Origin of the sequence: Candidatus Caldatribacterium saccharofermentans, assembly GCF_050267035.1 — a bacterium.
GTDB classification, from domain to species: Bacteria; Atribacterota; Atribacteria; order Atribacterales; family Caldatribacteriaceae; genus Caldatribacterium; species Caldatribacterium saccharofermentans.
The window spans coordinates 957306-1012681 of the sequence record NZ_CP187957.1 but is presented as its reverse complement, the minus strand read 5'-3'; the positions used below and the strand labels follow the sequence as shown (position 1 = coordinate 1012681).

The 55376-nt window shown below is 56.9% G+C and carries 58 protein-coding genes (2 of these 58 cut by a window edge); 18 read left to right on the top strand and 40 right to left on the bottom strand.

Annotated features, from left to right (window positions below; all coding sequences use genetic code 11):
- Positions 1 to 218: the start of a putative CRISPR-associated protein gene (locus ACPT9Q_RS05160; protein WP_427366588.1), read on the bottom strand. Its footprint begins 814 nt before the window's first position; the window shows 218 of its 1032 coding nt (coding positions 1–218); it begins with the start codon at positions 216 to 218; its stop codon lies beyond the left edge, outside the window.
- A gap of 121 nt (positions 219 to 339) precedes the next feature.
- Between ACPT9Q_RS05160 and ACPT9Q_RS05155 the strand changes: the two genes are divergently transcribed.
- Positions 340 to 1254, top strand: coding sequence for a ribonuclease H-like domain-containing protein (locus tag ACPT9Q_RS05155; protein ID WP_427366587.1), 915 nt, complete (start codon positions 340 to 342; stop codon positions 1252 to 1254).
- Between the two features lie 79 nt (positions 1255 to 1333).
- On the top strand, positions 1334 to 1591 hold the full coding sequence (locus ACPT9Q_RS05150; protein ID WP_427366585.1) for a hypothetical protein: 258 nt from the start codon (positions 1334 to 1336) through the stop codon (positions 1589 to 1591).
- A gap of 21 nt (positions 1592 to 1612) precedes the next feature.
- On the opposite strand, the gene ACPT9Q_RS05145 is transcribed toward ACPT9Q_RS05150, so the two are convergent.
- The 12 genes from ACPT9Q_RS05145 to ACPT9Q_RS05090 form a co-directional block, all read right to left on the bottom strand.
- On the bottom strand, positions 1613 to 3553 hold the full coding sequence (locus tag ACPT9Q_RS05145) for a glycoside hydrolase family 127 protein (RefSeq protein WP_427366584.1): 1941 nt from the start codon (positions 3551 to 3553) through the stop codon (positions 1613 to 1615).
- 120 nt (positions 3554 to 3673) lie between these two features.
- The gene (locus ACPT9Q_RS05140) at positions 3674 to 5167 is read right to left on the bottom strand and encodes an alpha-N-arabinofuranosidase (protein WP_427366583.1); all 1494 of its coding nucleotides are present in this window, start codon (positions 5165 to 5167) and stop codon (positions 3674 to 3676) included.
- A complete protein-coding gene (locus tag ACPT9Q_RS05135; protein WP_427366582.1) occupies positions 5121 to 7619 on the bottom strand; it encodes an alpha-L-arabinofuranosidase C-terminal domain-containing protein in 2499 nt (832 codons plus the stop codon). Before ACPT9Q_RS05135 ends, ACPT9Q_RS05140 begins: the two co-directional genes overlap by 47 nt.
- Entirely contained in the window at positions 7616 to 8926 is a 1311-nt protein-coding gene (locus tag ACPT9Q_RS05130; protein WP_427366581.1) for an endo-1,4-beta-xylanase, read from the bottom strand. Before ACPT9Q_RS05130 ends, ACPT9Q_RS05135 begins: the two co-directional genes overlap by 4 nt.
- An 85-nt stretch (positions 8927 to 9011) precedes the next feature.
- Positions 9012 to 9827, bottom strand: a complete 816-nt coding sequence (locus ACPT9Q_RS05125) for a carbohydrate ABC transporter permease (RefSeq protein ID WP_427366580.1) — start codon at positions 9825 to 9827, stop codon at positions 9012 to 9014.
- Positions 9828 to 9845: 18 nt separating this feature from the next.
- A complete protein-coding gene (locus tag ACPT9Q_RS05120; RefSeq protein WP_427366579.1) occupies positions 9846 to 10730 on the bottom strand; it encodes a carbohydrate ABC transporter permease in 885 nt (294 codons plus the stop codon).
- Between the two features lie 64 nt (positions 10731 to 10794).
- Entirely contained in the window at positions 10795 to 12105 is a 1311-nt protein-coding gene (locus ACPT9Q_RS05115; protein WP_427366578.1) for an ABC transporter substrate-binding protein, read from the bottom strand.
- A gap of 108 nt (positions 12106 to 12213) precedes the next feature.
- Positions 12214 to 13035 carry a carbohydrate ABC transporter permease gene (locus tag ACPT9Q_RS05110; protein ID WP_427366577.1) on the bottom strand — a complete coding sequence of 274 codons (822 nt, stop codon included), beginning with the start codon at positions 13033 to 13035 and terminating at the stop codon, positions 12214 to 12216.
- Between the two features lie 35 nt (positions 13036 to 13070).
- Positions 13071 to 13973, bottom strand: coding sequence for a carbohydrate ABC transporter permease (locus ACPT9Q_RS05105; RefSeq protein WP_427366576.1), 903 nt, complete (start codon positions 13971 to 13973; stop codon positions 13071 to 13073).
- Between the two features lie 22 nt (positions 13974 to 13995).
- Positions 13996 to 15255: an ABC transporter substrate-binding protein gene (locus ACPT9Q_RS05100; RefSeq protein WP_427366575.1), complete on the bottom strand. Its 1260-nt coding sequence runs from the start codon at positions 15253 to 15255 to the stop codon at positions 13996 to 13998.
- 105 nt (positions 15256 to 15360) lie between these two features.
- A complete protein-coding gene (locus ACPT9Q_RS05095) occupies positions 15361 to 16290 on the bottom strand; it encodes a helix-turn-helix domain-containing protein (RefSeq protein ID WP_026137387.1) in 930 nt (309 codons plus the stop codon).
- Positions 16291 to 16490: 200 nt separating this feature from the next.
- The gene (locus ACPT9Q_RS05090) at positions 16491 to 17048 is read right to left on the bottom strand and encodes a biotin transporter BioY (RefSeq protein WP_427366574.1); all 558 of its coding nucleotides are present in this window, start codon (positions 17046 to 17048) and stop codon (positions 16491 to 16493) included.
- 198 nt (positions 17049 to 17246) lie between these two features.
- On the opposite strand from ACPT9Q_RS05090, the gene ACPT9Q_RS05085 reads away from it, so the two are divergent.
- Genes ACPT9Q_RS05085 through ACPT9Q_RS05065 form a run of 5 tightly spaced genes read left to right on the top strand, consistent with a single transcriptional unit; the run spans position 17247 to position 19357 of the window.
- Positions 17247 to 17567: a DUF134 domain-containing protein gene (locus tag ACPT9Q_RS05085; protein WP_017874062.1), complete on the top strand. Its 321-nt coding sequence runs from the start codon at positions 17247 to 17249 to the stop codon at positions 17565 to 17567.
- Positions 17568 to 17588: 21 nt separating this feature from the next.
- On the top strand, positions 17589 to 17870 hold the full coding sequence (locus ACPT9Q_RS05080; protein WP_017874063.1) for a hypothetical protein: 282 nt from the start codon (positions 17589 to 17591) through the stop codon (positions 17868 to 17870).
- Positions 17871 to 17920: 50 nt separating this feature from the next.
- Positions 17921 to 18310 carry a NifB/NifX family molybdenum-iron cluster-binding protein gene (locus tag ACPT9Q_RS05075; protein ID WP_017874064.1) on the top strand — a complete coding sequence of 130 codons (390 nt, stop codon included), beginning with the start codon at positions 17921 to 17923 and terminating at the stop codon, positions 18308 to 18310.
- Entirely contained in the window at positions 18255 to 19151 is an 897-nt protein-coding gene (locus tag ACPT9Q_RS05070) for an MBL fold metallo-hydrolase (protein WP_427366573.1), read from the top strand. Before ACPT9Q_RS05075 ends, ACPT9Q_RS05070 begins: the two co-directional genes overlap by 56 nt.
- A complete protein-coding gene (locus ACPT9Q_RS05065; protein ID WP_427366571.1) occupies positions 19043 to 19357 on the top strand; it encodes a P-loop NTPase in 315 nt (104 codons plus the stop codon). The genes ACPT9Q_RS05070 and ACPT9Q_RS05065 overlap by 109 nt, the downstream gene beginning before the upstream one ends.
- A gap of 9 nt (positions 19358 to 19366) precedes the next feature.
- Here the strand turns inward: ACPT9Q_RS05065 and ACPT9Q_RS05060 are convergent, their stop codons facing one another.
- From ACPT9Q_RS05060 to dnaA, 14 genes are all read right to left on the bottom strand, one after another.
- Positions 19367 to 20344, bottom strand: coding sequence for a biotin--[acetyl-CoA-carboxylase] ligase (locus ACPT9Q_RS05060; RefSeq protein ID WP_427366570.1), 978 nt, complete (start codon positions 20342 to 20344; stop codon positions 19367 to 19369).
- Positions 20289 to 21398 carry a lysylphosphatidylglycerol synthase transmembrane domain-containing protein gene (locus ACPT9Q_RS05055; protein ID WP_427366569.1) on the bottom strand — a complete coding sequence of 370 codons (1110 nt, stop codon included), beginning with the start codon at positions 21396 to 21398 and terminating at the stop codon, positions 20289 to 20291. The genes ACPT9Q_RS05060 and ACPT9Q_RS05055 overlap by 56 nt, the downstream gene beginning before the upstream one ends.
- A gap of 10 nt (positions 21399 to 21408) precedes the next feature.
- A complete protein-coding gene (gene cbiB / locus ACPT9Q_RS05050) occupies positions 21409 to 22365 on the bottom strand; it encodes an adenosylcobinamide-phosphate synthase CbiB (RefSeq protein ID WP_427366568.1) in 957 nt (318 codons plus the stop codon).
- Entirely contained in the window at positions 22362 to 22961 is a 600-nt protein-coding gene (gene cobC, locus ACPT9Q_RS05045; RefSeq protein WP_427366567.1) for an alpha-ribazole phosphatase, read from the bottom strand. The genes cbiB and cobC overlap by 4 nt, the downstream gene beginning before the upstream one ends.
- Positions 22958 to 23857: a hypothetical protein gene (locus ACPT9Q_RS05040; RefSeq protein WP_427366566.1), complete on the bottom strand. Its 900-nt coding sequence runs from the start codon at positions 23855 to 23857 to the stop codon at positions 22958 to 22960. Before ACPT9Q_RS05040 ends, cobC begins: the two co-directional genes overlap by 4 nt.
- Positions 23833 to 24570 carry an adenosylcobinamide-GDP ribazoletransferase gene (gene cobS, locus ACPT9Q_RS05035; RefSeq protein WP_017872875.1) on the bottom strand — a complete coding sequence of 246 codons (738 nt, stop codon included), beginning with the start codon at positions 24568 to 24570 and terminating at the stop codon, positions 23833 to 23835. Before cobS ends, ACPT9Q_RS05040 begins: the two co-directional genes overlap by 25 nt.
- Positions 24567 to 25103 carry a bifunctional adenosylcobinamide kinase/adenosylcobinamide-phosphate guanylyltransferase gene (cobU, locus tag ACPT9Q_RS05030; protein WP_427366565.1) on the bottom strand — a complete coding sequence of 179 codons (537 nt, stop codon included), beginning with the start codon at positions 25101 to 25103 and terminating at the stop codon, positions 24567 to 24569. The genes cobS and cobU overlap by 4 nt, the downstream gene beginning before the upstream one ends.
- Positions 25087 to 26127: an aminotransferase class I/II-fold pyridoxal phosphate-dependent enzyme gene (locus ACPT9Q_RS05025; protein ID WP_427366564.1), complete on the bottom strand. Its 1041-nt coding sequence runs from the start codon at positions 26125 to 26127 to the stop codon at positions 25087 to 25089. Before ACPT9Q_RS05025 ends, cobU begins: the two co-directional genes overlap by 17 nt.
- Positions 26128 to 26129: 2 nt before the next feature.
- Entirely contained in the window at positions 26130 to 28550 is a 2421-nt protein-coding gene (gyrA, locus tag ACPT9Q_RS05020) for a DNA gyrase subunit A (protein WP_427366563.1), read from the bottom strand.
- Between the two features lie 11 nt (positions 28551 to 28561).
- The gene (gene gyrB / locus ACPT9Q_RS05015; protein WP_017872871.1) at positions 28562 to 30460 is read right to left on the bottom strand and encodes a DNA topoisomerase (ATP-hydrolyzing) subunit B; all 1899 of its coding nucleotides are present in this window, start codon (positions 30458 to 30460) and stop codon (positions 28562 to 28564) included.
- Entirely contained in the window at positions 30457 to 30756 is a 300-nt protein-coding gene (locus tag ACPT9Q_RS05010; protein WP_017872870.1) for a DciA family protein, read from the bottom strand. The genes gyrB and ACPT9Q_RS05010 overlap by 4 nt, the downstream gene beginning before the upstream one ends.
- Positions 30753 to 31829 (bottom strand): DNA replication/repair protein RecF, encoded by a 1077-nt coding sequence (gene recF / locus ACPT9Q_RS05005; RefSeq protein ID WP_017872869.1) that lies wholly within the window; start codon positions 31827 to 31829, stop codon positions 30753 to 30755. Before recF ends, ACPT9Q_RS05010 begins: the two co-directional genes overlap by 4 nt.
- 9 nt (positions 31830 to 31838) lie before the next feature.
- Positions 31839 to 32921 carry a DNA polymerase III subunit beta gene (gene dnaN, locus ACPT9Q_RS05000; RefSeq protein WP_017872868.1) on the bottom strand — a complete coding sequence of 361 codons (1083 nt, stop codon included), beginning with the start codon at positions 32919 to 32921 and terminating at the stop codon, positions 31839 to 31841.
- A gap of 147 nt (positions 32922 to 33068) precedes the next feature.
- Positions 33069 to 34424: a chromosomal replication initiator protein DnaA gene (gene dnaA / locus ACPT9Q_RS04995; RefSeq protein ID WP_427366562.1), complete on the bottom strand. Its 1356-nt coding sequence runs from the start codon at positions 34422 to 34424 to the stop codon at positions 33069 to 33071.
- A gap of 366 nt (positions 34425 to 34790) precedes the next feature.
- Between dnaA and ACPT9Q_RS04990 the strand changes: the two genes are divergently transcribed.
- Together ACPT9Q_RS04990 and ACPT9Q_RS04985 are read left to right on the top strand one after the other, a co-directional pair.
- Positions 34791 to 35438: a redox-sensing transcriptional repressor Rex gene (locus ACPT9Q_RS04990; RefSeq protein ID WP_017872865.1), complete on the top strand. Its 648-nt coding sequence runs from the start codon at positions 34791 to 34793 to the stop codon at positions 35436 to 35438.
- A complete protein-coding gene (locus tag ACPT9Q_RS04985; RefSeq protein WP_427366561.1) occupies positions 35410 to 35769 on the top strand; it encodes a NusG domain II-containing protein in 360 nt (119 codons plus the stop codon). Before ACPT9Q_RS04990 ends, ACPT9Q_RS04985 begins: the two co-directional genes overlap by 29 nt.
- Here ACPT9Q_RS04985 and ACPT9Q_RS04980 read toward each other — a convergent pair.
- The 8 genes from ACPT9Q_RS04980 to ACPT9Q_RS04945 all read right to left on the bottom strand — a co-directional run bounded on the left by ACPT9Q_RS04980 (position 35766) and on the right by ACPT9Q_RS04945 (position 40790).
- The gene (locus tag ACPT9Q_RS04980) at positions 35766 to 37010 is read right to left on the bottom strand and encodes an ROK family protein (RefSeq protein WP_427366559.1); all 1245 of its coding nucleotides are present in this window, start codon (positions 37008 to 37010) and stop codon (positions 35766 to 35768) included. The genes ACPT9Q_RS04985 and ACPT9Q_RS04980 overlap by 4 nt on opposite strands.
- Positions 36943 to 37791 (bottom strand): 16S rRNA (adenine(1518)-N(6)/adenine(1519)-N(6))-dimethyltransferase RsmA, encoded by an 849-nt coding sequence (gene rsmA / locus ACPT9Q_RS04975; protein ID WP_427366557.1) that lies wholly within the window; start codon positions 37789 to 37791, stop codon positions 36943 to 36945. Before rsmA ends, ACPT9Q_RS04980 begins: the two co-directional genes overlap by 68 nt.
- Positions 37792 to 37794: 3 nt before the next feature.
- Positions 37795 to 37974 carry a hypothetical protein gene (locus tag ACPT9Q_RS04970; protein WP_017872861.1) on the bottom strand — a complete coding sequence of 60 codons (180 nt, stop codon included), beginning with the start codon at positions 37972 to 37974 and terminating at the stop codon, positions 37795 to 37797.
- Between the two features lie 6 nt (positions 37975 to 37980).
- The gene (locus ACPT9Q_RS04965; protein ID WP_427366556.1) at positions 37981 to 38346 is read right to left on the bottom strand and encodes an Asp23/Gls24 family envelope stress response protein; all 366 of its coding nucleotides are present in this window, start codon (positions 38344 to 38346) and stop codon (positions 37981 to 37983) included.
- Complete coding sequence (locus ACPT9Q_RS04960; RefSeq protein ID WP_427366555.1) at positions 38343 to 38855, bottom strand: TIGR00725 family protein; 513 nt, start codon at positions 38853 to 38855, stop codon at positions 38343 to 38345. Before ACPT9Q_RS04960 ends, ACPT9Q_RS04965 begins: the two co-directional genes overlap by 4 nt.
- On the bottom strand, positions 38821 to 39312 hold the full coding sequence (locus ACPT9Q_RS04955; RefSeq protein WP_017872858.1) for a bifunctional nuclease domain-containing protein: 492 nt from the start codon (positions 39310 to 39312) through the stop codon (positions 38821 to 38823). The genes ACPT9Q_RS04960 and ACPT9Q_RS04955 overlap by 35 nt, the downstream gene beginning before the upstream one ends.
- A 559-nt stretch (positions 39313 to 39871) precedes the next feature.
- Positions 39872 to 40069 carry a hypothetical protein gene (locus ACPT9Q_RS04950; RefSeq protein WP_017872855.1) on the bottom strand — a complete coding sequence of 66 codons (198 nt, stop codon included), beginning with the start codon at positions 40067 to 40069 and terminating at the stop codon, positions 39872 to 39874.
- Positions 40035 to 40790 carry a PIN domain-containing protein gene (locus ACPT9Q_RS04945; RefSeq protein ID WP_427366553.1) on the bottom strand — a complete coding sequence of 252 codons (756 nt, stop codon included), beginning with the start codon at positions 40788 to 40790 and terminating at the stop codon, positions 40035 to 40037. Before ACPT9Q_RS04945 ends, ACPT9Q_RS04950 begins: the two co-directional genes overlap by 35 nt.
- A 118-nt stretch (positions 40791 to 40908) precedes the next feature.
- Here ACPT9Q_RS04945 and tnpA point away from each other — a divergent pair, with 118 nt between their 5' ends.
- Together tnpA and ACPT9Q_RS04935 are read left to right on the top strand one after the other, a co-directional pair.
- Positions 40909 to 41310 carry an IS200/IS605 family transposase gene (gene tnpA, locus ACPT9Q_RS04940; protein WP_427366486.1) on the top strand — a complete coding sequence of 134 codons (402 nt, stop codon included), beginning with the start codon at positions 40909 to 40911 and terminating at the stop codon, positions 41308 to 41310.
- A gap of 5 nt (positions 41311 to 41315) precedes the next feature.
- Complete coding sequence (locus ACPT9Q_RS04935; protein ID WP_427366485.1) at positions 41316 to 42554, top strand: RNA-guided endonuclease InsQ/TnpB family protein; 1239 nt, start codon at positions 41316 to 41318, stop codon at positions 42552 to 42554.
- A gap of 52 nt (positions 42555 to 42606) precedes the next feature.
- Here ACPT9Q_RS04935 and ACPT9Q_RS04930 read toward each other — a convergent pair whose 3' ends face one another.
- Positions 42607 to 43587, bottom strand: coding sequence for an alpha-ketoacid dehydrogenase subunit beta (locus ACPT9Q_RS04930; RefSeq protein ID WP_427366552.1), 981 nt, complete (start codon positions 43585 to 43587; stop codon positions 42607 to 42609).
- Positions 43580 to 44533: a pyruvate dehydrogenase (acetyl-transferring) E1 component subunit alpha gene (gene pdhA / locus ACPT9Q_RS04925; protein WP_427366551.1), complete on the bottom strand. Its 954-nt coding sequence runs from the start codon at positions 44531 to 44533 to the stop codon at positions 43580 to 43582. The genes ACPT9Q_RS04930 and pdhA overlap by 8 nt, the downstream gene beginning before the upstream one ends.
- 204 nt (positions 44534 to 44737) lie before the next feature.
- Between pdhA and ACPT9Q_RS04920 the strand changes: the two genes are divergently transcribed.
- Genes ACPT9Q_RS04920 through ACPT9Q_RS04895 form a run of 6 tightly spaced genes read left to right on the top strand, consistent with a single transcriptional unit; the run spans position 44738 to position 50234 of the window.
- Positions 44738 to 45979, top strand: a complete 1242-nt coding sequence (locus tag ACPT9Q_RS04920) for a glycosyltransferase 87 family protein (RefSeq protein ID WP_427366549.1) — start codon at positions 44738 to 44740, stop codon at positions 45977 to 45979.
- A complete protein-coding gene (locus ACPT9Q_RS04915) occupies positions 45976 to 47652 on the top strand; it encodes a glycosyltransferase family 39 protein (RefSeq protein WP_427366547.1) in 1677 nt (558 codons plus the stop codon). The genes ACPT9Q_RS04920 and ACPT9Q_RS04915 overlap by 4 nt, the downstream gene beginning before the upstream one ends.
- Before the next feature lies 1 nt (position 47653).
- Entirely contained in the window at positions 47654 to 48622 is a 969-nt protein-coding gene (locus ACPT9Q_RS04910; RefSeq protein ID WP_427366545.1) for a glycosyltransferase family 2 protein, read from the top strand.
- Entirely contained in the window at positions 48594 to 48998 is a 405-nt protein-coding gene (locus tag ACPT9Q_RS04905) for a GtrA family protein (protein WP_017874143.1), read from the top strand. Before ACPT9Q_RS04910 ends, ACPT9Q_RS04905 begins: the two co-directional genes overlap by 29 nt.
- On the top strand, positions 48995 to 49447 hold the full coding sequence (gene tadA, locus ACPT9Q_RS04900; protein ID WP_427366543.1) for a tRNA adenosine(34) deaminase TadA: 453 nt from the start codon (positions 48995 to 48997) through the stop codon (positions 49445 to 49447). The genes ACPT9Q_RS04905 and tadA overlap by 4 nt, the downstream gene beginning before the upstream one ends.
- 31 nt (positions 49448 to 49478) lie before the next feature.
- Complete coding sequence (locus ACPT9Q_RS04895) at positions 49479 to 50234, top strand: SDR family NAD(P)-dependent oxidoreductase (RefSeq protein WP_427366541.1); 756 nt, start codon at positions 49479 to 49481, stop codon at positions 50232 to 50234.
- On the opposite strand, the gene ACPT9Q_RS04890 is transcribed toward ACPT9Q_RS04895, so the two are convergent.
- A complete protein-coding gene (locus ACPT9Q_RS04890; RefSeq protein WP_427366540.1) occupies positions 50191 to 51510 on the bottom strand; it encodes a ClC family H(+)/Cl(-) exchange transporter in 1320 nt (439 codons plus the stop codon). The two genes, ACPT9Q_RS04895 and ACPT9Q_RS04890, sit on opposite strands and share 44 nt — an antisense overlap.
- A 272-nt stretch (positions 51511 to 51782) precedes the next feature.
- Positions 51783 to 52235: a TspO/MBR family protein gene (locus ACPT9Q_RS04885; protein ID WP_427366722.1), complete on the bottom strand. Its 453-nt coding sequence runs from the start codon at positions 52233 to 52235 to the stop codon at positions 51783 to 51785.
- Positions 52236 to 52387: 152 nt separating this feature from the next.
- Between ACPT9Q_RS04885 and ACPT9Q_RS04880 the strand changes: the two genes are divergently transcribed.
- Entirely contained in the window at positions 52388 to 54976 is a 2589-nt protein-coding gene (locus ACPT9Q_RS04880) for a methyl-accepting chemotaxis protein (RefSeq protein ID WP_427366721.1), read from the top strand.
- Positions 54977 to 55010: 34 nt separating this feature from the next.
- Here the strand turns inward: ACPT9Q_RS04880 and ppcA are convergent, their stop codons facing one another.
- Positions 55011 to 55376, bottom strand: the end of a protein-coding gene (gene ppcA, locus ACPT9Q_RS04875) for a phosphoenolpyruvate carboxylase (protein ID WP_017873930.1). It continues 1119 nt past the right edge of the window; the window shows 366 of its 1485 coding nt (coding positions 1120–1485); the start codon falls outside the window, past its right edge — the gene reads right to left on this strand; the stop codon is at positions 55011 to 55013.

Here is a 55376-nt window from a genome sequence, read left to right as displayed (position 1 = left end):
AGCGCCCGGGCACAGAGGTGGCTTTCAGGGGTTTCGGAGTGGAGGAACACCAGGGCGTCATCCTCCCGGAGTAGATGACACAGCGCGTTCGTCTCCGCCGAGGCCTTTCGCAGGTCCGTGAGGGCAAGGAACCGGATGAGTTCTGCCACGTCCGGGGAGCCGGAAGGCGACGCGTTCCTCACAAGGGAAGTCCCCACCGTATTCAGAATGGTCCTCACCAGGTTTCACCCCTCTCCATTCCTGGCTCCATTATACCCTCTGCAAAGGAAGGTCTGGAACCCGTGGAAACCTATCCACCCTCTCTTGCCGGGAGAGCAAGGTTCCGGTAGTATACTCCTGGTGACTGGTGTGCGGGTTGCGGTGGTAGACATCGAGACCTTTGCTTCAATCGAAGACCTTGGGTTTCCCGAGTACCATTACCTCCGGACGCGAGGGGAGAAGGACCGTTCTGATGAAGAGCTCGAGCAAGAGCTCGCCCTGAACCCCTACGTCCTCCAGGTGATTTCCGCCGCCGTAGCCTGTGTGGAGGAAGGGAAAATTACCGGCGTTTCTGTGTACTACATCTCAAGTAGCGGTGAGGAAGTTCAGGAAACCCATTCCTTCCCCATTCGCTATACGCCTGTTCTTTGCCTGAGTCCCGAAGAGAACCTTTTCGAAGCCGAAGAGCTTCTCCTTGAAGAGCTCTGGCAGGACCTTGAGAGCGCGGAGCTCCTTGTGACCTACAACGGTCAAAGCTTCGACCTCCCGGTTCTCCGCCTCCGGAGTATGATCCACGGTCTTGACCTTCCGCCGTCTATTGCCGCATCATATGCTCCCCGTTTTTCTGACGGCCATCTGGACCTTGCCCAGTTCCTCTCCTGTTCGGTCTCCGGGCACCGGTATACCCTGGAATTCGTGTGCCGGAGGTTCGGCATCCCCCTCAACAAGGGCAGAATGGACGGGTCAAAGATCCACGACGCCTTCCTCGAAGGGCGGTACTTCGATATCGCCCGTTACAACGCTCAGGACGCCATCGCCACCGCAAAGCTCTACCTCCGCTTGAAAAAGTACCTCTCCCCGGAATTCCTGCCTCCCCCTGACCCTCCCACCGACAACCAGCTCCGCCACTTCACAAACCTTGTTGCCAGCCAGAGTACGGGGAACGCCGAGTTCTACGATCTTCTTTTTGCCTGGTTCGTCGAAAGGGGCGTCCTTACAAAGAGAAACATCAGCCGGCTCATCGACGACCTGAAAAACGGGCGCCTGCTTCTGTGAGTCTCAGGGAAAAGCAAACCAGGTAGAGTCCAGAGCCTGGACTCTACCTGGAATTTCCGACCCAAAAGAGGTGAGCACCGTGACGAAAACCACCATCCGCATTCGCGGGGTTGTGGCGCTTTCGATGCTTATTCTTCTCCTTTTCATGGTCACCACAGGGAGCATCCTCCTTGTTGCCCAGCGTGGAGGCGTGATGCCTCTGCCGCTCTGGAACTTCGCTACCAGGGCACACCCTGTGGGAGGGTTCCTGTTCCTTGCCCTGGGGATAGGCCATGCGGCGCTCAACTGGAAGCTCTTTGAGAGCGATCTTAAAGCCCTCCGGGAAAAGAAGCGATAGAGATCCCGGTTTCCGACGGGACTACTCTTCACGAATCCACACCGTCATTTCCCCTACCCCCCGGTTCCCCCAGGCGTAGTAGGGAATAGCAGTGAGGGGAACTCTGCGTCTTTCAGGTCGACGAAAAGCATAGAGGTGGCTTGAAGCAGCAACCTCCCTTTCCGCTTCCCCGGAGAGCACCACCACACCTCCGAGGAGCTCTGGACGAAACGTCGCACAGAGTTTCGCTTCTTCGGGCAAAACAATTTGCGAGAGCCCCGGACCGTTGTCCGCTTCCTCAAGGCAAAACACCACAGGACCCCGTTGCAGGGCTACTTTTCCCGAGGCATCACGCACTCCAGGATGCGCCCGTACTCGCTCAACGGGCATAGCAAGGGAAAGATCCACCCGGTCTCCCTTTTGCCAGAGCCGCCGAATCTTCGCATACCCCCTCTCGACAAGGGGAGAGACGTCGGCTTCCTCTCCGTTCACCCGGACTTTCGCCTCCCGACACCATCCGGGAATCCGCACCGCCAGGGTGAACTCCTGGGGTGTTTCGGGGAACACCTCAAAGTGGATGTCTCCCTCCCAGGGGTACCCGGTCTTCTGCAAGAGGACAACCCGCCCCTTCTCGAGGTATGCGGTTACCTCACTTTCGGCAAAGAGGTGAACGTAGAGGGTTTCTCCATCCTTAGAGTAGAGATAGGAGGGTAAAGAAGCAAGGAGCCTTGCAAGGTTTGGTGGGCAACAGGCACAGGAGAACCACCTCTGGCGAGACAGCACCACATGCTGCAGGTCGTGTCTCTTTTGCACCGCCTCAGGCACAACTTCAAGGGGGTTCACGTAGAAGTAGGCGGTACCGTCAAGAGACATGCCGCTCAACACCCCGTTGTATAGAGCCCGTTCCATAACGTCGGCATAGGTCCGGTCCACTTCAAGACGGAGCATCCGGTGGGCCCAGAAGACTAAACCGATGCTGGCGCAGGTCTCGGCGTAAGCCCGGTCAGGGGGCAAATCGTAATCGAAGGTGAATGCCTCACCCTGGGCCGAAGACCCAAGGCCCCCGGTGATGTACATCCGGCGCTCCGTGACGTTTTCCCAGAGCGTCCTGCAGGTCTCAAAAAGGGTGGCATCACGAAGCTCCAGAGCAAGATCGGCCATGGCGCTATAGAGGTACATCGCCCGAACGGCGTGGCCCACAGCCTCTTGCTGTTCCCGCACCGGAAGGTGCGCCTGGCAGTAGGCAGGGGTCCAGAACGGCCAGGGGAGTTCCTTTTCTCCCCGTGCTCTTGCCTCGAGTTCAAAGTACAGGGGGGTTTTCCCCCGCTCGTTGACAAAAAACGCAGCAAGGTCGAGGTACCGTCGTTCTCCCGTGACCCGGTACAGCTTCACCAGGGCGAGTTCAATCTCGGGATGCCCGGGATATCCCCGCAGTTTCCCTGGTCCATCGCCGAAGCGGTCGGCAATGTGGTCGGCAAGGCGGGAAACCACCTCAAGGAGTTTCCCTTTGCCCGTTGCCCTGTAGTGGGCAACTCCAGCCTCGATGAAATGCCCAGCGCAGTAGAGCTCGTGATTGTCGCGGAGGTTCTTCCAGCGCCCCTCCGGGTCCTTAATGGTGAAGTAGGTGTTGAGGTACCCATCGGGCCTCTGCGCTTGAGCCACAAGGTCAATAACCTCATCGACCTTTTGCTCAAGTTCCGGGTCCGGAAAGTTCCAGAGGCAGTAGCTTGCCGCCTCAAGCCATTTTGCCACGTCGCTGTCCTGGAAGACCCACCCGTAGAACTCTCCCGAAGCCAGCCCTGCAGCGATGCGGAAATTCTCCACCGCATGGCTCTTCGGCGCCCCCGGTACCCTATCGTTTAAGGCCTCCCACTGGTAGGGGATGATTGTCTCTTTCACCTGAAGGATTCTCTTCCCCCAGAAATCCGCTGCCGCAACCCTGACCGCACCAGGATCAAGGTGTTCCAGTGTTTTTCCCTCCATGTTCCTCACCCTCCGCACCAGGCCGGTTTTTCCTTTACCTACCTACACACCAGGAAGGTATTACTTGAACGAAACACCCTGTGCCGGCTTCAGAAACCGGCACAGGGCACCCAGAGGCTTTCAGACAGTTCCTCCCAGAGCCCCCTCAAGGGGAACCTCAAGCACCCACAGGGTGTGAGGAGGAAGGGAGTACGAGCTTTCCGAGAGGGCAACGGCGCGGGATACCGGAACCACCCGGTTTGGAGAGGCAAAATCGTTCCCGGCAAGAACATCCGGAGCGGTCAGCTCAAAAAGCTGCCCCTCCTTCCCTGCAGGAACATCAGAGAAGTCCACCGCAACCTCGCAGGGTTCGTCTCTGTGGAAATTCACCATGGCCAGCGAGAGGACATTCCGGGAGGGATCATACGTTGCCGAGGCATCAAAGTAGGGGACCCGCTCCAGGGCAAAGGAGCTCCGACCCTTGAGGAAGCTCTTTGCCCGGATGGCATAGGAGTCCGCCAGGACCTCGCACCCAAGCCGCACAGTTCCCGTGTGGTTCACAAAGAGGTCAAAGACGTGGTAGATGGGGGTGAGGACCATGGCGTCTTTCTGGGTCTTGATCATCCCCAGGGCGTTCACCATCTGAGCGAGGTTTGCCATACCCACAACGTCGCTTAAGCGGTGTAGAACAAGGAAAATCCCTGCGGCGAAGAGGGCATCCTTCAGGGTATAGGGCTCCTCAAGGTAGACGATGCCCTTTTCCCGGGCCTCCTCCTCCGGGTCCACCTGGTACCAGACATTCCACTCGTCAAAAGCAATCTTCACGTGGTCCATGCGGGTGCTCTTGATGAGGCTGGCAAGGAGCTTCAGGCGCTCTTCCACGTAATAGGCTGCCGCAACGGTTTCATAGTAGTCCTCAGACCCGTGGTACTGATGGATGGAGATGAAGTCGATGACCTTCCCGGCGTGCTTGAGAACGGTGAGGTCCCATTCCGGGTCATCGGCCCCAACGGCGATAATCTGGATTGAAGGGTCCAGGGCCTTCATGAACATGGCAAACTGGCGGAGTTTCTCCGCATACTCCCGGGCACTGCAGTGCCCCACCTGCCACGGTCCGTAGACCTCGTTGCCCACGCCCCAGTACTTCACCCGGTACGGCTCGGGATGGCCAAACGTTTTGCGCATCTCGGCGTACTTTGTGGGGGTATTGAGGTTGCAGTACTCCAGCCAGTGCAGGGCCTCATCCAGAGTCCCGGTCCCAAGGCTCACCGCAAGGTACGGCTCGGCCCCAATCCTTCGACAGTACTCTATGAATTCATCCGTCCCGAAGCGATTGGTCTCAATGCCTCCCCAGACGTAGTTGATGAGCTTTGGTCGTCTTTCCCTGGGACCGATACCGTCTTCCCAGTGGTAGGCCGAAGCAAAATTCCCTCCGGGCCAGCGGAGTACAGGACATTTGATACGCCGCACCGCCTCAAGAACATCTTTGCGGAACCCCGAAGAGTCTGCGAGAGGCGAGTCTTCGTCGAACACTCCACCGTAGATACACCGGCCGAGGTGCTCGATGAAATGCCCGTAGATGAGTGGACTAATGGTTCCGGTTTTCACTCCCCAGACTTTCACGTGAGCGTTCATCGTCCTTCCTCCCTTCAAGGGTTTCAATCCTCAGGATGGTGACCGAAAAAGGTGGAAAAACATGGGAAAAAGAGCGAGAAAGGCCGGAAAGGGGCATCTCGCGAGGAACGACGTTGAAAGGGTTCAGGAAGCTATTTTCGTCTCTGGGATCTCCCGCAAGCACCAGGGCCTTTCCTTTCCCGGTCAGCTCCACCTCACCGGAGGTGGTAACCACGGTGTGTTTCTCCTCGGGGAAAGGATTGACCACCTTGATGATGATGTCTCCTGAATCCCTGTCGAAACTCGCCACATGGTACAGGGGCCTGAGGCCCGTTGTGTCCTCAACCTCGTGAATGAGGGTGCCATCAAGAAAGCAGCGAATCCTTCGCCCTGAGACCTCGATTCGCAGACGGTAGAAGCGATCGTTCTCAATCGTCAGGGGAACGCTTTTGCTGAGGGTGATTTTTTGTCCCGCAATGGCCTTCTCGACTACGGAAACCGTGTTGCCAAAGCCCCCAACGTTCCAGAGGTAGTAGTTAAAGTCATCCTGAACCCCAAAGAAAATAAGGAATCCCTCACTGCCGCCGATTTTCTTTGCCAAAACCTCAACGATGCAGTCACCCCAGGGCTTTTCTCCAAGATAAACCCGGCAGTCTTCACCAAAACTTCGCTGTCGCAAAAGCCCACCCCGTGCTTCCCAGACGCCCCGATACCACCTCCACCTCCGTCCTCCCTCAAAGCCCTCTTCGAAAAGCACATTCCCCCCGGGATCCAGAACCCGCACGAAGTCAAAGGCCACCTGGGTCCCCCAGCTCCCCAGACCCACAGAACCCCGGATGGGCGGAAAATCCTCTTCTTTGGGACACTCAAGAGTGGAAGGGAGGACGAAGTCCCCGAGGTTCGTGCTGAAAAGGTACTGGACGTAGTAGCTCGGGGTTCCGAAGACCCGAAGGTTATCGAACCAGATGAGGTCCGGAACCCACTGCGACCACCCCACCCGGTTGAAGAGGGGAGCATAGGAAGCCATAACGACGACGTCGGCGTTGCGTTCAATCCCGGTCATGAACGCTGCCTCGGCTAAAGCCGCTTCGAGGGTATTCCTCCGCCCCAGGGTGTGGGCTGCATACTCCCCCACCATGACTTTCGGGCCCTTGCGGTCGTAGGTATCGTACCGGCTGGCATTGGCCAGAAACCACTGGGGAGGCATGTACATGTGCTCATCGACGATGTCAACCCCGTGGGTCTTTGCCCACTCCCAGGCTTTTTCAAAAATTGGGCCAGCGGGAGAGGTTCCGCTGGCAAGAATGAGCTGAATATCGGGGAACCGCTCTTTTATGGCTTTCTGGAAGAGGGCAAAGCGCGCAAAATACTCCTCTCCCCAGTTCTCGTTGCCGATACCCAGATACTTCAACCCAAAGGGTTCCGGATGGCCACTTTCCGCCCGCACTTTCCCCCAGGGACTCGTTGCCGGTCCATTTGCGTACTCGATGAGATCCAGGGCATCCTGGACCCATTCATCCATCTCCTCAAGGGGGACGAACTCTGCTCCCCGAACCTGGCACGAAATCCCTGCGTTGAGAATCGGCACAGGTTCCGCCCCGAGGTCCTCAGCAAGGAGAAAGTACTCGAAAAACCCCAGACCGAAAGACTGATGGTATCCCCAGAGATTCCACTGAGTCGGTCGCTCCGCCACGGGGCCAATGGTCTTCTTCCAGCGATAGGCGTTCTCGAGGCGATGCCCCTCCACGATACATCCCCCGGGAAAGCGGAGAAATCCCGGCTGAAGTGCTGCAAGCATCTCTACAAGGTCCCGGCGCCAACCGTTGACCCTGCCTTTCCAGGTATCTTCGGGGAAGAGGGAGACCATGTCGAGGGTCATGGCTCCCTGGCCTTCCACATGCAGAACAAGACGAGCCGAAGGACAGCTCTCCCGGGGAGAGAGCCTGAGGGTGTATTCCCTCCATTCTGGGACAAGAACGGGAATTTCCCCCTCGGCGTACGTTTTCCCTGCCACATCTTCAAGGCCCACCCGCACGATCCCCAGAGATTTCCCCTCCATCCGGGCAAAGAGGGAAAAACGGTACGTCTTCCCCGCTTCAATCGGGATCCCATCGTATCCCTCGTTCACCACCTGGCCCCTGCCTCCCGAGGGAGGAAACACAACCCGGAGATAGTGGGGGTTCTGTGGTGCTAAAGGAGTATCGTCCTCAATGCCAAAGCGCACACCTTCATCCCCAGAGAACATCCAGCCCTCGGAAGGGTTCCGGTGCTCGAAGGAGCGGTTTCGCACAAGCTCCGCGTATATCCCCCCATCGGCAGCATGGTTGATGTCCTCAAAGAAGATGCCATAGAGCGTTCGAGGAATCTCGGGACCCTTCTTCGAGGTATCGATAACAAGGCGGTACTCCGAGGCAAGAGCAAAGGAGGGGATAAAAACAAAGAGCACGACGGCCAGGAAAAGGTGTTTCTTCACTTTTTCTTCCCTCCCACTTGAAGCACAAAGGCATTCGAAGCGCCGCTTCTCACAAAAAAGAAGTGTTCTTCTTGCTCTCCCGAGAGAGCCGTAGTTAGGACCCGGTAATTCCCGGGAAATCCGCGAAATGCTACCACTCCGTCCGCATCGGTGCGAAGACGAACCTTTGTCTTCCACTCCCGGTGGATGAGGTCCTTCAGGACGAAATACATGGGCTTTACCGTGAAGTCGTCTCTCAGGAAGCCGCTCCTCGGCTGCCAGGCTCGATAGAAATTCCAGTAGGTTATGGCTGAAACCGCAGGATGGCTGAAAAAGACTGTATAGAAGATTTTCAGAAGTTCCGCCTGGAGCACCTCGGCTTCCCCCGGCGAAACCCCGAAAGCACCCACCACCGCGGGCAGAGGAATCTGGAACTCCGTAATGTGAATGGGTTTCCCCAGAGTGGCAAGCTCATCGAGAGCAGAGCGAATGTCCTCAAGCGACTCCAGGTGTCTTTTGATGTCCTCGGCGGTAAAAAGGTGTGCCTCAACGCCGATGACGTCCACAGGGACACCGGCTTCGAGGAGTTTTCGAGCTTTTTCTATAAACCGCTTTCGTATGTTCCCATCAAGCAACATCCCGAACTCGTTGAGCACGAGAACAGCCTGAGGGTCGATTTCCTTTACCGCCCTGAAAGCTTCAGCAATGTACTCAGGGCCCAGACCCTCAAACCAGGGCTGGACAACAGGCTCGTTCACCACATCCCACAGGTGCACAAGACCCTTGAAATCCTGAACCTCCCGGCGTATGCGCCCAAAAAGCGCCTCCCGTACTTCTTCCCAGCGACCGGCACGTCCCTTCATCCACACCCAGGAAGGAACGCCAACACCCGGAGGATTCCCCCACACCAGGGTATGCCCCTTCACAGGAACCCCATGGTCCTGCAGCCACCTGGCGATGCGGTACGCCGCCTCTTTCAGGGGGAACCGACCGGGTTCAGGCTCGTAGTCTTTCCAGTAAAAAACAGGAAGTGTGGCAAAGTTGAAGAGTTCAAGGTACAGGCGCTGGTACTCTGCAATCTTTTCCGGGGGCAGAGGTTGCGCCCCAAACCGTCCGCCACGGGAATAGGCTCCGGGAGCAAAGGCGAAAATGAGGTACTCCGGAGCATTGCCAAAGAGGAACTCATGGGATACCTGCTCACAAAAAACTTCTACGTTCTCGAGCTTCTGCCCACTTTCGTCCACAACCTCAATGCGTACCGGGAGCTTGCGAAACTTCTCAATGGCCTCCTGGAATGGCGAAAGGTCAACAGGAATTCCCTCAGGCAAGGCAAGGGCAACCGCCCCCCCGAGAAAAAGCCACAACACAGAGCACCTCAGACACCGCTGCCAGAAACTCGTCCAGACCACCCCCTCAGTGCAAACCGGCATAGAGTTGGGGCCGGAAGAACCTCTGGAATACCACGAAAATCACAAGAAGAGGCAGGATGGTGAAGAAACTCGCCGTCAGGGTCAGGTTGTACACGGGGAACCCCTGGGGGTCGGTGATGGTTGTGATGCCGAGGATTAAGGGCATCCTTGCCCGAGAATTGAGCATGACCAGGGGCAGGAAGAAGTTGTTCCAGACCCCTACAAAAGCAAGGAGAGCAAGGGTGACAAAGCCTGTAGCAATACCCGGAAAGCCGATACGGAAAAACACCAGGAAGTCGCTTGCACCATCAATCTCTGCAGCGTCGAAAAGCTCCTGAGGTATCTGGTTCCAGTACGTAACCATCAGGTACACCCCAAAGACGTTGACAAAAGACGGAAAGAGAATGGCCCAGGGGGTATCGATGAACCTGAGGCTCTTGAAAATCATGAAAAGGGGCAGGGTCGTTGCGTATCCCGGGACCATAGCAAAACCCAGGATAAGGAGGAAAAGAAGTCTTTTGCCGTAGAATTCATACCGCCGGAAAGCAAACCCCGCAAGGGCAGCGATAAAAACTCCGACCAGAGCACCGGCCGTGGCGTAGAAAAAGGAATTCCTTAGCCAGTGGTAAAAGACCCCGTTCTCGTATCCCAGAACCATCCGCACGTTCTCGAGAAAGTAATTGGGGACACCGGGCGCAATGGATTTCTGAAAAAGCTGGCTGGTATTCTTGGTGATGCTCACCACAAGCCAGTAGAAGGGGAAGATAAAATAGAGGGAGGCCAGAACCATCGCCACTTCTGAGGAAATACTCCTGCGCATAACAATCACCCCCAGGCTTTACCATCCCCGAGCGAGCAATTGCCTCGAGGCCATTCGCAACACGTAAAGGGAAATGAGAAAGGTGATGCAGGCGAGCACAAGGCCCATAGCTGTGGCGTAGGTGAATCTCCCGTAAGCAAAAGCAGAGTTGTAGATGTACATTGCCGGTGTGTAGTTCGGAGGTAGAACGACAAGCGCTCCGAGCATCCACGGCTCGTTGAAGACCTGAAGCGCTCCTATGGCGTTGAAGATGAAGAGCATAGTGATAACTCCCCGCACAAGGGGGAGCTTGATGAAGAAGGCCGTCTGCCAGAACGTGGCTCCATCAATCTGTGCCTGCTCGGCGTACTCCCGAGGAACGGCAAGAAGCGCTGAGAAAACGACGAACGCCGTGTAGCCGGTAAATTCCCAGAAGATGATTACGAGAAGAACAAGGGGGACATGTTCCCGGTTGAGGATGCGCACCCCCGCAAATCCGAGAAGGTCCAGGAGGGGGCGAAGTGGTGACATGGAGTCCGAGAAAATGTACGACCACACAATCCCGGCCACAATAGCAGGAATCGTATAGGGGAGATAGTGGATGAAACGGTAAAAGGCTGCTCTCCCCCGGGGCATCCGTTCGTATACAAAGGCGATGAGGATGGCGAGGAAAATCATAAGCGGTACCTGAACAAGGAGGAGGAAAAGGGGGATCTTAAAAGCCTCCCAGAACCTCGGGTCTCCCAGGATGGTCCGGTAATTGGAGAGACCGACGTACCACATTCGTGCCCCCCTTTGCCCGTAAAGCGAGAGCCTGACCCCAAAGATAATGGGATACACCACAACAAAGGCAAAAAGCACAAGGAAGGGAGCGAGGAAAAGATAGGCCTTAAAGACCGAACGGCCTCTGCGTGTGCGAATCATTCAGGGTTTCACTCCTTCAAAAGCGGGGGAGGGTACCACCCTCCCCCGGGGACTCGGCGGAGATTCAGGGCAGCTCTCCCACCACGACGTTGTCGTACCCAAACTCTTTCATCGCCTTGACCACTGCTTCTTCCCACATCGGGAGGATATCTGCGAATTTCTTGATCTTCCCGTCAACATAATCCTGCAAAAGCAGTCCAAGAGTCTGATCGACGTTCGTCTGGATGGGCAGAGCAACATAAGCGGTATCGACAAGCTTGTGGGCTTCCCAGAGAGTTTCAACGATGTTCTGGCCTCCGAAGAACTTGTCCGGGCCGGCAACTTCATCGAGCACCTCTGCGTACCGGGTTGAAACCATGACGGGGAGATTGCTGTATTTGTGGAGACACTTCAGGGATTCGGGGTGGGAATTCAGCCACATAACGAAAATTGCCGCAGCCTCGGGATTCTTGGAGTGGGTGGTAACGTAGAATCCCGAGCCTCCGATCATTCCGTTATGAGGATTTGCGGGGTCCCACTGGGGCGGTATGGTCACTCTCCAGAGCCCTTCGGATTCAGGAGCATTGTACCGAAGCCATTCGGCGAACCAGCATCCAATAATCACTGCTGCCGTTTTTCCTACGTTGAGAGAGTTATACCAGTCCGGAGACCACCACTGTTCAATCTTGATGGTCCCTTCGTCGATGAGCTCGCCCCAGAAGTTAAAGACCTTTTCGGCAACAGGGTTGGTGAAGTCGATGTACCACTTCCCGTCCTTGTAGTCGAATACCTTCCCTCCGGCCTCCCAGACCTGACCAATCCACCACAAAGCCCAGCCAAGGGGCACCGTGGCGAAGTTGAGGTTTGGATCCGCCTGCCGGAGCTTCCTCGCCTGTTCGGCAAACTCGGACCAGGTCTGCGGAACGGTGAGCCCGTACTTTTCGAAAATGTCCTTCCGGTAGAAAAGCGCTATGGCTCCGCTGTCCTGGGGCGTCCCATAGATTTTGCCGTCCAGAGCGCACCAGTTCAGGGCCGGTTCTCCAAAGAGCTTGACGAACTTCTCCTCCGGAAGCCACTGATTGATGGGGACAAAAGCCCCAAGCTCCATGAATTCCGGAGCAAAAGTGTACTCTATCATGAGCACATCGGGAAGTCCTTCTCCAGCAGCAATGGCGGTTTGTGCCTTCGTGTAATGGACACCAAAGTTCTCCCACTGGACTTTGATGTTGGGGTATGCCTTTTCGAACTCACGGATAGAGTAATCCTCGTTGCTCGTCCAGGCCCACATGGTCAGCGTTACCGGCTCTCCCTTGTATTCCGGATAGATGTCGTCTGCCGCAAAAGCGACCGACACAGCTAAAAGCGCTACCAGGAGACCAAGAATAACTCGTTTCATTTTCCTTCCTCCCTTCGCCTTTTCTTTCAGTACTGCTGGCATACTTATGGCATACTCAAAAACACAACTTTGAGGATACCCTTACACCACCTCCTTTTGGCATACTATTTATTTCTCGATGCTAAGCGAAACACCCCGGATAATCCAGGTGTGGAGGAAAGCAAAGAGCACAATGACCGGCATAATGGCAAAGGTTACCCCCGCCATTATGGTTCCCGCCTCGAAGACAAAGTGATACGTTCCCTGGAATCTAGCCAGAGCAAGCGGCAAGGTCATTTTCGAAGGCGTCCGAATGACAAGAAGTGGCCACATGAGGTTGTTCCAGCTTGAGAGAAAGGTAATGAGCCCAAGGGAAACCAGAGCTGGTTTTACCAAGGGAACAGCGATGGATACGAGAAAACGCAGGCGAGAACACCCATCAATCCGCGCGGCATCCTCAAGCTCTCCAGGAATGGAGAGCATAAACTGCCGTAAAAGAAAGACCCCAAGAGCCGGACTTATAGGTGGCAGGATGAGTGCTGGCAGGGTATCCAAAAGCCCCATGCGATCAACAATGATGTATACAGGAACATAGAACATCTGCACCGGGAGAGCCAGAGTGGCCACTATAGCCCAGAAGAGAATGTCGCGTCCCCGAAATTTCACCCGAGCAAAAACGTAGGCTGCTGGGGTGGCCGTAAGAAGTACTCCAATTGCTACAAGAGTCGATACAATAACGCTATTTGAAAAAGCCTTCGGAATATCTATACCCCGGCCAACTTTAACGACTGTTACATAGTTTTCCCACGTCCAGGGGCTTGGTATCCACCGAATAGGGTAACTTGCTGCCATCTGGTTTGGCTTAAAGGAGGTCGAGAACATCCAGAGAATCGGTAGAAACCAAAAGAGGGCTAAAATACACATAAATAACGAGTACAGAAACGACCTCATCTGTCTCCTTGCTTTTCCCCTTAACGCCAATGTCATCACTCGGCCGCCCTCACTCGCTTTGTCATTACCTCAAGCTGAGCAATAGCAAACACGGCGATGAATCCGAAAAGCAACCAGCTCATTGCCGAAGCACGTCCCATCTGAAAACGCTGAAAACCGGTCTCGTAGAGATAGTACACGATGGTTCTTGTCTGCCCATAGGGCCCACCACTGGTGAGTATGTAAATCTGGTCGAAAATCATGAAACTTGAGAGAACCTGCATGGTCGAAATGAAAACCATGACATTACGAAGCCAGGGAACGGTAATGTGCCAAAACTGAGCCCATGATCCAGCTCCATCAAGAGCCGCTGCTTCATATTGCTCCTTGGGGATTTTCTGTAGGGCGCTCAAATAGAGGATAGTATTGAACCCCGAAGACCACCAGAGCGTGATGCCGATAATGATAAGCCAAGTAGTGGCAGGGTCTGAAAGCCAGGCAGGGGGCTGTAATCCCCATCTCTGGAAATAGTAATTGATTATGCCCACCTTAACATCAAGCATCCAGGACCAAACAAGGAGAACCGCCGCAGAAGGGAAAAAGGAGGGAGCAATGAGCCCAATCATGGCCCAGAGACGCCCCCGAAAATCCCGATTCAGGGCAATGGCAAAAAGAAGGGGAACCACAAGAAGCAGGGGGGTGCTGATGCCTGCAAAGACAAAGGTGTTTCTTACCGCAGTCCAGAACTTCGAGTCTCTGAAAAGAAGATACAGGTAGTTTCCGAAACCCAGAAATTTTGGAGCGCTAAGAAGGTCCCATTTGTAGAAGGAGAGAAGAAAGCCCATAACCAAGGGCGCAGCGATAAACACAGAGAAAAAGCTCAAATAAGGCAGGAGGAATGGGGCTATTGGACCTCCCTCTCGACGCCTGCGAACCAACCATCCAGAAATTCTCCTCATGCCCCATTCCTCCTTTTTGTTTTTACTCTTGCTCGGCCAAAATCTCGTCAACCGCCGCTGCTGCTTCTGCAATAGCCTCCGCCGGAGTCTTCTGCCCAAGGAAAGCGCTTTCCATGCAGGAAATGAGCTCTGTTTCTATCTCTGCGAGAGCTACAATATCTGGAGGGGACTGGAAGTACGGAAGTTGAGTAGAGAACACGTACTGCTCAGGAAGAGCCTCTTTGAACCGAGGATTGTTGAGGATGGACAACCGCGCCGGAATCTGACCAGCTGCCGCCCACTCCATAGAGTGCTCGCTTAACCATTTCACAAAAGTGACCGCCGCTTCAAGCTTTGCAGGATCTTCCACAGCAACCGCAGGAATGGCAAGAATGTGCGAAGAGCCCCACACCCCGGGAACCTGACCAAGAACAGGAATCGGAGCGACCTTAAAGTTCACTCCTTGCTGCTTAAAGAGGTTCAGCATCCATGGTCCATTAAAGTGCATGGAAAGGACTCCCGAAGCAAAGGCCGGTTCAGGATCGGAGGGTTCTTTCGGAGCAACCCCGTATTTATGGATAAGATCCACGTAGAATGCCAGGGCGTCTATTCCTGCCTCGTTGTTAAAAGCCGCTTTCTTCCTATCCTCAGTGAGAATCTGTCCCCTGTTTTGGAAAAGCAATGTGTACCACTGCCATACGTATCGAAGCGTGTACCCACCGAAAGAGAACCAACCCCACTGATCAATGGTTCCATCACCATTAAGATCTTTGGTGAGCTTCTGAGCGGCATCGATGAAGCTTTCCCGGTTGGCTGGGGGGTTGTTAGGATCCAGGCCTGCTGCCGTAAAGTGGTCCGCATTGTAGTAAAAGCCCAGACAGAAGGCATCAAGAGGTAAGCCGCAGACGGTATTGTCATCGATCAAGACTCCCTGCAGTGGCCCAGGAACAAAGTCTGCCAGGTCAATGCCGTACTTACTTAACTCTTCTTTGGTGAACGAGCGCATGGAGGTAATGAAGCGCACCAAATCAACTCGACGGATAGCGACCACTTCAGGAGCGGTTTTGCTGCTTATCGCAAGAGCAAGGTTGGTGTTAAATTCAATACCTCCGGGGACAACCTGGAAAACGACCTGAATCTTGCCCTGATGCTCTTCGTTGAACTTGTTCACCAGCTTCTCCATGTAGGGTCCATCGGGACCGGTGAAGGGCGTCCAGAAGTTCAGAGTGACTTGAGCAAAAGCGCAGCTGGCAAAAAACAACACTCCCAAAATGCCCACCACAAGCTTCAATTGACTTCTCATAAGAAAATCCACCTCCCTCAGAGAAGATTTCAAAGAAATCCTCAGAAGCCTCGGTTACCATTTTTGTACCCCTTCTCCCATCACCTCCTCTGGTCTCTACACCCCTCAGAAACACAGCCGTAACACGATATCCTGGTCGTAGTTGCCAAACCCGCGGCCGAAGATGTTGATGCCGCCGACGTTCCGTGCGTCTTCTTTGACCCCCACCCGTATCTTGATGGACGAGTGGTCGTAGATTTTGAGGTCTTTCAGGGTAACGTCAGAGACCCGTTCTCCGTCCACAAAAGAGCCCTCATCCGTCACAATCCAGGTCTTCAAAAGCCCGTACTGGGACCCTTCGAGCTTCCACCAAAGCGGAGTAAACCGGCCCCGCCTGTCCCCAAAGTCTCCCGGGGAGGTCCAGGTGCCGATTTCCACTTCGTTGATCCAGAGAGTGATGTCTGAGGGCCAGTTCTTGTTCGTCCCCGGGACCTCTGAGGAGAGCTCCATGGAGACCTCGATGCGCTTGAGGGGTTCGCGCTTATACAGGGCGTTATTCGGGAACTTGTACTCCACAAAGCCTTTTTCAAACCACAGGAGGCCTGCCTTCACCCTCTCCGGGCTCCAGAAAGAGTCAGGCGCATCGAGGAAGCCGATGATTTTCTCTGGAGAACACAGCCCGCAGGGAGGACTCACCTCGAACTTGGTATAGAGGCCCACGGGCATCTCCACCTCGATCACGTCGTCCTCCCTGTCCTCAGGAGCCCTGGAAGGGAAGGCAATGACAATCTCGCTGTACTGGGCACTGCAGAGCTTCTGAGAGCCTTTCTTTCCCTTTTTGTTCTCGACTTTCACAAGCCCGGCTTTCTCTAAGGCTTTAATGTTCACGGCAGCTGTGGACTGGGGGATGTTGAGGGCTTTAGCGATCTCGTTCACGTTGAGCTTTTTCCCGTTCAAAAGCCCGAGGATACGGATCCTGAGGTCTGAGCCCAGGACTTTCAGAACCTCAAAGTCCTTCTCCGTGTTGAGGACGAGGATGCTTCCGCCTTTTCGCATCACAGCCTTTTCATTCCTTTTGTATCAAGAAAAATGATACAAAACAAATTCGTTGCTCTTTTTGAGGAGTGTAACATGTGCCACTTCTTCCTGTCAACAGGTGAAAAAACTTTTCCTATAGCTTCCGCAAAGTTTTTTCATTTATATCAAAAAAATTGATAGATTCCTTGCCTGGTGATGGGCTCTAGAAAGGGCGAAGCCTACCTCTTTCCCTCCATCCGCCGCACCACTCCCTGAGCCAGAAGGAATGCCAGGAAGGCTTTCACAACGTCTGGACCGATGAAGGGGAGGAAAGCAATCCGGAGAACGTTCGAAAATCCCATAGGTTTTCCCAGAAAAGTATTCATGGCCAGGAAGAAGTAGAGTATCCCGGGAAGGTACATCGCCACCATGCCCAGGACAACGGCTGTGGCAACTTTCAGTGGACTTTTCTTGCCCCTCGAGAAGAACGCCACACAGGGAGCAGCAAGCATGAAACCTAAAAGGAAACCAAAGGTGGGCCGAAACACGTACGCTGGACCCCCGAAAGGTGGGGTGGCAAAGACGGGAAGCCCCAGAAGGCCAAGGAGAACGTAGAGGGCCATACTGAGGAAAGCCTCCCGGGGTGGGAGGAGAAACCCTGAGAGGAACACCACAAAGGGAACAAGGCTAAAGGGAACGACGCTCCCCCCAAAACGGAAGAACACCGCCGCAGCTACACAGAGTGCCGTAAAGAGGGCAACACGGGCCATAGTACGTGGAGAAAGCTGCATGAGCATCCTCCTCTCCTGGTTTTTCGTTAACTGAAATCATATCATGAGTTAACAAAACCGCGCAACAGGGTTCCCCAGAGGAGCAGAGCCAAAACGGTAGGGCCACTCGAACCCTTGACGAATTATGAACATATGCTTATAATTAGAGCAGCGGGGCGGTGACAAACAATGCCACGACCACACTGTCCAAGGAGAATCGGCTGGGTGCCAAAGATATGGTGCTTCTATCCCGAAACCCTGGAAAACTCCCAGGAGATAGTCCTGACCCTTGATGAACTCGAAGCCATTCGGCTTGCCGACTTCGAGGGTCTCTACCAGGAAGAAGCGGCACAGCGAATGGGGATTTCGCGCCCGACCTTTGGCCGAATCCTCGAGAACGCGCGGAAAAAAGTGGCCGAGGCGTTGATTCTTGGGAAACCCCTTCGAATCGAGGGGGGACCGGTATACCAGGAAGAGTTTCCTCTTCCACCTCACCGGTGTCGTTGCCGGAGGGGATGGAGGGGTCAAGGTTCCTGCAGAACCTGAATACACGGGAGGTGAAGCTGCATGTATGGATGGAGAGGGAGCTGGCGAGGAGCCTGGATTGGTAGTGCTCCGGCAGGGTACCGGTACATCGGACCATGCCGGTGCGGAGGAGGACCACACGCGTTCTACGTGGATCCTGCAGGAAGAATCGTCCACGCTTCTGCACTCTGGAGGGCCTCTTTTGCAGGCCCCACCCTGAGAGACCTCGAGGCAGAGCTTGAGGCTCTCCGGGAAGAAAAGGCCTATCTCGAGAAGCGGATCCAGGAGCTCGAAGAACTTAAGAAAAAAGAAACTCAGAACTGACCCTAAAATGGGCCGGGGAATTCCCCGGCCCCAAAAAGGAGGTAGAAACGATGAAGAAGCGGATTCTCGTCCCCATTGAGGAACCCAGGGGTATGGAGTCCCGCATTTTCGAGCACTTCGGGCGAACCCCGTATTTTGCCCTCCTTGAACTTGGTGAAGGAGGAGAGATCCTCCGAATCGAGTTCCCTCCCAACGAAGGCGGGCATTCTGGCGGTTTCACCCATGACTGGGTCCTCAAGCTCTCTCCCGAAATCGTCCTTGTTCGGGGAATGGGCCCAAGGGGCCTTGGGCGGCTGAAAAGTGCCGGTATTTCTGTCTTCCAAACCGACGACGAAACCCTCAAAGACGCCGTTGCCGCATTCGTTCAGGGACGCCTTAGAGAACTTGCCGTTCCCTGCCACACCGAAAACGGCCATGACTGCCACAGGAATAGAGGTTGAGGTGGGTCTCAGGGAGAATATGGTGAAGCTCACCGTACTCTATGACAACACAGCGCTCGCCCCGTCGCTCCTTGCCTCCCACGGTTTTTCCTGTCTTGTGGAGGGGGAGGAAAACATCCTCTTCGACACCGGGGAAAGTGGTCCTCTGCTCTTCAAGAACATGGAGCTTCTGGGCATTGACCCCGGCACCATTTCCTCTGTGGTCATCTCCCATGAGCACTACGACCACATCGGGGGGCTCTGGCACTTCCTTTGCTCGTACCCCTGGGTAACGGTCTACATCCTCCCGTCGTTTTCCGAAGCAACCAGAGCACGCATCCGGGAAACTGGGGCAAAATGTATCGAAGTACAGGCCCCCCAACGCCTCACGTCCTCTGTGGCAACCACCGGCGAAGTGGAGGGATCTGTGCGAGAGCAGGGGCTTCTCATCGAGGGGGAGGAGGGAGTCCTGCTTCTTTGTGGATGCTGTCACCCCGGGGTGGATGCTTTCCTGGAGAGGGCCCGGCTCTGGGGCAAGAGGATTTCGGGGTTTCTCGGGGGACTTCACCTTGCCTTTGCCCAGGAAGAGGACATCGACAAAACGCTTGAAGTCATGAAGGCCGAAGGAGTTGGAAAGGTAGCTCCTGCACACTGCACAGGTTTCTTCGCTACGGAGCGTATTCGTTCCCTGTGGGCAGAAGGGTACGTTCCCTGCGGGGTAGGAATGACGCTCCTTTGGGGGAGGAAGGGGGTATGGTCATCGTCTTCTCACCCCAGGACATGGCGCTCCTTGTGGTCCGGAAAGCCATTCACATGGTGGAAGACCTGGGGAAGCCCATTGTGGGGCTTGTGGAGAACATGAGTTTCATCCTCTGTCCCCACTGCCACGGGAAAATCGCCCTTTTTGGTGAGGAAAAGGGGCATCTCGTTGCTTCCCGGATGTCCCTGCCTTTCCTTGGAAGCCTTCCGCTGGATCCAGAGCTTGCAAAGCACTGCGACGAAGGCACCATCGAGGAATACGAGAACGAGGCGCTCTCGTCCATCGTGGCAAAGGTTCTGGAAAGGTGAGTGGCTTTCTCAAGCAATCTCTCCCCAGGTGATGCGTCGCTCCTTTTCCCCCTCCATTACCCGGAGCGCCCCGCTTCCGTCAACCCCAAGGGCTGTACCGGAGACCGGGGATTTTCCCCCGACGATGGTGACCGAACGACCCAGGAAGGCGAGGCGACGGTTGTAGTCCGCAACCCAGGGCGAGAAGTCTCCTTCTTCCTTCCATCGCCTGTAGGCTGCCAGAAAGCAGGCGAGGAATCGCCGCAGAACCTCAACACGAAGAACAGGAACACCCCCCTCAAAAAGGAGTGACGTGGCCTGAAAGGGGAGGGGGGTGAGGTCGCGCCTTTCGAGGTTCACGTTCACCCCAACCCCGAGAACCATCCACGAAACCTCGTCAAGATCCGTTGCGGTCTCAAGGAGGATACCGGCAACTTTCTTCCCGCCAAGGAGTACGTCGTTGGGCCACTTGAGCACCGGGGAAAAACCAAGCCCTTCCAGGGCCTCGGCCAGGGCAATCCCGGCAAGGAGGGTGCAGGAGGCGCAAAAAGAGGGGGAAAGTAGCGGGCGAAGAAGAAATGAGAAGGTGAGGCTCTTCCCAGGAAGGGAAAACCAGCTTCGGCCTCTTCTCCCCCGTCCCCGAGTCTGGCGCTCGGCAATGCACAGCGTCCCCTCAGGAGCACCTTCTTCCGCAAGGGCCCTGAGGAGGGTGCTCGTCGAATCCACCTCCTCCCGGTATACGACCCGAATTCCAGGGACGTCTCTTTCAAGATAAGGCTCGAGAAAGTCGGGGTCGAAGCGGTCGGGGATGGATGCCAGACGATACCCCAGACGAGAGGCAACGATGGGGAATCCGAGGTCCTGGAGTTTCCGGACCTCCTTCCATACCGCCACCCGACTGACACCACCTGTAGCCCCTATTTTCTCCCCAGAAACGCTTCCAGGGAAAGCCTCAAGAAGGAGGGAGAGGATGGTTCTTGAGAGGTTTAGCCTGTTCATGGCGGGCATTCACCGAAAGCCCCCGGAGCACCCGGAAAAACACCACACCCCCCACAAGGAGGGGGAGATAATAGGTCGCAGTTCGCCACAGGAGCACAAAGCTCCCCAGGCGGTACGTCCCCACAAACCCCCGGAAGACTGAGGCAATGGAGAGCTCCACGCCTCCACTGGCCCCCGGGGAAGGAATGAAAGAGAAGACGAAAAAGAGCGGGATCTGAGCGCCCACCACCCGGAAGTACGAATACGAGAGACCAAAAGCACGAAGGATGAAATAGGCTACAGAGAAGGTACAGAGGAAATACGCCACATAGCAACCTATGTTCCAGAGGAGGTACTGGGGTTTCCGCAAAAAGAGAATAGAGAAACCCTCCCGGAATTCGGCGAAAAAGGTCTCGATCCACTGCCGGACCGCGCTTTCGGAGAACTTCGCTCGAGGGAAATGGCGACGGACAAAGTGAATACCCCAGTCCACAAGGCGGAAGAGGACCTGGGGGCGGAAGAGGAAGAAAAAGAGGAGAAACATGATGGTGCTGTAGAAGATGGCAAAGGAGTACAGAAGCCCAAGGAGAATCCCCCGCAGGCTCATCGCGGCTCCAAAGAGGGCGAAGAAGAACACCATGAGAGTCAGAAGCCCCGCCTGGTAGAGGATGCCGCACACCACCACGAGGCTCCCCGCCTCTCCCCAGGAGAGCCCGGAGCGGGCGAGAACAAAGAGCTGGGCAGGACTTCCCCCCGTGAGGAAGGGAGTAATGGCCGACATAAAGTACGTGGAGAGCGCTGCCGCCAGGGCATCCCGAAACCGAATCCTCTTCCCCCAGGCCCGGGTGGTGAAGAAAATCCTCGTCCCGTCCACAAACCATCCCATCACCACAAAGGAAAGCGCGAGAAGCAAAAAGGCCGGGCGGAAGAGGAGCTCGTCGATTTCGGTCACCGAAACCCCGCGGAAAGACCCCAGGGAGAACACGAGGAAAATGGTCCCAAGACTCAGGAAGATGGCGAGGACAATCTGTCGCTTGAGCCGCGAAGGTTCGTACGGCGTGACGGTGAATTTTCTCTCCTCCATAGCCCGCACCTCAGAGGGAGAAGAAGAAGAAGGCCACAAGAGAGAAACAGAAAACTGCGATACCCGCTCCCACCGCAACGATTTCCCGGGCCTCACGAATGCGCAGAGGAACAAGGTCAAGAACCGGGTCCCCCAGGAAGGGACGTTCCTCCCGCTTCCCCTGGTAGTAGTTGACTCCTCCAAGCCGCACCCCTAAAGCCCCTGCCATGGCGCTCTCCGGCCAGCCTGCGTTGGGACTTGGGTGCCTGCGTGCATCCCGAAAAGCACAGGCCAGAGCCCCTTTGAAAAAGCGGCCACAGAAAAGCGCAGAGAGCGCGATGAAGAGAGCGCTCAGGCGAGCAGGGAGGAAGTTTGCCACATCGTCTGCCCTGGCCGAGGCAAACCCGAAGAAGTAGTACCGGAAATCCCGGTACCCAAGCATCGAATCCAGGGTGTTCACCGCCCTGTATACCAGGCTCCCCAAAGCACCAAAGAGCGCAGTGTAAAAGAGGGGAGCAACAAAGGCGTCGTTGAAGTTCTCAGCAAGCGACTCCACACACCCCCGCACAATCTCCCACTCGGAGAGGTGTTCAGTGTCCCGTCCCACGAGGTGCTGCAGGGCCTTCCGGGCCCTCGGGAGGTCTTTTGCCTCGAGAGCCTCTTCCACCTCTTTTCCCCGCCGGAGGAGGGTGTGGAGCGCCAGGGAGTTAAAAATGAGATAGACCTCCACCGCAAGAAAGAGTACCGGGGACATCTGGAAAAGGAAACGCCGCAAAAAACCATACCCCACTCCCAGTCCTCCGGCCACCACTCCAAGCACCACAAAACCCAGGAGGAACTCTCGCTTGAAGTTCCGCTCTTTCGGGAAGCAAAGCCGTTCCAGAAACCCGATGAGGCGACCAATCCCTAAAACGGGGTGGAAGGGTTCCGGGTCCCCAAAGGCAAGGTCAAGGCCCACCCCAAAGAGGAGCCGGAAAAGCCCGATCATGGCTCCACCTCGAAGTTCACAAGGTGCGTTACCTGGGAGAAATCCTCATTGTCTTTGACCACGATGAGTACCCCCGGATCAAGGCGCAGCGCAAAGGTTTGCTCAAAGCGTACTCCAAGAAGGTGCACGAGAAAACACCGCAAAACCCCCGCGTGGGTCACAACGAGGTACCGTCCATCGGGGAAACCCTTCAGCCGCTCCCAGAAGTGGATAACCCTCTTGAGAACTCGCTCGAAGCTCTCGCCTCCCGGGGGCGTGAAGCGAAGGGGATCTCTTTCCCATTCGGCGACCTCCTCGGGAAACTCGTCCCTGAGGTGCCGCCACTTCTTCCCCTCCCACTGTCCAAAAGACCGCTCCTTCAGGTCTTCGCAGACCTCAAGGGGGGTATCGAGGCCAGCCAGAAGAAGCGCCGTCTCAATCGTTCGGGCAAGGGGACTCGAGAAGACCCCATCGAATTGCCGTTTTCCCAGAAACTCCCGGACCTTCAGAATCCTCTTTCGCCCCCTGGGGGTAAGGGGGAGGTTCATCCAGCCGGCAAAGTACTCCCGTTCCGTGGCGTCGGTATCCCCATGGCGTACCAGGCACACTTCCTTCATGTTCCAACCACCCGAATGCCCCCTCCAATGGCTTTGGCGGTCCAGAGCGCAACATCTTTCCCCCTGAGAACCTCAGAGACTCTGCGTCTGGCCTCCTCAAGGCTCACAAGGCGAAGGTCGAAAAGGACCCCAAAGGCGCACCCCGTGTGGGCCCGGTTCACTCCCAAAGCCCTGATATCCTGAAGAGCCTGGGAAAGGAGGAAGAAGATTTCACTTTCCTCGTACTCCTGCATGATGGCACTACTCAACGTCGCCGCTTTCCCCACAAGGGTAAGGTCCCTCTCCTCAAGACCCCGCTCGAGGAGCTCGAAAGCCTTCTCGGTTTCCCGGGAAAATTGTTCAAAATGCCGGCGGAGCTTCTCCCGGTCCACCGAAAGGGTGGGAACTTCCCCAGGGAGCTCCACCACCACAACCCCAAGATACTGGGGCACGGCAAGGGTCAGGAATACCTCCCCCCGGAGGTGGTCGAAAAGACACCAGGAGGGGAAAAACGTCCCATCAGTAGGCTCGATGGAGAGCGCCAGTCGGGCAATCTCCTCCTCCCGGATTTTTCGTCCCAGAAGATGGGCCACCGCCCCCACCGTTGCGGCAATATCTGCGGTGCTTGAGGCAAAGCCCTTGCCCTCGGGAAGGCCCCTCCTTCTGCGCAGGGTAACCCGCCCCCTGAGGTGTTCCCCTCCAAAATACTCCAGGGCAAGCTCCAGGGCCCTTCTACTTTTCCAGAGTCCTGGGGGGATGGAGGACGTTTCCCCAAGGATCACCTCCATCTCGCTGAAGCGGTCCACAGTCAGCGAAACGAGGACCTCCTGCCCTCCGATGACTCCCTGTAGCACTTCACCTGCGCTGCCCGGACAGAGAGCCCTCGCGCGCTTCACAACTTCAAAAGCAAAAGCCACAGTGCCTCCCCCCACTCGATTCCTGCTCCTAAAGCGTCTCCGTTGAGTCCGCCAAAACTCCGGGAGAGCACTTTCCCAAGCGTGAACATGATACCAAAGCCGGCGGCAGTTTTCAAAGTGAATGTCCAGCCCCCGACAAGAAACGAGACCACACAGAGCCCCCCACCCCATCCCAGGAATGCGCCTTTCGGGACCCTTCCCAGGAACTCCTCCCCAAGGCCCGGCACCTCCCGGGGAAAGGGAGAAAAGAACGCGCCAAAAAGCAGGGCCACCGCCCGCCCGAAGGCCGGGGCAAGAAGGAGGGAGAAGGCGCTCTCGGAGTGGAGGAGCGCCGCCCCCTTCATGCCCAGGACAAAAATCACTCCCAAAACTCCAAAGGTCCCGATGCGGGGGTCCTTGAGAATTTCCTGGCGTTCCCTCTTTCCACTCCCACCAAAGAGGGCGTCACACACATCGGCCACCCCGTCAAGGTGCAGCCCCCGGGTGAGCACCACCCAGAAAAACAGGGCGAGGAGGCTGGCTAAAAGAGCATCTTCTGTGCGGGAGAGCACCGCAAGGCGTACCCCCCACACGGCCCCACCAATCCCAAGCCCCACAAGGGGAAAGAAGACGGAGGCCCGGGCGAGATCCCCGCCCCGGTACATCCCTCCCCCCAGGGGGAGGGGGGTGAGGAAACTCACTGCAAGACGCAAAAGACAGAGTGCCCGCTTCATCGAAGCTGCCAGGGAATCCCCGCTATAACAAAATACACCCGGTGAGCTCTCTCTGCCAGCCACTGGTTCACTCTCCCGAGAAGGTCCCGGAATTCCCGGCCAAGACGGGAATCAGGCACCACACCCATGCCCACCTCGTTGCTCACAAGTACCAGGAAAAACCCTTCCTCTTCCTGACGGGCAAAAAGCATCCCGAACTCCTCCACCACCCGTCCATAGGCCCTCCCTCCATCTTCTTCCTCAAGGAGGACATTGCTCACGAGGAATGACACACAGTCCAAAAGCACAGCCTTCCCCGAAAGCTCCAGCGCTTTCAGGGGAGAAAATCCGTACGGCGTTTCCACAGTGGTAAAGTGTGGGGGGCGTTCCTTCTGGTGGCGGAGGATACGGGACCGCATTTCCTCATCAACCGGAATCCCGGTGGCGCAGAAAATTGCCGGGAGTCCTGTCTCTTCCACCATCCTGAGGGCCAGGCGGCTTTTGCCGCTTCGGGCCCCTCCGAGAATCAGCACCCGTTCAGCGTGCACCACCATATTCCCTCACCGCCTCGAGGAATCGTTCGTTTTCCCTCCGGGTCCGCACCGCTACCCGGAAGAATCGACCGCCAAGGCCGAAGAAGTCCCCGAGTCTGCGGACGAAAATTCCCTTTTGCTCCAGGAAAGAAAAAAACTCCGGGTCCTCTTTCTCTGTCCACAGGGTGTAGAAGTTCGCCCGGGAAGGGAAGAAGGAGAGGAATGGGAGAGCAGAAAACTCCCGTTCCAGAAAAGCCTTTTCCTCTAAAAGCCAGCGTTGGGTGGCCTCCCGGAAAGGCGAAAGATCCTCAGAGGCAAAAAGCTCAAGCACCCTGACGAGAACTGTGTTCACACTCCAGGGTTCAAGGTGGTCAAGGAGAAAAGCCGCGTTCTCTGGATGGGTGACCACAAACCCTCCCCGAAGGCCGGCTAACGCGAAGTACTTGGTGAGAGAACGGACGATGTAGAGGTTTCGATCAGAGAACACCCGAAAGACCAGGGAGGTCTCTTCCCCGAGGAACTCCTGGAATGCCTCGTCAACCACAAATACTGTGGAGAGGCCCTCCTCCCGGGCCTGGAAATAGAGCGCAAGCCCCTCGGTGTCCCCCAGGGGATTTCCAGGGTTCCCGAGGACCACGATGTCGGCCCCACGAAGGGCTTCAAGGGGATTCGGGGGAGGTTCAGGGAATACAAGGAGACGCCGGATTTCCTTTCCCCCAAGACGAAAGGCCCGGGCATACTCGGTGAAGCACGGCTCCACGATAACCACGATTTTCCCCGAAAGTGCTCGCCCAAGGAGGTAGATCCCCTGGGTGGCCCCATTGCAGGGGAGAATGGCCTCCTGAGGAAAGCCATAGATGGCCTCAAGGAGCCGCCCCACAAAACGGGGGTCAAGGGGAGGGTAGAGCGAGAGAGCAGCAAAAAGGTCAGGCCACCGTCTCCGGAGGATTTCCGGAGGGCCCAGAGGGTTGAGGTTGGCGCTCAGGTCAATCCCTTCCTTCCCCTCTCTGAGCCATTCCAGTACCCGGCCACCATGGGGATTCATGCTCATGGGAGCACAACGGCAAAAGATGTCACCTGGTCGTCCTTTTCCAGGCGAATGAGTCGGACACCCTGGGCCACTCGGCTCTGGATGGGGACCTCCCTGGTGTGGACCCGGATGAGGAGCCCCTTCTGGGTTGAGAGGAGCAGCTCCTCCTCGCCTTTCACCGCGGCGACCCCCACCACCTTCCCCGAGCGCTCCGATTCCCTGAGGAGGCGGACACCCATCCCGCCCCGGTGGTGGACCGGGAATTCCTCGGGATCCACCCGCTTCCCCATGCCTGAAGAGGTGACGACAAGGAGCGTCTCGTTCTGGCGTATCACGCAGGCTCCCACTACCCGGTCGCCTTCCCGGAGGCTCATCCCCCGCACACCGGAGGCAGCCTTGCCCATGGGCCGAACCTCTTCCTCTTTGAAGCTCAGTCCCAGGCCCTGCGAGGTCGCCAGAAACACCCGGTCCTCCCCGCAGGTAGTGAACACCCCTTCAAGCTCGTCTCCCTCTTCAAGCTCCACAACCCGCACGCCCCGGCGGGTAACAGAGAGAAGCTCCAGAAGGTCAATCTTTTTGACTCTCCCCTTTGCCGTCACGAAGAAGAGGTACTTCCCCTCCTTAAAGTCCCGAATGGGGATGAGGGTGACAGCTCGTTCCCCTTCCTCAAGCGGCAAGAGGTTCACAAGGTGCATACCCTTGGCCTGGCGACCCATCTCGGGAAGCTGGTGCACCGGAAGCTGGAAGGCCCGCCCCCAGCTGGTGAAAAGGAGCGCCCGGTGCAATGTGGTTGTGACCACCATGGTGCTCACAAAGTCCTCTTCCCCGGTAGCGACGGCACTCACCCCTTTCCCTCCCCGGCCCTGACGCCGGTAGGTTGCAAGGGGCACCCGCTTCACGTACCCATCGCGGGTGAGGGTGATAACAACCTCCTCTTCCCGGATGAGGGGCGTCGCTTCCTCCTCTTTCTCTTCCTCTTCGATAATCCGCGTTCGCCGCTCGTCGCCGTAAAGCTCTCGAATTCGCCGGAGCTCTTCCCGGATACACTCCCGGAGAACTTCCTCCTTTTCGAGGATCTCCCGGAGACGGAAGATTTTCGCAGTAATGTCCCGGTACTCCTCCTCGAGCTTCTCCCGCTCCAGAGCCACCAGGCGCTGGAGACGCATCTCCAGGATGGCCTGAGCCTGTTTCTCTGTAAAGCCGAGCTCCTCCACAAGACGTCTCCTTGCCTCAGGAACACTCTGAGAGGAACGGATGAGGGCAATCACCTGGTCGATGAGGTCCAGAGCCCGTAAAAAGCCTTCAAGGATATGCGCTCGTTCTTCCGCCTCCTTGAGCTCAAAACGGCTTCGCCTGAGGATGACCTCCCGGCGGAAGTCGAGGAAGTGCTTCAGGGCCTGCGGCATGGTACAGACCTCGGGCTTCCCCGAAACCAGAGCCAGAAGGATTACCCCAAAGCTCACTTCTAACGCCGTGTGTTTGTAGAGGTAGCGGAGGATGTAATGAGGGTTGGCACCTCGCTTGAGTTCGAGCACCACCCGGATGCCCTCCCGGTCGGATTCATCCCGAACCTCGGCAACGTCGGGGAGCTTTTTCTCCTCCACAAGGCGGGCGATGTGTTCCACAAGGCTCGCCTTGTTCACCTGGTAGGGGAGTTCCCGGATGACGACGGCCTGCTTCCCCCGGGCAATTTCCTCCACGGTGGCCTCTCCCCGGATGACGAGCTTTCCCCGTCCTTCCCGGAAGTACTCCTCAATCCCCCGCCTCCCGACGATTTTCCCCCCTGTGGGGAAATCGGGCCCAGGAATGAGGCGGAGGAGGTCTTCTGCCGAAGCTTCAGGATGGTCCAGAAGGTACAGTAGTCCATCTACGAGCTCCCGCAGGTTGTGCGGGGGGATGTTCGTGGCCATGCCCACGGCAATGCCTGAAGCACCGTTGGCGAGGAGCTGGGGGAAACTCGCGGGAAGCACCACGGGTTCTTTCAAGGACTCGTCGAAATTCGGTACGAAATCCACGGTGTCCTTCTCAAGGTCCCGGAGCATTTCTTCCGCAATCGGCGCCAGGCGAACCTCCGTGTACCGCATGGCCGCTGGAGGATCCCCGTCAACCGAGCCAAAGTTGCCGTGACCATCTACGAGAGGATACCGACAGGTGAAGTCCTGAGCCAGACGCACTAAAGCCTCATACACCGCCATGTCACCGTGGGGGTGGTATTTTCCGAGAACATCCCCCACCACGCGGGCACTTTTGCGGTAAGGTTCGGTGGGGCGCAGGTTCATTTCCTGCATGGCGTAGAGAATGCGCCGCTGGACGGGCTTCAGTCCATCACGGATGTCAGGGAGTGCCCGCCCCACGATGACGCTCATGGCATAGCTCAGGTAGGCTTCTTTCATCTCATCTTTTACATCAACAAGGAGGACTTTTCCTTTCTCGTCCACAGGCACCACCTTCAGATATCGAGGTTCACCACTTCAAGGGCGTGTTCCTGGATGAATTCCCGGCGGGGCTCCACCGCATCCCCCATGAGGATGCTGAAAATCGTCTCAGCCTCGAGGGCATCTTCAATGGTGACCTGTTTGATGGTACGGGTTTTCGGGTTCATGGTGGTGTACCAGAGCTGCTCCGGGTTCATCTCTCCAAGACCTTTGTATCGCTGGATGGTGTACTTCCTGCTCCGGAGACCCTCAAGAATCCGCTCAAGCTCCCGGTCATCAAAAGCGTAGTAATCGGTCTTCTCTACCCGGACGCGGTAGAGAGGTGGAAGGGCAATGTAGATGTGCCCACCTTCAAGGAGCGGACGCATGTAGCGGTAGAAGAAGGTGAGCAGAAGCGTTCGGATATGGGCACCATCCACGTCGGCATCAGTCATGATGATGACCTTGTGGTAGCGGAGTTTCTCAATGGTGAGATCATCCCCAATGCCACACCCTAAGGCGGCAATGATGTTCCGGATTTCATCGCTTGAGAGGATCCGGTGAAGACTTGCCTTCTCCACGTTGAGGATTTTGCCCCGAAGGGGCAAAACGGCCTGGAAGCGCCGGTCTCTCCCCTGTTTGGCTGAGCCCCCGGCTGAGTCTCCCTCCACGATGAAAATCTCTGCAACGCGAGGGTCCTTTTCGGTGCAGTCGGCAAGCTTCCCGGGGAGCGTCACCGATTCCAGACTGTCCTTTTTGCGGGCAAGCTCCCGGGCTTTCCGTGCTGCGATTCGGGCTCGAACGCTCTCCAAGACCTTCTCCACAATCGCCCGAGCCACCCCGGGATTCTCCTCGAAGAAGGTTCCCAGGAAATTCCCCGCAAGATCCTCGACGAAACTCCGGACCTCGGGATTCCCAAGCTTGGTCTTTGTCTGCCCCTCAAACTGCGGCGAAGGGACGAGAACGTGGATCACGGCACAGAGTCCTTCCCGGACGTCGTTCCCCGTGGGGAGCTCCTCCTTCTCCTTGAGGATGCCATGCCGCTCGATGTACTCGGTGATAACCCGGGTGAGGGCGGTCTTGAACCCCGTCACGTGGGTCCCACCCTCTTCAGTACGGATATTGTTGGCAAAAGAGAGCACTGTCTCCAGGTACCCATCGTTGTACTGGAGGGCGATTTCGGCCCGGATGCCGTTCCGGCTCCCAGAAAAGAAAATCGGCTCGGGATGAAGCACACCCTTCCCCTGGTTGAGGTGCTCCACCAGGGCCCGGATGCCTCCTGAAAAACTGTACACCTTTTGCTTCCCCGAGCGCTCATCAGCAAGGCTCAGGGTAAGCCCGGGGTTTAAAAAGGCGAGCTCCTTCAGGCGCTGGGCAATGATGTCGAAGTGAAATTCCGTTTGGGAGAAGATCAGGGGGTCCGGCTTGAAGCGAACGAACGTCCCCGTCTCCTCCGTCTCTCCCAGGGAACGGAGAGGCGTGACCGGCTTTCCTCGCTCATAGCGCTGGTGCCAGATTCTTCCCTGGGTTTTTACCTCCACTTCAAGCCACTCCGAGAGGGCGTTGACCACTGAAATCCCCACCCCGTGGAGCCCTCCAGAAATCGTGTAGGCTCCGCTCTCGAATTTTCCCCCGGCGTGGAGAGTGGTCAAAACCACCTCAAGCGCCGGTTTCCCCGCCCCCCGGTGGATGTCCACCGGAATCCCCCGCCCGTTGTCGAGAACAGAAACACTACCGTCCCGGTGGATGGTCACCGTAATTTCGGTGCAGAAACCGGCCAGGGCCTCATCGACACTGTTGTCCACCACCTCGAACACCAGGTGGTGCAGCCCCCCAATATCCGTATTCCCGATGTACATGCTCGGCCGCTTCCGGACTGCTTCCAGTCCTTCGAGGATCTGAATGGCCTCGGCCGTGTACTCTTTCTTCGTCACTTTTCGTCACCTCGTGGACACACCCGAATTTTCACCGCCTCAAGGGGAATCCCCCGCTGCCGGAAAGTCTCAAGAATTTCCCAAGCTCTCCCCTCGACCTCAAGAAGGCACATGGGATCCGAAACCTCAAGGAAGAGCATATTTCGCACCACCTTCTTTGGGGTGCACACCGCCGCAAGATCTGGAAACCACTCGCCGAATCGCTCTATGGCCTGGTACATCTGGACCCTGGGCAGAAGGCCCTGCCGCCTCAGGAACTCCACCAGGGCCTCAGAGAGTGGCGAAGGTTTGTTCATTCCCGAATCTCCCCCGCACGCACAAGGAATACCCGTGCACCCTGGTTTTTGAGCTCAAGTGCCAGGTTCCTCTCTGTAGTGGTGAGGAAAACCTGGGCTTCAGAGAAAAGACACGATGCAAGTGCTTGCCGTCTCCTCGTATCCAGTCCCGGGAACGCATCGTCAAGGAGGAGCACCACATCGTCTTTCCGTATCCATTGTACCACAGCTTTCTCCGCCATACGCAGCGCCAGGGCCACGCTCTTTTTCTCTCCAAAAGATGCAAACTCCCGGACGTCCCGTTCCCCGAGGAGAAAGGCGATTTCGTCCCGGTGGGGACCAAAGAGCGTCATTCCCCGCCTTCGCTCTTCTTCCCGCAGCGCTTCCCTCGCCCTCCTAAGACCCTCAAGAACCCCCTCTCCTGTGGTGTATCCCCGGGCTTCGTACACGATCCGGAGCGCATCGTTCCCCCCAGAGAAACTCCGGTAGGCCTGCTCAAAGAACGGGGCAAAGAGGCGGAGGTAGCGGAGCCTCTCCTCAACAATCCTCGCCCCAAGGGCCACAAGCTTCTCTCCGTAAACCTCAACGAGGTCTTCCCCCTGCCCCTCCCGAAGGAGGAAGTTCCTCCGTGAGAGCACCTGCTCATAGGCACTGAGAAGAGCCTCAAATTGAGGAGAAAAAAACGTCAAGGCCCGATCGATAAAGTCCCGCCGCTTCTTTGGCTCTCCATCGATGAGGGCAAGGTCTTCAGGAAAGAACCCCACAAGGGGGAGAGGAGCTCTCTTCCGCTCGAGCTTCCCATCCCGGCGCCACTCCCTCTTACCTTTTTTGCGAAGAACCACCTGGCGCACCGAGAACGAATGCCCTTCCATGAAGCGGGCCGAAAGAAAGGCTTCTTCTTCTCCAAAGGCGATGAGTTCCTCATCGTGGGCAAAGAAGGGAGAAAAGCCCCGGGCAAGGAAAAAGAGGCCCTCCAGGAAGTTGGTCTTCCCCTGGGCATTGTCTCCCAAGAGCACGAATACCCCCCGCCCCAGGGAAAGTTCAACCTCCCTGAGGTTCCGGAACTTCACGAAACGCACCGCCTCAAAGTGCACGGAGGGTACTCACACTCCCTGGAGCCGGACGGGCATGAGGACGTACTCAAAGGAGGAAGACGAAGAAATCTTTGCTGGGGAAAGCTCTCCAGAAAGCCCAAGTTCTACCCGTTCATCCTTCATTACCCGCAGGGCCTCAAGGAGGTACCGCACATTAAACGCCACCTTCAGGTGGTCCCCTTCGGTCTCTCCCACCACCTCTTCTTCCGCCACCCCCAGGTCTCCTGTAACCTGAAGCTGCAGCACCCCTCCACCAAAGGCTATCTCAACCACCGGAACTCCAGAGGTCACAAGCGCCACCCGCTCAAGCGCCTCTAAGAGCTCTTGCCTTGAGACCTGAGCCCGGCTCACGAAACTCTGAGGAATCACCTGGAGGTAGTTGGGGTACTCACCCTCAATGAGGGTGGAGAAGAGCACGGTTTCTCCAATCCGGAAGACCACACTGCCGTTTTGGGGGACAAACCGGGTATCCTCCTTTCCCAGAAGGCGCAAAAGCTCTGTCACTGCTTTCTGGGGCAGAACATAGCGGGATTCTTTTTCAACTCCAGAAAGCTCAAGGACATTCCGGCTCAGGCGATGGCCATCGGTGGCGACCACCTCGAAGCGCCCCGGAGCAAAAACAAGGAGCACTCCTGTGAGCACGGGACGCGTCTCGTCCCGAGAAACAGCAAAGTACGTCCGGAGCAGCGCCTCTTTGAAGAGCTCTCCGGGAAGGAGTACCACAAAACCCTCCTCTTCTTGAGGAAAGAAGGGAAAGTCCCCGGGGGGAAACCCCGAAAGCTCAAAGCGGCTCCGGCCACACTGGAGCAGAGCCCTCTCTCCTTCTGTTCTCAACCTCACTTCTCCCTTGAACGTACGAACGATGTTGTAGAGGACCTTCCCCGGGAGCACCGCCTGTCCCCCCTCAAGGATTTCTCCCTGAAAGGTTGCAGTGATGCCCACCTCGAGGTCAGTGGCGGAAAGGCATACCTTATCCCCAGAACTATCCACAAGAATACCCCCAAGAGCCGGGGTCACGGGGCGCGTGGAGACCACCCGATAGACCTTGCTCAAGGCTTCTTTGAAGGTCTGTGCCTCAACCCGAATATCCACACAGGACCCTCCTTCCTCTTCTCCTGTCTTTAAAAAAATCTTTTTTCAGGAGGAGCCGTAGGAGTAAAGGAGAACTCTGTGGAAAAGTCCCCTCTCTCCCTCATCCTCCAAGCTCCCCTCCCTGTGTGCAAGGTGTGGATAAGGTGCTCACTTCTCGGAGCGGATCCGCTCGATAAGTTCCTCGATTTCTCTGGCGAGCTGCGGATTCCTGGTAATGTCTTCTCGAATTTTCTCACAGGCATGCAGCACTGTCGTGTGGTCCCGGCCGCCGAATTCCTCGCCGATTGAGGGGAGTGAGAGGTCTGTAAGCTCTCGGGCAAGGTACATGGCAATCTGACGGGGGTAAGCAATGTCTTTACTGCGCTTCCTGGCCCGGAGCATGCTGGGTTTGAGACCGAAGTGCTCAGCCACCACTCGCTGGATGACGGCTACAGAAACCTTCTGGGTCTCTTTTTTGGGAAAGACGTCCTTCAGAACCTCCTGGGCGACGCTGAGGCTTGGCTTGACGTTGTTGAGGTTGCAGAAAGCGGTGACCCGCACAAGTGCCCCTTCGAGTTCCCGGATGTTGGAGGGAATCTGGTTGGCGATGAAGACGATGACCTCATCAGGGATGTGGATGTCCTCGAGTTCTGCTTTCTTGCGGAGAATGGCGATGCGGGTTTCAAGGTCTGGTGGCTGGATGTCGGCAATGAGCCCCCACTCGAAACGGGAACGGAGGCGGTCCTCAAGGGTTGGAATCTCCTTTGGTGGACGGTCGCTCGTGAGGACAATCTGTTTTGAAGCCTCGTGGAGCGCGTTGAAAGTGTGGAAGAACTCTTCCTGAGTTCGTTCCTTCCCAGCGAGGAACTGGATGTCATCGATGAGGAGGACATCGACGTTGCGGTACTTCTGACGAAATTCCTCGGTTTTGTCGTCACGGATGGCGTTGATGAGTTCATTGGTGAACTTCTCTGAGGAGGCATAGACGATGCGCATGTTTGGGTTTTTATCAAGGATGTAGTGGCCAATGGCATGCATGAGGTGGGTTTTCCCAAGGCCCACGCCTCCGTAAATGAAAAGGGGGTTGTAGGCCCGGGCCGGACTCTCTGCCACAGCCATGGCCGCAGCATGGGCGAATTTGTTGCTGTTCCCAACAACGAACGTCGCAAAGGTGTACTTGGGGTTGAGGTTTGGTCGCTCCCATTCTGGGGGAATCCCCTGGGCTTCGGCGATCTCCTGGGGTTTCCGCAGGATTGAGGGGTCCACGATGAGGCCAATTTCGAGGTTATTGTACGGGAGTCCTGAGACCCGCTGGAAGGCGTACCGGATGAGCTCCAGGTATTTCTGTTCAATTTTCTCCCGGGAGAGTTCTGTAGGAACGGCGAGGACCAAACGCTTCTCAAAAAGGGATACTGGCTGGATGGTTTCCACCCAGGAACGGTACTCGGGGGTGCTCATCTGCTTCTCTAAAAGTGCGAGTGTCTTTATCCACATCTCCCGCAGGGCTTCGAAAGAGATTTTCATAGCGAAACCCCCTACGCAAATCCACAGTCGTCCACAGAGTTATCCACAGTTTCTCCCTCCACCGAAAAAACAGCAAAAAGAGGAGAAAAGAAAAGGACTTTCCCCGTTTTCTTTCCCCTTACCTCTTCGATGAACGGTGCGTGACTCCCTTGCGTGCGTCCTAATTTAACCACAAAAATTGGTTCGGGGCAAGTTATCCACAGCTTGTGCACAGCTGTGGATAACTTTGAGAAGCGAAAAATCCTCGTGTGATGAGGAAGAGAAACTGCACCAGAAATTGTTATCCACAGGATTCCAGAGAAGGATTTCGCCTGCTTTTGTGGACAAAGATGGAGGCCTTTCAGTACACTGAAAGAGGAGGTGGAAATGTTGAAGAGAGTTCCTCCAAGCACGGTGCAGCGCCTGGTGCTCTGCTATTCTCTGGCAAGAAGAGCTCTGGATCGAGGGGAAGCATACCTCAAGAGTCAGGACATTGCTGCCCTCCTTCGGGTCGACGAAACCCAGATTCGCAAGGACATGGCCATGGTGGGTATTGGGGGAGTGCAGAAACGGGGATATCCTGTAGAGGCCATAGTCCGCAGGCTCGAGGACCTCTTTGCGCTACAAGTGGAGAAGCTCTCCGCCCTCATCGGGGTGGGGAATCTCGGTCGGGCACTTCTGAACTATCCGGGGTTTTCGAGATACGGAGTGCGGATTGTCTGCGCCTTTGATACGGATCCTGAGAAGGTTGGAAGAGAAATCGGCGGCGTTCTCGTTTACCCCCTTGAAGCCCTGGAGGAGGTCATCCCCCATTTTGGGGTGCGAATGGCCATCCTCGCCATTCCTCCCCACAGCGCTCAGGAGGTTGTGGACATCCTCGTTAGTCTTGGGGTTCGGGGCATCTGGAACTTCTCTTCGGCGCTCCTTCGGGTTCCCGAGGGTGTAGCGGTGCGGAATGAATGCCTGGAAAGCGGGCTCTTGCTCCTTCTCCATGAGATGCGGGGGGATGGTCGTGTACCTTTTCCGGAGAAGTGACTGGCTCTCGTTCATCGCCGTGGGCGTGGTTTTGGGAATACTCTTCGTTTTCCGGTACGTGCCCTTTGAGGGGAAAGGGCAGGAACGCTACACTGTGGTTATCGAAAGTGAGAAGGGAAGAATGGAGATTCCCGTCACCCCTCAGGACGACCGGGAGATTGTCGTCTCCGGACCCCTGGGGAAGACCATCGTGGCCATTCGAAGAGGAAAGGTCTTTGTGGTGACCTCTCCCTGCCCTGACAAGGTGTGCGTCAAAACTGGGAAAATTCCCGATGATACCTCCTTCATCGCCTGCATCCCAAACCGGGTCATCATCCGACTTGCGCGTTAGAACCGCCCGAGTTCTCCAGCCATGAAGTGGTCAAGCACGAGTGATGCCGCCCCAAGAAGCGTCACATCCTCCCCCCACCGGGAGTAGAGGAGCTGGGGCGTGATGTACTCCCGGTAGAGCAGGCGTTCTTCGAGGACCTGACGGATGGGCCGGTCGATGAACTCCCGGGCCAAAGAGGCCTCCCCACCGATGACCACGAGTTCCGGGTCGTAGAGGTTGATGAGATTCACCACTCCTACACCGATGTACCGGCCAAGCTGGGTGAGGAGCTGCACGCAGGCCTCGTTATCTTTCTGGGCCCCTTCGACGATGTGGCGGAAGGTGAGCTGTTCTCCACGCTCAAGAAAAGATCGGAAGTACGGTTCCCCTCCAAACCACCCGATTTCCCTGGCCTTCTCCACAATCTTCTGAGTGCTGCAGTAAAGCTCAAGACACCCGTAGTTCCCGCACACGCACCGCGGGCCAAAGATATTGATGCTTGTGTGGCCCACTTCTCCAGCCTTGCGGTGCTTCCCCTGGTAGATTTTCCCGTCGATGAGGACTCCTGCCCCCACGTCCTCTCCCACCATGAAGTACACCATGTTCTGGACTTCTTTAGCGCTGCCACACCAGGTTTCGTGGAGACACGCTGCATCGGCGTTGCTCATCATGAAGATGGGGAGGTCGTATTCCCGGAGGTACTTCCTGAGGTCAAGGCTTCTGTGGAGGAGGAAGGTTGAATGGGCAAGGATGGTGCAGGTTTCGGTATCCACGGGCCCCGGGGCACTCACGCCAATCCCGAGGATGAGACTCAGGGACTGGGTGGCGTACTCGAGAACGTGGATGAATTCTTTCTGGAGTTCTAAGAGGGCGGTGTCGGTGTCCTCAAGGAGGCTGTAGCGGGAATCCCGGCGAAAGAGGATGTTGGGCCCAAGGTCGGTCAGGGCGATGGAGAATCCCTGACGGGTGAAGGTGATGGCGATGATGTAGAAGGCCTGGTCGTTGACAGAAAGGAGGATGGGTTTCCGCCCGGTTCTCGTCTCGGAGGGTCCAATTTCCCGGACGAGGTTTGAGGCAAGGAGATCGTTGATGATATTGGTGATGGTGGGCTGGGTGAGGCCGGTGATGCGAGCCAGCTCAATCCGCGAAAGTGGTCCCCGCTTCTTGAGAAGCTGCAGCACGAGCGACCGGTTTTTAATCTTGACGTCTGTGAGGTTGTCCCCAACCCAGGTGTTCTTTGGCATGGCGCTCTCCTTCTCCATTATATCCCTGCCTCTTGAGAGAAACAACGCGGATACTCTCCCAGAGCTGCTCCCACTCTTCAAGGGTCAGGTCTTCGGCCCGTTTCCCCAAAAGCTCAGAGACAGGAGCTTTTCCCTGGGGAATCACGGAACGAAGGATTTTCCGGCGATGACGGAAAACCTCCCGGACGAAGCGGAAAAAGGGAATAACGTCCTGAGGGAGGTCTTTTCGGCGCCGGCCAAGGAGGACGAGGGAGTAGACCCTTGGCGGCGGTCGAAAGGCCTGGGGAGGAACCACAAGGAGTCTTTCTGTGGAGAAGAGCCGGGCAAGACCCACCGAAAGGCAATTCCCCTTGCCCTTTGGAGGCAGGGAGAGGAGCTTTTCGCCGAATTCGTACTGTACCGTCACCACAAACCGTTCCCAGAGGAGTTCCGGAGTGGTTTCAAGAAGGAGCACGAAGAACGCCGCAGAAATCCCATAGGGGAGGTTGGCGATGCACTTTCTGGTCGTTTCGGGGAAGGTCCGAAGAAGGGACACAAGGTCCACCTGTAAGATATCCTCCTGGTACAGAGCTACATGGGGGCAGACTCCAAGCCGTTCCTTTGCCCGGGAGAAGAGTAAAGGATCAACCTCAAAACTCACGACCCGTCCCGCTTTCTGCGCCAGACGCTCGGTGAGTACTCCCTCTCCCGCTCCAACCTCAAGGACGAGATCCCGGGGGCTCAGTTCTCCGGCCTCCACAATGGCAGAGAGAACCCTCTCATCAACAAGAAAGTGCTGCCCCAGGCGAGTTCTGCGCATCGTTCAAGGTTTTTTCTTATTCTCCTGCGCAGAGGCAAGGTGGTCCGGGAAGAAATAATCGCAGCGGTCCACGGGCTGCGTCCGTTCTTTCTGTTCTCCCAGAAGGCACCGGTAAATTCCCCGTTCCCGGAGAATCGGATCACAGTGACGGCACACCTGACACAGACCTTCAGGGTTGTACAAGGTCTCTCACCCCCTTCCGTCAAGGTCTGACCAGTCAACATTTTGAACCTCAACATGCACACGGGAGGGCACAATGCCGAGGCGCGAACAGAGCGCGTCAAAGACACTTTTCTGCACTCGCTGGGCCACCAGGAAAAAGGATGGGGCAGAGGCACTCACGGTGATCCTGAGGCGAACCACAAGGTCCTGGGCCTCCAGGGGAACCTTTTCCCCGTGAGGGAGAGCATCTTCTCCCCGGAAGAGCTCCACCGCCTTCAGGAGGCGCTCGAAATCATCTCGCACGCCCTCAATATGGACAGCTGCCCGGGCAGCGACCTCGGCGATGGTGGTGGTGCTCAGGCGAATGAAGCCCGGGCTTTTCTCGGTATTCATCGCTTCACTCCTTGAAGCCTTGAGAAGACGTACTCCACAGCCTCTTCAGCGTTCTCAAAAGAGGGGAAGAAGTCTTTCTTGCCCCGGTGGTCCTCAATCTTCCAGGTGTGGACACCGGCGAGGATTTTTCCCAGGCGAAGGGCGAGGGCAATTTCGCTCAGGGTTCCTGCTTGACCTCCACAGGCGATGAGCGCTGACGATGCAGAGACAATAACGAAATTCCGCGCTTCTCCAAGTCCTGTGGCGATGGCGAAATCCACAAAGGGATTGGCGTCATCAGGGGAGGATCCGGGGAGAATACCAATGGTGATGCCACCGGCTTCTCTGGCACCCCGGCAAGCCGCTTCCATTACCCCACCCAGTCCTCCGCAGAGCAGGACCCCTCCACGCTCAGCAATGCCTCTCCCCACGCGGTACGCCAGGGTGAGGAGCGGTTCTTCTGGTGCATGCTGCCCAATGACACCAATGTACCACTTAGGTTTCGTAGCCAAGGTATTTCTTGAGGTCATCGGGTTTCAGGTTCTCGAGGAACTGGCGGAACTCTTCGATCTCTTTATCGTCAATCTCTCCCATGGCAACTGTTGTTGAACTGCGGATTTCCTCAGAGATGTAGATGGGAGCCCCCATGCGCAGAGACAGCGCGATGCCATCGCTTGGGCGGGCATCCACGGTCACTTCCCGGCCGTCGATTTTGAGGTAGAGGAGCGCGTAGAAGGTATTATCGACAATTTTGGTGATGACGACCTTTTCGAGTTCCCCTCCCATGCTCCGGATGACCGAAGCCATGAGGTCATGGGTGAGCGGGCGGGGAGTCTGAACTCCCTGGAGACCAAGGAGTATTGCCTGCGCCTCGAAAAGGCCAATCCATATGGGAAGGCTCCGCTTTTCCTCCTCATCAACGAGGATGACGACGGCCATGGCGCTTTTCTGGTCGAACATGAGACCCTGGACCTTCATCTTCAGCATGGCGCTCACGCCCTTTCACCTATATTATACCCCCGCTTCGATTTTTCTCAATTTGCTTTTTTGCCCAACCATTCCCTGTGCCATTCCAGGCGGTTTCTCCTGTCATCCGGGCCATGGACACCCCCTTTTGTCGCTCTGAAGCCCCAACCCCTTCTTCTTTCCGAAGCCACAGCCCTTTTCCCGTCTTTCCAAAGCACATCTCCTTTGTCCTTCCGAGCCGTATCCTCCTTTGTCCTTCCGAGCCGCGAAGCGGCGAGGAATCCCCGAGACTGCTTCGCAAACGAAACTACGAGCTCGCAGTGACAAAAAAGGACGAAACCACGACCCCGCAGTGATACCAGTGGGGTCACGCAGGTGAAAAAGCCTCAGATTCTCAAAAAAGAGATTTCCCCGGGTGGAAAAGCAGGTCCGCAATGACACAGTAGAGGAGGCTACTACAAGCAGAGTGCCTTTAAGAAACGCATGAGAGAGACTTTCCGGTAACGGGGGCAGAAAGCAAAAACCAGAACCCGTAAAGGGGGAGAAGAAGGATGTAGCGGCCAGGGCAACGGAAGGAGTCTCAACGGACACGTTTTCTGCGGCTTTTGATGTCCTTCACCACCTCCTGAACGGTCAGCCCTCCAAGCCACTCCTCGCGGTCCCTGGTGTAGTCGCCGCTCCCTCTTGCAAACTGCTGCAGGAAGCGGGCCATTCCCACCGGGCCCAGAGCCTCCCTCAGCGCTTCAAGGCCTCTCTCCCGAATCTCGGCTGGCGTCATCCTCTGCAGAGCCACCTGTCGTCACCTCCATTAACCACAGGACAGGGTTCTCAACCCTCACACGCAAATCACCCTGGATCTTTCGGGCGGTACTGAGCATTCGGTCGTCGGTGGTGAGGAGCACCCGGGCACCCCCTGCCTCGGCACAGGCGATGTGCAAAGCATCGAGGGCCTTAAACCCGAGTCGCTCAAGTTCCTGAGCACGGACCTGCACTGGCCGGTTCACCTTCTGCCGGGCCCGGGCAACGGAAGCAAGAAGGAACACCCTGTACCTCCTTTCTTCATCAGGAATGCGAGAAATCTCATAATCCATAACTTCACTCCCCAGAAGCTGCCATTCCCCGGCCTGACAGCGCTCCAGAATAAGCAGCACCGCTTCGGCTTCCAGGCGAATACGCTCCTGCGACTGGTCGTCAAAGGGCCTATTTAGGCAGCATACGTCAAGGTAGACGAGCATCGTCTCCTTCGAGTGGGTATCGCTTTTTATTGGAATCCCCGAATGCCCCGCACCATGACCTCCCCCAGCAAGTACTATACCAGAAGGACAGGGTTTTGCAATTCCTGTGAAAGCTTCCTCACCGAAAAGCAATACTTTCACCGCTTTTGCCGGCCAGGATCCCACCGTGCGCTTACTGGGCCGGCACTCGGACGACCTTGCGGAGATACCCGGGAGAGGAGGATGCCTCCTTATGCAGAGGGTCTTGAGCACTATGAAAATCATGGATTACGAACCCCCGCCGGGGAAGCCCACCCTTTCAAGGGTGGGATGAAAGGCGGGCATCCTTGCTTGGATTGTTAGATATTGCACAGAAAACTAACATTTATGGTATAATAATGCCATGAACGGCAAACGATGGAAGCGATCAGCTACAACAGTATATAACATCGGCTACCACCTCATCTGGTGCCCTAAGTACCGGCGCAAAGTGCTGGTAGGTGAGGTGGCTGAGCGGTTGAAGGAACTGCTGCTCCAAAAAGCCCGGGAAATTGGAGTGGAGATTGCTCAGATGAAGGTCATGCCGGATCACATTCATCTATTTGTGAAATCCGACCCTACCAACAGCCCTCATTTTATCGTCAACCAACTGAAAGGTTATACTTCCAGGATGTTAAGAAAAGAGTTTCCTTCCCTGAAAAGCCGGCTTCCATCCCTGTGGACGCGCTCGTACTACTGTGAGTCGGTAGGACACATATCGGAAGAAACCATCAGGAAGTACATTGAGGACCAGAAAGGAAAGTAACTATTATGACCAGGGCTGAGAGGATAAAAAATACTCTTCAGAAGACGAAACAGCGCAGAAAGGCCCAAAGGCCCGTTGTGTACGAGCTGAAACTCCAGAACCTTTCTAAAAGGAAAACTGAGGCGCTCAGAAAGGCATTTCTTGAGGCAAAGTGGCTGTACAACTGGTTGATATCGGACGCTGAGCGGCTGAACATTCCCGCCAACAAGGTAAGCATTGTCGACGTCAAGATCGGGGACACCTATGAACAAAGGGAACTGGCTGTTCTGGGTTCCCAGATTAAGCAGGAGATAGCGGATCGGCTCAAAGACAACTTCCGTACGCTCAAGAAGCTGAAGGAAAACGGCCACAAAGTCGGAACACTGAAACACAAAAGGTTTGTCAATTCGATACCGCTCAAGCAGTACGGCGTGACATACAGTTTAGACTTTGCCCGGAACAGGGTGAGGATTCAGAAGCTGGGAAAGTTCCGCGCATTGGGCCTGTGCCAGATACCTGCTGAGGCGGAGATAGCGAACGCCGTCCTGGTCCAAAAGCCCAGCGGCTACTACCTGCACGTGACGTGCTACCTCCCGAAAAACAGCCATGGTTCCCAAAATCCAATCGGCAGTGCAGTCGGGATTGATTTCGGTGTCAATTCAAAGCTGACGTTATCTAACGGCCTGAAGATAGATTTTGAGGTCCGCGAAACGCCGAGGTTAAAACGTTTGCAGAGGAAGCTGGCCAGGTCGCAAAAAGGTTCCAGGAACAGGGAGAAAATCCGGTTTCTTCTGAGGAAAGAATACGAAAAACAGAATAACAGGCGCAGGGACGCCCAGAACAAGGTTCTGGCATTTTTAAAACTGTGTGATGCGGTAGTTTTTCAGGACGATAATGTAAAAGGGTGGGCGAAACTCTTCGGCAGGCAGGTCCACTCCTCGGGGATAGGCGGACTGAAGTCAAGGTTGAGGGCCAGCCTTGAGACGGCTATCTCCGTGAACAGGACGGAGACCACCACCGGTGAGTGTTTCGTCTGCGGAAAGGAACACCGACTTTCCCTTTCGGACAGGGCAATTGAGTGCAGCTGCGGATGGAAGTGCGACAGGGATGTGAACGCCGCACTTGTCATTCTGAGAAAGGGGCTTGGCCTGGACCCTGAACAGGCCGTAGGGCTGGACCGGCCCGAACTGAAGCCTCCGGAGAGGGAGGCCGCTGCGCGGATACTGGGGAGCAGCCCCTACATTCGCGTAAGCTTCCCTCAATGAAAGAGGAAGCCCACCCCTTCAGGGGTGGGAGGAGGTCACCGGGGTCCTGCGGTCACGACATAAGCTCCCGGCAGGCGGCTACAATGTCCTCGACCTGAGGGACAATCCGACGCTCAAGGTGCGGATTGTAGGGTGGGGGCATCTCCAGTCCCCCAAGGCGCATGACGGGAGCGTCAAGGTCATCGAAGGCCTTCTCGGCGATGAGGGCGGCGATTTCTGCCCCGAAAGCCCCAAAGCGAGGGGGCTCGTACACCACAAGTGCCCTGTGAGTTTTCCGGACGGACTCGAGGACGACCTCCTCATCAAGAGGACGGAGGGTCCGCACGTCCACAACCTCAACGTCAATCCCCTCCCGGGAGAGAATCTCCGCCGCCTCAAGGCTTCTTCTGACCATGAGGGAATAGGTCACGATGGTGAGGTCCTTTCCTCGTCTTTTAACCTCCCCAACCCCCAGGGGGATAACGTACTCTTCTTCAGGGACCGGTCCTTTTACACGGTAGAGGAGCTTGTGTTCCACGAAGATCACGGGGTTATCGTCTCTGATAGCGCTTTTGAGGAGTCCTTTAGCGTCATAAGGTGTTGCGGGGGCAACGACCTTGAGCCCGGGGACATGGGTGAACCAGGACTCGAGGCTTCCGGAGTGGTGTCCTGCGGCTCCGGTGCCGGATCCCGCAGGAGAGCGGACCACAATGGCCACCTTTGCCTTTCCTCCGAACATGAAGCGGATTTTGGCTGCCTGGTTCACTATCTGGTCGGCGCAGAGCGTCATGAAGTCGAAGAACATGATTTCGGCCACCGGCCGCATCCCTAAAAGTGCAGCGCCTATGGCTGCACCAGCAATGGCGGCTTCAGAAATCGGGGTGTCGATCACCCGTTCCTCCCCAAACTCCTCAAGGAGCCCCTGGGTGACGCCAAAGGCCCCACCGTACATCCCGATGTCCTCACCGATGAGGAACACCGAGGGGTCTTTCCGCATTTCTTCCCTGAGGGCCTCCCGTATGGCCTCGGCGTAGGTGATTTCCCGCTCAGGCATAGACCAGTCGCCTCGCTTCCTCTATGGTCAGCTCCGGGCTTTCTTCGGCAAAACGCACCGCCTCTTCGATGAGTTCCTCGGCTTTTTTCTCAAGGTCTCTCAGGGTTTCCTCGGGAACGCCTTCGCCGAGGAGGTGTTCCCGGAAGCGCTTTATGGGGCAGCGCTCCATCCACATCCTCACTTCCTCTTTTGTTCGGTACACCCCCTTATCGCTTTTGGAATGCCCCCTGAAACGGTAAGTCCGGGCCTCAATGAGCGTCGGTCCTTCACCTTTTCGGGCTCGTTCCACGGCTTCTTTCGTGGCCTCGTACACTGAAAGAACATCCATTCCGTCAACTGTGACCCCGGGAATGCCGTAACCCTTTGCCCGCTCGGCGATGTCGGGGATGGCGAAGGCTTTCTTTACTGGAAAGGACATGGCGTAGAGGTTATTCTCACACAGAAAGACCACCGGGAGCTTGAAGACCGCCGCCAGGTTCACGGCCTCGTGGAACGCTCCGGTGTTGGCCGCTCCGTCTCCGAAAAAGCACAGAACGACCCGGTTGTTTTTCTGGAGCTTGCACGCCAGGGCCGCCCCAGCAGCAATGGGGATAGCCGACCCCACAATGCCCGTGGCGCCGAGGTTCCCCCCTTCAAGGTCGGCGATGTGCATGGATCCCCCAAGCCCCAGGCAGTACCCTGTGGCCTTCCCCATGAGCTCGGCCATCATCTTCCTGACGTCAGCGCCCTTGGCGATGCAGTGCCCATGGCCCCGGTGGGTTGAAGTGATGTAGTCCTCAGGGCGCAGGGCAAAGCAGGCCCCTGTGGCCACGGCCTCTTCGCCGATATAGAGGTGGAACGTCCCCCAGATTTTCCCCGCCATGTAGAGCTCCTCCGCTTTTTCTTCAAAGCGGCGGATGCAGAGCATCGTGAAGTACATTCTGAGTTTTTCGTCAACGCTGAGCATGACCCTCGCCTCTTTTTGAGCAATTTCTCAAATTCATTTGACCACAAAGCGTTCGTTTCCATTATAGCGAGGCAAAAGAGAGAAGCAAGCCGTTTGGGTATTTTTTCTCCCCCATGGTTTTCACGACCCAGACCCGGGGGTTCGGATTTTCTGGCGTCCCGGGCCTGGTATAATGGTGGCAGGAGTTTGCTGGGGGTTGAGAGGTTGCCTCAGGAGGCATCTGAGAAACTTCTGAGTTTCCGGGATTTTCGGCTTTCGGGGTCCCTCTGGGTGGTGCTGTGTGTCGCCCTGGCCCTGCGGTTGCTCTTTGCCTTTGCGGTCTTTGGGTTTCCCCCGGATATTGCCTGCTTTGAGGGCTGGGCAAAGCAGGCGGCAGAAGTCGGGCTTTCCCGCTTCTACTTCGGGGAGATGTTCGCCGACTATCCCCCAGGGTACATCTATGTCCTCTTTCTCCTCGGCCACCTGAAAAGGCTCTTGCATCTTCGGGATTTCTCCCCTCCCTCCCTTGTCCTCCTGAAGCTCCCCGCCATTTTGGCGGATCTCGCCCTGGCGGTGCTCCTTTTCGCTCTGGCCAGGAAGCGCCTGGGAGAGCCCCGGGCGGAGTTCCTCTTTGCTGCCTTTGCCCTGAACCCGGCCGTGGGCCTTGATTCGGCTCTGTGGGGGCAGGTGGATGCCGTCTTCGTCCTCCCCCTTCTTCTTGGGGTACTTTTTCTGCTTGAGCAGAGAATTGAGCTTTCGGCGATTTTTTTCGCCCTGGCTCTCCTCATAAAGCCCCAGACCCTCATGTTCTCCCCGCTGTGGCTTTGGGCTTTTCTTGAGCGGAGGAGCCTGGCCGTTGTCCTCCGGAGCGTCCTCCTGGGCCTTGGGGTTTTTGTGCTCCTCTCGCTTCCCTTTTCGCTTTCCCGGGTTCTTGGCATCTACCGGGGTGCTGTGGGGTCGTACCAGTACGCCACCCTCAACGCCTTCAATCTTTTCGCCCTCCTTGGGGGCAACTGGGTGCCGGATGCCCGGAAGGTCCTTTTCCTTTCCTTCCGGGAGTGGGGGTACGTGGCGGTGGGGGCGATTGTGGTGCTGTCGGCGTTCCTCTTTTTCCGGGAGAAAACGGAGGAGCGTTTCCCCGTGGTGGCGCTTTTCCTCGCCTTTGCGACTTTTCTCTTTGTGCACCGGATGCACGAGCGGTACCTCTTCCCGGCCTTAGTCTTTGCGCCCCTCTGGTACGTTTTCCGGCCATGCAGGGAGGTTCTCATCCTCTTTTTTGGCCTGAGCGCCACGTTTTTTGTGAACGTCGGCCTCATTCTCCTTTACGGCTTTTTCGGGACGTACCACTTCCCCCGCACCGACTGGCGGCTTCTTCTCGTTTCCGGGGTGAATCTTGTCCTCTTTGCCTTTTTCCTCTTTCTGGTGTTCCGAAAAACTCCCGGGAAAGGAGCGATCCAGACCCCATGACGAGGAAACCCCTTTTCTTCCTCCTTGCGCTTTCTCTTTTCTCGCTGCTTGTTTCCCTGTACCGCCTCGGTTCTCGGGATGTCCCAAAGACTTTCTGGGAGCCTCAGGGTGTGGGTGAGACCGTTCTTGTTGACCTGGGGGAGACCCGCAGCGTAGGACGAATCTCGTGCTTTTTCGGTCTTCCCCGGGAGAGCACATACCGCATCGAGTACTCCGAGGACGGGGTGACCTGGAGGAAGGGGCCAGAGATGAAACCCGACTGGGTCTTCCGGTGGGAACACGTTGATGGCCCTTTTTCTGGCCGGTACTTTAGAATCGTCGTGGAGCACCCCCGGGGGATGCTCGGGGAGGTGGCCTTCTTTGAGGCAGGAAGTTCCCGTCCCCTCCCCATTGCCTCGGTAACCGCTCTTTCTGCTTCAGAGGGGTACGAACGCCTGTTCGATGAGCAGGCTATCGCCCAGTATGAACGCTCATACCTCACCGGGACGTACTTTGACGAGATTTACCATGCCCGCACGGCCTTCGAGCACCTGCACCGTCTCCCTCCGTATGAGTGGACCCATCCGCCCCTGGGGAAACTCATCATCGCCCTGGGAGTGGCCCTCTTCGGGATGAACCCTTTTGGGTGGCGCATCATGGGGGTGGTCTTTGGGACGCTCCTTGTCCCCGTGGTGTTCTTTCTGGCCCGCCTCTTTGTGGAAGAACGGTACGCCCTCTTTGCCGCGGCCCTTTTCGCCTTCGACTTCATGCGCTTTGTGCAGGCCCGGATTGCCACCATCGACACCTATGTGGTGTTTTTCGTGCTCCTTGCCTTCCTCTTCCTCTTCCGGTACTTTCTCCACGGTGCCGAGGACCGGGAGGGATTGCGGCTGCTTTTCCTCTCCGGGCTTTTCTTTGGGCTCGGGGCGGCGACGAAGTGGACAGCTGTGTACGCCGGCCTCGGGATGGCGGTGCTCTTTTTCGTCCATCACGGGCTTCGTGCAAGGAAAAACCCTCTCCACGGGAGGCACTTCCTGCGACGGGTCCTCCCTTTCTCGATGCTCTTTTTCCTCTTCATCCCCGCCTGCCTGTACTTCCTCTCCTACATCCCGTACCTTCTCGTTCCAGGGCATTCCTTGCGGGATATTTTCCGTTACCAGCTCTCCATGTACCGCTACCACCACGACCTCAAGGCAACACACCCCTTCGCCTCCCCCTTCTGGGAGTGGCCGGTCATGGCCCGGCCCATCTGGCTCTACAAGGGGGAAGGGCTCCCGAAGGGGTACATCTCAAGCATTGTGTCCTTTGGCAATCCGGCTCTGTGGTGGATTGGAGGAATTACGGTCCTTTTTGCCCTCGTGACGCCGGCATTCCTGAAAAGGCAGGGAGTTTTCTGGATCCTTGTGGCCTTCTTTTCGCAATACGTTCCCTGGATTTTTGTCCCCCGCATCACCTTCATCTACCACTACTATGGATGCGTGCCCTTTCTGGCGGTGCTCCTTGGAGTGTTCTTCGCCTGGCTGGAAGAGGACAACCCCGAAGCCAGGATATGGCGGTGGGTGCTCCTTGGTGGTGCGGTGGCGCTTTTTGTCCTTTTCTATCCCATTCTCTCGGGTCTACCCGTAAGCAGAGCGTATGTGGCCCGGTTCCTGCGCTGGTTCCCCAGCTGGACCTTTTTCTCGGGAGGGGAGTAGGGTGGCAGGTGTTCGTTTTTCCGTCGTTATTCCGGTCTTCAACGAGGAGGAGGTATTGCCGGAGACGTACCGTCGCCTCACCGGGGTCATGGAGGAGCTCTCCGAGCCCTATGAACTCATCTTCGTGAACGATGGGAGCAGGGACAGAAGCCCCGAAATCCTCGACGACCTTGCCCGGAAAGACCCCCGGGTGCGGGTCATCCACTTCTCCCGGAACTTCGGCCATCAGGCGGCCATCACCGCCGGGATGGACTATGCCCGGGGAGAGGCGGTGATTGTCATCGACGCCGACCTCCAGGACCCCCCCGAGGTCATCCCGGAGATGGTGGCAAAATGGCGGGAAGGGTATGAAGTCGTCTACGGGAAGCGAGCAAAGCGGGAAGGGGAAACCTTCTTCAAGCGCTTCACCGCTTCCTTCTTCTACCGTTTCCTTCGCGCCATGACCGATATCGACATCCCCCTGGATACAGGAGACTTCCGCCTCATGGACCGGAAAGTGGTCGAGGTCATGAGGCTTTTGCGGGAGAAGAACCGTTTCATCCGGGGCCTGGTCGCCTGGGTCGGCTTTCGCCAGGCGGCTTTAGAGTACGTCCGGCACAGGCGTTTTGCGGGGACGACGAAGTACCCACTCCGGAAGATGCTGAAGCTCGCCTGGGATGGCATCACGGCCTTCTCCAACAAACCCTTAAAGATTGCCGCTTACCTTGGTTTCGCCCTGTCTTTTCTGAGTTTTGTGTACCTTCTCGTCATCGTTGTGACGAAACTCCTTGGGAAGAGCACCGTCCCCGGGTGGGCTTCTTTGGCCGTCATCAACCTCTTCTTCAGCGGGATTATCCTCATTATTCTTGGGATTATGGGGGAGTACATCGGGCGGATTTACGACGAGGCCAAGAACCGCCCCCTCTACATCGTGGACCGCACCAGGGGGGTTGACGAAACGCATGAAGAGCCTCCGCACGATTCTTGCTGATGCCTGGCAGTTTGGGAAATTCAGCATCGTGGGAGTCCTCAACACCGCCATCGATTTCGGGGTGTTCATGGTCCTCCATGGGAAGATGGGCCTCTGGTACCCGGTGAGCCAGGTGATTTCCTACTCCTGCGGAATGACGAATAGCTACCTCCTGAACAAATTCTGGACCTTCAAGAGCCGAAGACGTGTGCACGTTGCCGAGGTAGCGAAATTCGTCCTCGTGAACCTCGCTGCTTTAGGTATTGCTCTGGGTCTTCTTGCCCTTTTTCGAGGGAAGTACGCTCTTGGACCGGCGGAGAGCAAGGTCCTTGCCACCCTGGGATCGCTTTCCGTGAATTTTCTGGGGAACAGGCTCTGGGTCTTTCGGGAACGATGACGCAGGATGAACGCTTCATGCGCCTTGCCCTGAAGGAGGCGGAACGGGCCTTTCTGGAGGATGAGGTCCCCGTGGGGGCCTGCATCGTGCGGGAGGGTGTGGTCGTGGCCCTGGGGCACAACCGGAGGGAGAGGACCGACGACGTCACGGCCCATGCAGAAATCGAGGCCATCCGGAAGGCCCAGAGAGTCCTTGGGGACTGGCGCCTGGAGGGCTGTACCCTGTACGTGACGCTTGAGCCCTGCCTCATGTGTGCCGGGGCCATCATCCAGGCCCGCATTGCCCGGCTGGTTTTCGGTGCCCGGGACCCCAAGGGTGGGGTGGCGGGGAGTGTCCTCAACGTCTTTGTCCCCGGCCTTTTCCCGCACAGCGTCTCTGTGACCGGTGGCGTGTGTGCGGAGGAATGCGGTGCCCTCCTTCGGAGGTATTTCCAGGGAAAGCGAAAGTGAAGAGGGGTTTTTTCGAAGGGGAGAGGAGTATATGGCTAGTGTTTCAGGACATGTGGCGCTGGTGACCGGTGGGAGCCGGGGAATCGGCAGGGCCATTTCAGTTTTCCTTGCCCGGGAAGGGGCGAAGGTGGCGGTGAACTACCACCGCCATCGCGAGGCGGCCGAAGAGGTGGTGGCGGAAATCCGAAAAAGCGGAGGAGTGGCCGAAGCCTTCCAGGCCGATGTGCAGAACGCCCGGGAGGTGGAGGCGATGGTGGAGGCCATCGTCAGGACTCTGGGGGCTCCGGATATCCTTGTGGCCAACGCCGGTATAGGAGACCCGGATTACCGGGGGGCCTGGAATCTGAAGGAAGAGGACTGGGACCGGATGATTGCCGTAAACCTCAAGGGGGTGTACCTTGCGGTCCGGGCGGTTCTGCCCTTCATGGTGGAGAAGCGGTGGGGGAGAATTGTGGCCATCGCCTCCACTTCTGGCCTTACAGGAGGGACCTCAGGCATCCACTATGCCGCCTCAAAAGGCGGGGTCATTGCTTTATGCAAGGCCCTGGCTCGGGAATGCGCTTCCTTTGGCATAACGGTGAACGTCGTTGCCCCGAGCAAAATCGACACCGACCTCCTGCACTCGGTCACTCCAGAAGAGCACATCCCCAGGCTCCTTGCGCAGATTCCGGTGGGGAGGCTTGGGCGCCCCGAGGACATCGCCCGGGCGGTGCTCTTTTTCGCCGCCGAAGAGGCCGATTACCTCACCGGTCAGGTCCTCGTGGTCTCCGGGGGGTATGGTTCGTAGTGGTGTGGAGAAGCCTCTTCAGGAGGGTATCGTAGATTGGCCTCGTCCTGAGGAGGTTGGAAGTCCCGAGGGCCACAAGGCACACAAAGACGATGGCCGGGAGGGCGGAGAACGAACCGGTTATTTCGGCGATGAGGACGCTCCCGGTGATAGGGGCCTTGGTGATGGCCGAGAAGTATCCAGCCATCCCCAGGACGATGAGGTTGTCGATGGGAATAGAAGAGGTGCCGACCATTTCCCCCCAGAGGACGCCGAAAATGTTCCCGAGGAGAGCTCCAACGGTAAGGAGGGGGAAGAAAATCCCTCCAGGGGTGGAAGAGGCATAGCTCCAGAGGGTAAAGAGGAATTTCACCCCGCACAGGATGAGCAGCACCTGAACCGGGAAGGTTTCGCAGCCCAGAGCCGCAATGAGCCTGTGCCCTCCTCCAAGTACCTGGGGCAGGAAGAACCCCAGTATACCCGAAGCCACGAAGACCGGGGCTGGGCGGAAAGGAAGGCGAAGCCATCGCCACGAAGATACCCGGTCGGAGACCGCGAGAAGTCCTCGGTTGAAAAGGGCTCCCAGCACCCCCAGGAGTATCCCGAAAAGGAGAAGGACGGGATAGGCCTCAGGACCGAGGGGTCGGATGTGGCCGAAGGGGAGAATCGGCCCCAGGCCGAAGAGGCGCTCGGACACAGCATAGGCTACAACAGAGGCCGTAAGGGAAGCCAGGACAACCACCGAAGAGAACCCCCGGTGGAGCTCCTCCAGGGCAAAGAGCACTCCTGCAAGGGGAGCACCGAAAGAGGCGGCAATGCCTGCCGCTCCTCCAGCAGTCACCCAGAAGGGAATGTCTTTCGGTTTTCTGCGAATTTCACCCCACCCCTTCCCTATCATGGCGCCGATTTGCACCGAGGGCCCCTCTCTCCCCAGAGAAAGACCACCGAAGGCACCGAGGATGCCACCCGCGAACTTCACAAGAAGGATCCGCCACCACACGGCCTGGAGTTTCCCTGAAAGCACGCCTTTCACGTGGGGAATGCCGCTTCCTGCAGCCAGAGGCTCAAGGCGCACCAGGTACCCCACCACCCATCCAAGGAACCCCAAAAACGCCAGCCATGCCAGGGCAAGGAGCACTCTCTCCTGGGCGAGGGTGAGCGCTTGCTCGCTTACGCTCGAGGCCTGCTCAAGGAGGTACCGGTAAAGAACCGTGACCATTCCTGCCACAAAACCCAAAAGCGCCCCTTCTCCAAGACGGGCGATGTGCCTTGTAGGGAACAGAGAAGATGTGCGCATTGTTCATCACCTGCCTGAAAAAGGCCCACAGAGCTGATATTATACCTGAAAGCCCGGGAAAGGGGAGCGGACGAATCGTAAAAGCTTTTGAACCCTTCCTTCATCTCCCTGTAATCTCAATCCTGTATGCTGCATCCAGAACACGTGAAAGGGATTCCGGTATGGCCCTGGCTGGGCCACCCCCTGGAGCCTGCGGAGAGTGCTGTCCGGTAGTTCCCTCCCTTTTCAGAAAAACCGGAAGCAACGCTCCCGGTTTTTCTTTTTGTCCCGGGTCAGTTGAGTTTCAGAATGGCGGCGTTGAGCAGGGTCGCCAGGGAAACCCATCCAAGGTAAGGAAGAAGAAGGTACGAGCCCACAGGGGATACCCTGGAAAAGAGCAGCACATTACCAAGGATGAGCACCCAGAGGACCAGGATATCCACCAGGGCTAAAGCGGGATTGCGCAGGCCAAAGAAGAAAAAGGACCAGAGGACGTTTGCAGCAAGCTGCAGGAAGTAGAGGTAGGGGATGGTCCTTGTTCCCCCGAAGTTTGCCTGCCACACAAGGTAAAAGGCTATGCCCATCAGCACGAAGAGCACAGTCCACACGGGGAAGAACAGCCAGTTGGGCGGGGTGAACAAGGGCTTCTGGAGCGCAGGGTACCACTCTTTCAACCCCTGCGAGGTGAAGAGGGAACCGAGGAAACCGACGGCAAGGGGTATGGCGACCGAAACCGCAAGCTTCACAAAGGACAACTTCCTCCCTCCTTTCAGGTGGGCAATGGGCTCCGAAAACATTGTACTACGGGGATGAATTTTGGGCCCTTCAGCGAGGAAAAAGCGCCAGTATTCTGGTAATATACCCTCAGAGTCCAGCGTGGGGGGTGTGAAAGGTGTACATGAGAACAAAAATACGTTCCGGTTTTGTCCTGCTTGCTCTCCTTGCGGCTTCTTTGGGGGTAGTGGCCGTCATCGTTCTCGGTCGTCTTTCCTCTTCCTTCTCCACCGTGCAGGAGTCCTTTCCCCTTGTTTTTGCCGTCTCTCGCCTCAAGGACCTCATCGCTCAAAACGAGAGCCTCGTGGCTGCCTACCTTGCCGGAAGAGACGAGGCGTTGCTTGAGGAGTGGGAGTCGGGATTTGCCGAACTCCAGGACCGCTTTCTAAGCTATTTCGAAGCCTTCCGTCTTGGAAGCGACACAGAGGCCTTCCGGAACTCTCCGTATGCTGCCGTATGGGAGAAAGAGGAGTTCCCCTACAGGATTCAGGCTCTGCCCGAGGGGAGTACACTCTCTGCAAGACTCGAGAGCCTTAAGGCTGCGTATCTTGACTATGAGGAGAAAACAGAGGTGGTCCGGGCAATTCACCGGAGGTACCTTGCGCTTTCCCGGGAGCGGAACGAAAAGGCCGTGGCCATGGATGAGCCCTCGAAGGTCATGCTGAACTTCACGAAACTCGTGGACGACTCCATGAAAAAAGTCGCCAAGCCGGCGAACGACACCTTTTTCTTCATGCTCCGCTACCTCGCCAACTCCGACCCAAAGGGAGAGCTGCCAGGGCTCATCGATTTTTCCCTGGGGAGCTTCAGGGAGAGCGTGAACGCCTCCACGGTGCTTTCGGAGGAAACCAAGAAAGCTCTCCTTGAGCGGGTTCAGGATTTCCAGGAGAAGTGGGGCGCGCTTTTCCAGGCCTCCCTTGCCACGGGAAAGGAGCGGGAGGAAAAGTTCGTCGAGGCGTACCGCTCTTTCAACGCCCTGAGCGCCTTTCTCGATAAGCTCCGTCTGGGCCAGATGGTTGAGCGGCTCAACACCCTCAATCAGGAACGGAAGAACTACCTCTTGCTTTGGGGAGAACGACGGGAGGAAGCGCGGAAGCGAGTAGAAGAGCATCTTGAGGCTTTCCGGAAGTTCCTCGAGGAGGATTTCCCCAAAACGTACAGCGTCCTGACCACTCAGAGTCTCATCAGCGAGCACTGGAAGCCCTTCGTGGAGGGATGGAAGGAGACGGTGACCAGAACCGAGGAGCTGGATGACCTGGAAAGGCGAAGCGCTGAGGCCCTTCAGGCCATGCGGTCGTCCCGGGAGTCTCTGCGGGACGCCATAGAGGCGCTGAACCAGGAGGTCCTGAACCTTTTTGGTACCTCTCTTGAGACCGTCACGAATCTCAACAGGAATTTCTCCCGGGTGCTTCTGGGGATAGCTATCGTCGTGGTGGTTCTGGGTGTGGTGCTCGGCCTGTTGCTCTCAGGGAGCATCACTAAGCCCCTTTCTGAAGCTCTGGCCTTTGCGGCAACCCTCGAGCAGGGAGACCTGACCCGGGAAGCCGGTGAAAGGAGGAGGGATGAACTGGGAGAGCTGCTTTCTTCTCTCACCCAGGCCTCTTCAGCTTTGCGGGGATTCCTGCAGGACGTCGCCCATGCCGCTTCGGCCATCATGGAGCAGATGGGGCGTCTGAAACACACCTCCCGAGAGATTGCCGAAACCGGTGACCAGATTGCCCAGACCATCGCCCAGGTGGCCAGGGGCTCAGAGGAGCAGAGCCAGAACCTCATCACGGTCTCCCAGAAGATGGAGGGGCTCTTAGCGGAGATGCGGACCATAGGGGAGAACCTCATCCTCCAGGTGGAGAAGGCGGCAAAGACCTTAGAAGAAGTGGAGCGCATTGAGGCCCAGATTCAAGAGGTGGGGGAGAACCTCAGGGAGGTAGAGCAAGCAGCCGCCCAGGCCTTCTCGGCCACCGAGAACGGGGAGAGGACCCTCGCTGAGGTGGTGCAGGCCATCGGGCACATCGAGGCTTCGGTGCTCTCGGTGGGGAACGTGGTGGAGAAGCTCGGAGAAAGCTCCCGGGAAATCGGGAGCATCACCGACCTCATCACCGGGATTGCTGAGGAAACGAACCTCCTGGCTTTGAATGCGGCGATTGAAGCGGCTCGAGCTGGAGAGGCAGGAAGGGGCTTTGCCGTGGTGGCAGAGGAAGTCCGAAAACTCGCCGAAGAATCGGCTCAGGCTGCCCAGAAGATTGCCACCCTCATCCAGGAGGTGCAGAGAGAGGCCGAGCAGGCCGTGCGCTCCATGGGAGAGAGCAGAGAGCAGGTAAAGGAAGGCAACAAGGCCGTGGAGAGAGCCCGGATGGCCTTTGCAGCAATCCACAGAGCCAACGAGGTGGTGACGGAAGAGGCAAAGCGCATCACCAGTTCCTTCCAGAAGGTGGAAGAGGCTACCCGGAGCATCGCCCAGCTCTCTGAGGAGGTCACGGTCATCTCCCGGGAGAACGAGGAGCGGACAAGAAACGTCATCCGCATGGCCGAAGAGGTCCACGAGAGCCTGAGCCACGTGGCCTCCATTTCTGAGGAGAATGCCGCTAGTGCAGAGGAGGTTGCCGCTTCCTCTGAGGAGCAGAATGCGGCGCTCCAGGAGGCCCACGGAGCCGTCCAGGAGGTTGTAGCTTTGGCTCAAAGGCTTGAGGAGAACCTGGGACGGTTCAGGATTTGACGTTCTGCAGCGGGCCGCAGGGAAACCTGTGGCCTTACCCCAGGAATCTCCGCAGAAGCCCTGCTTCGACAATGAGTTCAGGAAGCACTCCGTAGTTCTGGTTTTTCACCGCCCTGATGACCCGGGCAGTCACCTCTTTGTGGTCCGGGTCTTCCTCGACAGAGAGGTCCAGAGTACCAGCAAGGTCCAGCGCCTTGAGGATGCTTTCCTTTGCCTCCTCAGGGAGAATCTCGAAAACCCTGGCGTTGAAGTACCGGAGGGCAAGCGCAAGGTCCACCCGAAGGTTTCTGTAAATGCTTTCCAGGGCCTGGAGCTCCTGAGAGGACAGTGCTCCAAGACCAAGGATTTCCGGGGGAAGCCCCATGGAGTAGCAGGCAGAGCAAAAACCAATGGCCCTGGG

Excerpts from the sequence above, each read along its gene's own strand:
- ACPT9Q_RS05090 (WP_427366574.1), bottom strand. The coding sequence starts at position 17,048 with ATGCTCATGCAGCTTTCTCCACGTACTATGGCCCGTGTTGCCCTCTTT.
- ACPT9Q_RS05120 (WP_427366579.1), bottom strand. The coding sequence starts at position 10,730 with ATGATTCGCACACGCAGAGGCCGTTCGGTCTTTAAGGCCTATCTTTTC.
- ACPT9Q_RS04930 (WP_427366552.1), bottom strand. The coding sequence starts at position 43,587 with ATGCCTGAGCGGGAAATCACCTACGCCGAGGCCATACGGGAGGCCCTC.
- ACPT9Q_RS04915 (WP_427366547.1), top strand. The coding sequence starts at position 45,976 with ATGACGAGGAAACCCCTTTTCTTCCTCCTTGCGCTTTCTCTTTTCTCG.
- rsmA (WP_427366557.1), bottom strand. The coding sequence starts at position 37,791 with ATGCGCAGAACTCGCCTGGGGCAGCACTTTCTTGTTGATGAGAGGGTT.
- ACPT9Q_RS04985 (WP_427366561.1), top strand. The coding sequence starts at position 35,410 with ATGGTCGTGTACCTTTTCCGGAGAAGTGACTGGCTCTCGTTCATCGCC.
- ACPT9Q_RS05065 (WP_427366571.1), top strand. The coding sequence starts at position 19,043 with ATGGTCATCGTCTTCTCACCCCAGGACATGGCGCTCCTTGTGGTCCGG.
- dnaA (WP_427366562.1), bottom strand. The coding sequence starts at position 34,424 with ATGAAAATCTCTTTCGAAGCCCTGCGGGAGATGTGGATAAAGACACTC.
- ACPT9Q_RS04955 (WP_017872858.1), bottom strand. The coding sequence starts at position 39,312 with ATGCTGAAGATGAAGGTCCAGGGTCTCATGTTCGACCAGAAAAGCGCC.
- cbiB (WP_427366568.1), bottom strand. The coding sequence starts at position 22,365 with ATGATCGGGCTTTTCCGGCTCCTCTTTGGGGTGGGCCTTGACCTTGCC.
- ACPT9Q_RS04880 (WP_427366721.1), top strand. The coding sequence starts at position 52,388 with ATGAGAACAAAAATACGTTCCGGTTTTGTCCTGCTTGCTCTCCTTGCG.
- ACPT9Q_RS05105 (WP_427366576.1), bottom strand. The coding sequence starts at position 13,973 with ATGAGGAGAATTTCTGGATGGTTGGTTCGCAGGCGTCGAGAGGGAGGT.
- ACPT9Q_RS05075 (WP_017874064.1), top strand. The coding sequence starts at position 17,921 with ATGAAGAAGCGGATTCTCGTCCCCATTGAGGAACCCAGGGGTATGGAG.
- pdhA (WP_427366551.1), bottom strand. The coding sequence starts at position 44,533 with ATGCTCAGCGTTGACGAAAAACTCAGAATGTACTTCACGATGCTCTGC.
- ACPT9Q_RS05095 (WP_026137387.1), bottom strand. The coding sequence starts at position 16,290 with ATGCGAAAAGGCGGAAGCATCCTCGTCCTCAACACGGAGAAGGACTTT.
- ACPT9Q_RS05055 (WP_427366569.1), bottom strand. The coding sequence starts at position 21,398 with ATGGAGGAGAGAAAATTCACCGTCACGCCGTACGAACCTTCGCGGCTC.
- ACPT9Q_RS05080 (WP_017874063.1), top strand. The coding sequence starts at position 17,589 with ATGTATGGATGGAGAGGGAGCTGGCGAGGAGCCTGGATTGGTAGTGCT.
- ACPT9Q_RS04935 (WP_427366485.1), top strand. The coding sequence starts at position 41,316 with ATGACCAGGGCTGAGAGGATAAAAAATACTCTTCAGAAGACGAAACAG.
- ACPT9Q_RS04905 (WP_017874143.1), top strand. The coding sequence starts at position 48,594 with ATGAAGAGCCTCCGCACGATTCTTGCTGATGCCTGGCAGTTTGGGAAA.
- ACPT9Q_RS05140 (WP_427366583.1), bottom strand. The coding sequence starts at position 5,167 with ATGAACGCTCACGTGAAAGTCTGGGGAGTGAAAACCGGAACCATTAGT.
- ACPT9Q_RS04890 (WP_427366540.1), bottom strand. The coding sequence starts at position 51,510 with ATGCGCACATCTTCTCTGTTCCCTACAAGGCACATCGCCCGTCTTGGA.
- ACPT9Q_RS04950 (WP_017872855.1), bottom strand. The coding sequence starts at position 40,069 with ATGACGCCAGCCGAGATTCGGGAGAGAGGCCTTGAAGCGCTGAGGGAG.
- ACPT9Q_RS04990 (WP_017872865.1), top strand. The coding sequence starts at position 34,791 with ATGTTGAAGAGAGTTCCTCCAAGCACGGTGCAGCGCCTGGTGCTCTGC.
- ACPT9Q_RS05010 (WP_017872870.1), bottom strand. The coding sequence starts at position 30,756 with ATGAACAAACCTTCGCCACTCTCTGAGGCCCTGGTGGAGTTCCTGAGG.
- ACPT9Q_RS04945 (WP_427366553.1), bottom strand. The coding sequence starts at position 40,790 with ATGATTTTCATAGTGCTCAAGACCCTCTGCATAAGGAGGCATCCTCCT.
- ACPT9Q_RS04980 (WP_427366559.1), bottom strand. The coding sequence starts at position 37,010 with ATGGAGAAGGAGAGCGCCATGCCAAAGAACACCTGGGTTGGGGACAAC.
- ACPT9Q_RS04960 (WP_427366555.1), bottom strand. The coding sequence starts at position 38,855 with ATGACCTCAAGAAATACCTTGGCTACGAAACCTAAGTGGTACATTGGT.
- tnpA (WP_427366486.1), top strand. The coding sequence starts at position 40,909 with ATGAACGGCAAACGATGGAAGCGATCAGCTACAACAGTATATAACATC.
- cobS (WP_017872875.1), bottom strand. The coding sequence starts at position 24,570 with ATGAAGCGGGCACTCTGTCTTTTGCGTCTTGCAGTGAGTTTCCTCACC.
- ACPT9Q_RS05100 (WP_427366575.1), bottom strand. The coding sequence starts at position 15,255 with ATGAGAAGTCAATTGAAGCTTGTGGTGGGCATTTTGGGAGTGTTGTTT.
- ACPT9Q_RS04965 (WP_427366556.1), bottom strand. The coding sequence starts at position 38,346 with ATGAATACCGAGAAAAGCCCGGGCTTCATTCGCCTGAGCACCACCACC.
- tadA (WP_427366543.1), top strand. The coding sequence starts at position 48,995 with ATGACGCAGGATGAACGCTTCATGCGCCTTGCCCTGAAGGAGGCGGAA.
- ACPT9Q_RS05115 (WP_427366578.1), bottom strand. The coding sequence starts at position 12,105 with ATGAAACGAGTTATTCTTGGTCTCCTGGTAGCGCTTTTAGCTGTGTCG.
- ACPT9Q_RS04895 (WP_427366541.1), top strand. The coding sequence starts at position 49,479 with ATGGCTAGTGTTTCAGGACATGTGGCGCTGGTGACCGGTGGGAGCCGG.
- ACPT9Q_RS05125 (WP_427366580.1), bottom strand. The coding sequence starts at position 9,827 with ATGCGCAGGAGTATTTCCTCAGAAGTGGCGATGGTTCTGGCCTCCCTC.
- ACPT9Q_RS05110 (WP_427366577.1), bottom strand. The coding sequence starts at position 13,035 with ATGAGGTCGTTTCTGTACTCGTTATTTATGTGTATTTTAGCCCTCTTT.
- ACPT9Q_RS05060 (WP_427366570.1), bottom strand. The coding sequence starts at position 20,344 with ATGCCCGCCATGAACAGGCTAAACCTCTCAAGAACCATCCTCTCCCTC.
- ACPT9Q_RS05145 (WP_427366584.1), bottom strand. The coding sequence starts at position 3,553 with ATGGAGGGAAAAACACTGGAACACCTTGATCCTGGTGCGGTCAGGGTT.
- cobU (WP_427366565.1), bottom strand. The coding sequence starts at position 25,103 with ATGGTGGTGCACGCTGAACGGGTGCTGATTCTCGGAGGGGCCCGAAGC.
- cobC (WP_427366567.1), bottom strand. The coding sequence starts at position 22,961 with ATGAAGGAAGTGTGCCTGGTACGCCATGGGGATACCGACGCCACGGAA.
- ACPT9Q_RS05025 (WP_427366564.1), bottom strand. The coding sequence starts at position 26,127 with ATGAATCCCCATGGTGGCCGGGTACTGGAATGGCTCAGAGAGGGGAAG.